The organism is Pseudomonas sp. TE6288, from assembly GCF_054062095.1.
In genome coordinates this window covers 171,983-228,839 of sequence record NZ_JBSSEW010000006.1, presented here as the reverse complement: position 1 = coordinate 228,839, position 56,857 = coordinate 171,983, and the positions used below count along the sequence as shown (strand labels likewise).

Annotated in this window: 52 protein-coding genes and 1 pseudogene (2 of these 53 cut by a window edge); 36 read left to right on the top strand and 17 right to left on the bottom strand. The window is 66.0% G+C overall.

Features of this window, described 5'->3' with window-relative positions:
* Positions 1-149, bottom strand: the 5' portion of a protein-coding gene (locus ACVWY1_RS08485) for an RHS repeat-associated core domain-containing protein (protein ID WP_277503850.1). The gene continues 514 nt to the left of window position 1, outside the view; the window shows 149 of its 663 coding nt (coding positions 1-149); its start codon is at positions 147-149; its stop codon lies off the left edge, out of view.
* A gap of 227 nt (positions 150-376) precedes the next feature.
* On the opposite strand from ACVWY1_RS08485, the gene ACVWY1_RS08480 reads away from it, so the two are divergent.
* The gene (locus ACVWY1_RS08480; RefSeq protein WP_457378118.1) at positions 377-2,611 is read left to right on the top strand and encodes a TonB-dependent receptor; all 2,235 of its coding nucleotides are present in this window, start codon (positions 377-379) and stop codon (positions 2,609-2,611) included.
* A 2-nt stretch (positions 2,612-2,613) separates the two neighbouring features.
* On the opposite strand, the gene ACVWY1_RS08475 is transcribed toward ACVWY1_RS08480, so the two are convergent.
* Positions 2,614-4,323 carry a sulfatase-like hydrolase/transferase gene (locus tag ACVWY1_RS08475; RefSeq protein ID WP_457378117.1) on the bottom strand — a complete coding sequence of 570 codons (1,710 nt, stop codon included), beginning with the start codon at positions 4,321-4,323 and terminating at the stop codon, positions 2,614-2,616.
* A gap of 384 nt (positions 4,324-4,707) precedes the next feature.
* Between ACVWY1_RS08475 and ACVWY1_RS08470 the strand changes: the two genes are divergently transcribed.
* From ACVWY1_RS08470 to ACVWY1_RS08395, 16 genes are read left to right on the top strand one after another with little or no spacing between them, the layout of a single operon-like run.
* Entirely contained in the window at positions 4,708-6,057 is a 1,350-nt protein-coding gene (locus ACVWY1_RS08470; protein ID WP_457378116.1) for a UDP-glucose dehydrogenase family protein, read from the top strand.
* Entirely contained in the window at positions 6,054-7,118 is a 1,065-nt protein-coding gene (locus tag ACVWY1_RS08465) for an NAD-dependent epimerase (RefSeq protein ID WP_110699324.1), read from the top strand. The genes ACVWY1_RS08470 and ACVWY1_RS08465 overlap by 4 nt, the downstream gene beginning before the upstream one ends.
* The gene (locus ACVWY1_RS08460; RefSeq protein WP_046855782.1) at positions 7,115-7,861 is read left to right on the top strand and encodes a sugar transferase; all 747 of its coding nucleotides are present in this window, start codon (positions 7,115-7,117) and stop codon (positions 7,859-7,861) included. The genes ACVWY1_RS08465 and ACVWY1_RS08460 overlap by 4 nt, the downstream gene beginning before the upstream one ends.
* Before the next feature lies 1 nt (position 7,862).
* Positions 7,863-8,510: a CpsD/CapB family tyrosine-protein kinase gene (locus ACVWY1_RS08455; RefSeq protein ID WP_102682284.1), complete on the top strand. Its 648-nt coding sequence runs from the start codon at positions 7,863-7,865 to the stop codon at positions 8,508-8,510.
* Between the two features lie 22 nt (positions 8,511-8,532).
* Positions 8,533-9,552 (top strand): polysaccharide biosynthesis/export family protein, encoded by a 1,020-nt coding sequence (locus ACVWY1_RS08450; protein WP_139670963.1) that lies wholly within the window; start codon positions 8,533-8,535, stop codon positions 9,550-9,552.
* Between the two features lie 14 nt (positions 9,553-9,566).
* Complete coding sequence (locus ACVWY1_RS08445; protein ID WP_457378115.1) at positions 9,567-11,141, top strand: GumC family protein; 1,575 nt, start codon at positions 9,567-9,569, stop codon at positions 11,139-11,141.
* A complete protein-coding gene (locus tag ACVWY1_RS08440; protein ID WP_457378114.1) occupies positions 11,138-12,244 on the top strand; it encodes a glycosyltransferase family 4 protein in 1,107 nt (368 codons plus the stop codon). Before ACVWY1_RS08445 ends, ACVWY1_RS08440 begins: the two co-directional genes overlap by 4 nt.
* Complete coding sequence (locus ACVWY1_RS08435; RefSeq protein WP_457378113.1) at positions 12,241-13,611, top strand: O-antigen ligase family protein; 1,371 nt, start codon at positions 12,241-12,243, stop codon at positions 13,609-13,611. The genes ACVWY1_RS08440 and ACVWY1_RS08435 overlap by 4 nt, the downstream gene beginning before the upstream one ends.
* Entirely contained in the window at positions 13,608-14,573 is a 966-nt protein-coding gene (locus ACVWY1_RS08430; RefSeq protein WP_457378112.1) for a glycosyltransferase, read from the top strand. Before ACVWY1_RS08435 ends, ACVWY1_RS08430 begins: the two co-directional genes overlap by 4 nt.
* Positions 14,566-15,702, top strand: a complete 1,137-nt coding sequence (locus tag ACVWY1_RS08425; RefSeq protein ID WP_457378111.1) for a glycosyltransferase — start codon at positions 14,566-14,568, stop codon at positions 15,700-15,702. The genes ACVWY1_RS08430 and ACVWY1_RS08425 overlap by 8 nt, the downstream gene beginning before the upstream one ends.
* A gap of 9 nt (positions 15,703-15,711) precedes the next feature.
* Positions 15,712-16,719, top strand: a complete 1,008-nt coding sequence (locus ACVWY1_RS08420; RefSeq protein WP_457378110.1) for a polysaccharide deacetylase family protein — start codon at positions 15,712-15,714, stop codon at positions 16,717-16,719.
* Positions 16,719-18,023: an oligosaccharide flippase family protein gene (locus ACVWY1_RS08415; protein WP_457378109.1), complete on the top strand. Its 1,305-nt coding sequence runs from the start codon at positions 16,719-16,721 to the stop codon at positions 18,021-18,023. Before ACVWY1_RS08420 ends, ACVWY1_RS08415 begins: the two co-directional genes overlap by 1 nt.
* Positions 18,020-19,930 carry a hypothetical protein gene (locus ACVWY1_RS08410; RefSeq protein WP_277503832.1) on the top strand — a complete coding sequence of 637 codons (1,911 nt, stop codon included), beginning with the start codon at positions 18,020-18,022 and terminating at the stop codon, positions 19,928-19,930. Before ACVWY1_RS08415 ends, ACVWY1_RS08410 begins: the two co-directional genes overlap by 4 nt.
* A 34-nt stretch (positions 19,931-19,964) precedes the next feature.
* Positions 19,965-20,654: a GNAT family N-acetyltransferase gene (locus ACVWY1_RS08405; protein WP_102682292.1), complete on the top strand. Its 690-nt coding sequence runs from the start codon at positions 19,965-19,967 to the stop codon at positions 20,652-20,654.
* A gap of 5 nt (positions 20,655-20,659) precedes the next feature.
* Entirely contained in the window at positions 20,660-21,832 is a 1,173-nt protein-coding gene (locus tag ACVWY1_RS08400) for a GNAT family N-acetyltransferase (RefSeq protein WP_457378108.1), read from the top strand.
* Positions 21,804-22,580: a ChbG/HpnK family deacetylase gene (locus ACVWY1_RS08395; RefSeq protein WP_277503828.1), complete on the top strand. Its 777-nt coding sequence runs from the start codon at positions 21,804-21,806 to the stop codon at positions 22,578-22,580. Before ACVWY1_RS08400 ends, ACVWY1_RS08395 begins: the two co-directional genes overlap by 29 nt.
* A gap of 11 nt (positions 22,581-22,591) precedes the next feature.
* Here ACVWY1_RS08395 and ACVWY1_RS08390 read toward each other — a convergent pair whose 3' ends face one another.
* Positions 22,592-24,835, bottom strand: coding sequence for a putative bifunctional diguanylate cyclase/phosphodiesterase (locus tag ACVWY1_RS08390; protein ID WP_277503826.1), 2,244 nt, complete (start codon positions 24,833-24,835; stop codon positions 22,592-22,594).
* Between the two features lie 559 nt (positions 24,836-25,394).
* Here ACVWY1_RS08390 and ACVWY1_RS08385 point away from each other — a divergent pair.
* The 3 genes from ACVWY1_RS08385 (at position 25,395) to ACVWY1_RS08375 (ending at position 29,005) form a co-directional block, all read left to right on the top strand.
* Positions 25,395-27,014 (top strand): NADP-dependent glyceraldehyde-3-phosphate dehydrogenase, encoded by a 1,620-nt coding sequence (locus ACVWY1_RS08385; RefSeq protein ID WP_277503824.1) that lies wholly within the window; start codon positions 25,395-25,397, stop codon positions 27,012-27,014.
* A gap of 242 nt (positions 27,015-27,256) precedes the next feature.
* Positions 27,257-27,724 carry a VOC family protein gene (locus ACVWY1_RS08380; RefSeq protein ID WP_102682297.1) on the top strand — a complete coding sequence of 156 codons (468 nt, stop codon included), beginning with the start codon at positions 27,257-27,259 and terminating at the stop codon, positions 27,722-27,724.
* 87 nt (positions 27,725-27,811) lie between these two features.
* Complete coding sequence (locus ACVWY1_RS08375; RefSeq protein WP_457378107.1) at positions 27,812-29,005, top strand: hypothetical protein; 1,194 nt, start codon at positions 27,812-27,814, stop codon at positions 29,003-29,005.
* A gap of 72 nt (positions 29,006-29,077) precedes the next feature.
* On the opposite strand, the gene yiaY is transcribed toward ACVWY1_RS08375, so the two are convergent.
* Positions 29,078-30,226: an L-threonine dehydrogenase gene (gene yiaY, locus ACVWY1_RS08370; RefSeq protein ID WP_457378106.1), complete on the bottom strand. Its 1,149-nt coding sequence runs from the start codon at positions 30,224-30,226 to the stop codon at positions 29,078-29,080.
* 82 nt (positions 30,227-30,308) lie between these two features.
* Positions 30,309-31,871, bottom strand: coding sequence for a threonine ammonia-lyase, biosynthetic (gene ilvA, locus ACVWY1_RS08365; protein ID WP_457378105.1), 1,563 nt, complete (start codon positions 31,869-31,871; stop codon positions 30,309-30,311).
* A 354-nt stretch (positions 31,872-32,225) separates the two neighbouring features.
* Here ilvA and ACVWY1_RS08360 point away from each other — a divergent pair, with 354 nt between their 5' ends.
* Entirely contained in the window at positions 32,226-33,227 is a 1,002-nt protein-coding gene (locus ACVWY1_RS08360; RefSeq protein WP_457378104.1) for a FecR family protein, read from the top strand.
* Between the two features lie 108 nt (positions 33,228-33,335).
* Here ACVWY1_RS08360 and ACVWY1_RS08355 read toward each other — a convergent pair whose 3' ends face one another.
* Positions 33,336-34,655, bottom strand: a complete 1,320-nt coding sequence (locus ACVWY1_RS08355; protein WP_102682302.1) for a Na+/H+ antiporter family protein — start codon at positions 34,653-34,655, stop codon at positions 33,336-33,338.
* A gap of 262 nt (positions 34,656-34,917) precedes the next feature.
* On the opposite strand from ACVWY1_RS08355, the pseudogene ACVWY1_RS08350 reads away from it, so the two are divergent.
* The 7 genes and pseudogenes from ACVWY1_RS08350 to ACVWY1_RS08320 form a co-directional block, all read left to right on the top strand.
* Positions 34,918-36,207 (top strand): annotated as a pseudogene (locus ACVWY1_RS08350) (HAMP domain-containing protein); the annotation flags it as partial.
* 102 nt (positions 36,208-36,309) lie between these two features.
* Positions 36,310-37,065 (top strand): methyl-accepting chemotaxis protein, encoded by a 756-nt coding sequence (locus tag ACVWY1_RS08345; RefSeq protein WP_371041468.1) that lies wholly within the window; start codon positions 36,310-36,312, stop codon positions 37,063-37,065.
* Positions 37,066-37,163: 98 nt separating this feature from the next.
* A complete protein-coding gene (locus ACVWY1_RS08340; protein WP_457378103.1) occupies positions 37,164-38,174 on the top strand; it encodes an ABC transporter substrate-binding protein in 1,011 nt (336 codons plus the stop codon).
* Positions 38,171-39,019, top strand: coding sequence for an ABC transporter permease (locus tag ACVWY1_RS08335; protein ID WP_102682305.1), 849 nt, complete (start codon positions 38,171-38,173; stop codon positions 39,017-39,019). The genes ACVWY1_RS08340 and ACVWY1_RS08335 overlap by 4 nt, the downstream gene beginning before the upstream one ends.
* A gap of 72 nt (positions 39,020-39,091) precedes the next feature.
* The gene (locus ACVWY1_RS08330) at positions 39,092-39,955 is read left to right on the top strand and encodes a LysR family transcriptional regulator (RefSeq protein ID WP_094011215.1); all 864 of its coding nucleotides are present in this window, start codon (positions 39,092-39,094) and stop codon (positions 39,953-39,955) included.
* 132 nt (positions 39,956-40,087) lie between these two features.
* Entirely contained in the window at positions 40,088-41,005 is a 918-nt protein-coding gene (locus ACVWY1_RS08325) for an AEC family transporter (RefSeq protein ID WP_457378102.1), read from the top strand.
* 46 nt (positions 41,006-41,051) lie between these two features.
* Entirely contained in the window at positions 41,052-41,663 is a 612-nt protein-coding gene (locus ACVWY1_RS08320) for a cell wall hydrolase (protein WP_198754561.1), read from the top strand.
* A 481-nt stretch (positions 41,664-42,144) separates the two neighbouring features.
* Here the strand turns inward: ACVWY1_RS08320 and ACVWY1_RS08315 are convergent, their stop codons facing one another.
* The 9 genes from ACVWY1_RS08315 to ACVWY1_RS08275 all read right to left on the bottom strand — a co-directional run bounded on the left by ACVWY1_RS08315 (position 42,145) and on the right by ACVWY1_RS08275 (position 48,163).
* The gene (locus ACVWY1_RS08315) at positions 42,145-42,381 is read right to left on the bottom strand and encodes a hypothetical protein (RefSeq protein ID WP_277503811.1); all 237 of its coding nucleotides are present in this window, start codon (positions 42,379-42,381) and stop codon (positions 42,145-42,147) included.
* A gap of 237 nt (positions 42,382-42,618) precedes the next feature.
* Positions 42,619-43,242: an urease accessory protein UreG gene (gene ureG / locus ACVWY1_RS08310; RefSeq protein ID WP_102682309.1), complete on the bottom strand. Its 624-nt coding sequence runs from the start codon at positions 43,240-43,242 to the stop codon at positions 42,619-42,621.
* Between the two features lie 11 nt (positions 43,243-43,253).
* Positions 43,254-43,928 carry an urease accessory protein UreF gene (locus tag ACVWY1_RS08305; protein WP_277503810.1) on the bottom strand — a complete coding sequence of 225 codons (675 nt, stop codon included), beginning with the start codon at positions 43,926-43,928 and terminating at the stop codon, positions 43,254-43,256.
* Positions 43,928-44,473, bottom strand: a complete 546-nt coding sequence (locus tag ACVWY1_RS08300; protein WP_110699368.1) for a HupE/UreJ family protein — start codon at positions 44,471-44,473, stop codon at positions 43,928-43,930. The genes ACVWY1_RS08305 and ACVWY1_RS08300 overlap by 1 nt, the downstream gene beginning before the upstream one ends.
* Before the next feature lie 19 nt (positions 44,474-44,492).
* Complete coding sequence (gene ureE / locus ACVWY1_RS08295; protein WP_457378101.1) at positions 44,493-44,978, bottom strand: urease accessory protein UreE; 486 nt, start codon at positions 44,976-44,978, stop codon at positions 44,493-44,495.
* 10 nt (positions 44,979-44,988) lie between these two features.
* Positions 44,989-46,692, bottom strand: a complete 1,704-nt coding sequence (ureC, locus tag ACVWY1_RS08290; protein ID WP_102682313.1) for an urease subunit alpha — start codon at positions 46,690-46,692, stop codon at positions 44,989-44,991.
* Positions 46,689-47,006 (bottom strand): urease subunit beta, encoded by a 318-nt coding sequence (locus ACVWY1_RS08285; RefSeq protein ID WP_110699374.1) that lies wholly within the window; start codon positions 47,004-47,006, stop codon positions 46,689-46,691. Before ACVWY1_RS08285 ends, ureC begins: the two co-directional genes overlap by 4 nt.
* 10 nt (positions 47,007-47,016) lie before the next feature.
* A complete protein-coding gene (locus ACVWY1_RS08280) occupies positions 47,017-47,319 on the bottom strand; it encodes an urease subunit gamma (protein ID WP_139670924.1) in 303 nt (100 codons plus the stop codon).
* A gap of 10 nt (positions 47,320-47,329) precedes the next feature.
* Positions 47,330-48,163, bottom strand: coding sequence for an urease accessory protein UreD (locus ACVWY1_RS08275; RefSeq protein ID WP_457378100.1), 834 nt, complete (start codon positions 48,161-48,163; stop codon positions 47,330-47,332).
* Positions 48,164-48,446: 283 nt separating this feature from the next.
* On the opposite strand from ACVWY1_RS08275, the gene ACVWY1_RS08270 reads away from it, so the two are divergent.
* From ACVWY1_RS08270 to ACVWY1_RS08240, 7 genes are all read left to right on the top strand, one after another.
* Positions 48,447-48,815, top strand: a complete 369-nt coding sequence (locus ACVWY1_RS08270) for a glyoxalase superfamily protein (RefSeq protein WP_277503805.1) — start codon at positions 48,447-48,449, stop codon at positions 48,813-48,815.
* On the top strand, positions 48,812-49,165 hold the full coding sequence (locus ACVWY1_RS08265; protein ID WP_110699731.1) for a hypothetical protein: 354 nt from the start codon (positions 48,812-48,814) through the stop codon (positions 49,163-49,165). The genes ACVWY1_RS08270 and ACVWY1_RS08265 overlap by 4 nt, the downstream gene beginning before the upstream one ends.
* 134 nt (positions 49,166-49,299) lie before the next feature.
* Positions 49,300-49,779 carry a hypothetical protein gene (locus ACVWY1_RS08260; RefSeq protein WP_277503804.1) on the top strand — a complete coding sequence of 160 codons (480 nt, stop codon included), beginning with the start codon at positions 49,300-49,302 and terminating at the stop codon, positions 49,777-49,779.
* A complete protein-coding gene (locus ACVWY1_RS08255; RefSeq protein ID WP_277503802.1) occupies positions 49,776-50,018 on the top strand; it encodes a hypothetical protein in 243 nt (80 codons plus the stop codon). The genes ACVWY1_RS08260 and ACVWY1_RS08255 overlap by 4 nt, the downstream gene beginning before the upstream one ends.
* Before the next feature lie 125 nt (positions 50,019-50,143).
* Complete coding sequence (locus ACVWY1_RS08250; RefSeq protein WP_038706002.1) at positions 50,144-51,163, top strand: branched-chain amino acid aminotransferase; 1,020 nt, start codon at positions 50,144-50,146, stop codon at positions 51,161-51,163.
* 172 nt (positions 51,164-51,335) lie between these two features.
* Positions 51,336-52,016 (top strand): response regulator transcription factor, encoded by a 681-nt coding sequence (locus ACVWY1_RS08245; protein ID WP_038706001.1) that lies wholly within the window; start codon positions 51,336-51,338, stop codon positions 52,014-52,016.
* Entirely contained in the window at positions 51,994-53,385 is a 1,392-nt protein-coding gene (locus ACVWY1_RS08240; protein ID WP_277503800.1) for a sensor histidine kinase, read from the top strand. The genes ACVWY1_RS08245 and ACVWY1_RS08240 overlap by 23 nt, the downstream gene beginning before the upstream one ends.
* Before the next feature lie 118 nt (positions 53,386-53,503).
* Here ACVWY1_RS08240 and cysS read toward each other — a convergent pair whose 3' ends face one another.
* Together cysS and ACVWY1_RS08230 are read right to left on the bottom strand one after the other, a co-directional pair.
* Entirely contained in the window at positions 53,504-54,886 is a 1,383-nt protein-coding gene (gene cysS / locus ACVWY1_RS08235) for a cysteine--tRNA ligase (RefSeq protein WP_038705999.1), read from the bottom strand.
* Between the two features lie 9 nt (positions 54,887-54,895).
* Positions 54,896-56,599, bottom strand: coding sequence for a glutamine--tRNA ligase/YqeY domain fusion protein (locus ACVWY1_RS08230; RefSeq protein WP_102682320.1), 1,704 nt, complete (start codon positions 56,597-56,599; stop codon positions 54,896-54,898).
* Positions 56,600-56,846: 247 nt separating this feature from the next.
* Here ACVWY1_RS08230 and ACVWY1_RS08225 point away from each other — a divergent pair, with 247 nt between their 5' ends.
* On the top strand, positions 56,847-56,857 hold the 5' portion of the coding sequence (locus ACVWY1_RS08225; RefSeq protein WP_110699387.1) for a peptidylprolyl isomerase. It continues 493 nt past the right edge of the window; the window shows 11 of its 504 coding nt (coding positions 1-11); its start codon is at positions 56,847-56,849; its stop codon lies off the right edge, out of view.

Genomic DNA, 56,857 nt, shown 5'->3' with positions numbered 1-56,857 from the left:
AAGTCTGTACTGCGGTCCCATAGTTGCCCGGTGAACGCCAACAACGGCCCATCGATCCACTGGCTGGCCCCAAACGGAGTAAACGCCCTGGTTTGCTCGACGCCAGACGTCGAGTTGTTCGAATCACACTTCACCAGTTCGTTGGTCATCTCTCGACTTCCCGGATAATCGTCGCAAGCGCCTTGGCCAAGTCGATAGCGGGCTCCTCGGAGGCGAGCCGAATTTTCTAGAGGCTAGCTACATCTCGATGCACATGCACCTAACAGTCTTAACAGTGACAAATTTTATTGAATATCATTTGCATTGAGGTTTTTCCCTTCTGATTCGGAATCCTAGTGAATGCCTTCACTCACTTGCGAATCGAAAGGACTCCAGCATGTCGCAACAACGTGTCAGCCCGGCGCAGCAGTCGGCTGTGCCTCACTTCGACTTCAATCGCACTTTCGTCGCTGTGCATATGACCTTGCTACTCGGCTTGGGCGGTACCGCCATGGGCGTAACTGCGGCGCAGACTGAGGAAGTGGAAAAGCCCCGCCACGGCCAGCCCACCGGCAGCCTGGAGCTGTCCGAAACCATGGTCGAAGGCAGCCGCGACGCCCCCAGTGCATCGCCGCCAGTCTACGCCGGTGGCCAGGTGGCCTCGGGTGGCCGGGTCGGGCTGCTGGGCAACAAGGACTTCATGGAGACGCCGTTCAGCACCATCAGCTACACCGAGAAATACATCGAGGACACCCAGGCCCAAACCATCACCGATGTGATCGCCGCCACCGACCCGTCGGTGTTCAGCAACGGGCTCAAGGGCACCTACAGCGAGAACTATTCCATCCGCGGCCTCAACTCCAACATCAGCGACGTGAGCATTGGCGGCCTGTATGGCATGGCGCCCTACTACCGGATCTCGCCGGAGATGTACGAGCGCGTCGAGGTGCTCAAGGGCCCGTCCGCCCTGCTCAACGGCATGCCGCCAGGCGGTTCGGTGGCCGGCAGCATCAACCTGGTGCCCAAACGCGCGGGCGCCGAACAGCTGACGCGGATCACCGGCACCTACATGTCGGACGCGCAGTTCGGCGGGCACCTCGACGTCGGCCGTCGCTTCGGCGAGGAACAACAGTTCGGCGTGCGCTTCAACAGCGTCTACCGCGACGGCGACACCGCCACCGACCACCAGCGCATGAAGGCCGAGCTCAATGCCCTGGGCCTGGACTGGCGTGGCGAGCGCGCGCGGCTGTCCGCAGACCTTTACGAGAGCGAAGACCGGGTCAGAGGCCAGAACCGCGGTATCGGCCTGGCCGAAGGCGTGCCGGTGCCCAGGCCGCCGAAGTCCGACACCCTGCTAAACCCGGACTGGGGCTTCGTCCAGACCCGCGACAAGGGCGTGATCGTGCGCGGCGAATATGACCTCAATGACAACCTCATGGCCTATGCTGCGGCCGGCACCAGCAAGACCGACTACAAGTACAGCGGCACCATGCTCGCGGAGGTGCTCAACACCGCCGGCGACTTCGAGACGCGCATGGGCCAGTTGAAGATCGACCTGGAGAAGACCTCGGGCGAAGCCGGCCTGCGCGGCCATTTCGACACTTTCGGCGTCGGCCACCAGTGGTCACTCAATGCCACGCACTACTCGGACAAGCAGCGCGACTATGGCCGACGCAACGTTCCGGGTGCCGAGTGGATCACCAATATCTACCACCCGGTCTGGGGCCCTGAGGCCGCCAGGAGCTACCCCGCCATCGCCCACACTGAATCACGCCTGAGCAGCTACGGCCTGGCCGACACCCTGTCGTTCCTCGACGAGCGCCTGCAACTCACCCTGGGCGTGCGCCGCCAGCAGGTGCTGACCGACACCTTCAGCGTCACCACCGGCGCACAAACCAACCGCTACAACGAAAGCGCCACCACCCCGGCGGCGGCGGTGCTGGTCAAGGTCACCGACGAGGTGTCGCTGTACGCCAACTACATCGAAGGCCTGAGCAAAGGCGCCGTCGCCCCGCTTACCGCGCCCAACGCCGGCCAGGTGTTCGCCCCGTACAAGTCCAAGCAGAAGGAGGTCGGTATCAAGCTCGACCTCGGCGACTTCGCCCACACCCTCAGCCTGTACCAGATAGAGCGCCCCAGCAGCTTCACCAACCCGGTAACCAAAGTGTTCTCCTTCGGTGGCGAGCAACGTAACCGCGGGCTCGAGTGGAGCTTCTTCGGCACACCGGTGGCCGATGTGCGACTGATGGGCGGCGTGGCCCGTCTCGATCCCAAGGTGACCAAGGCCGAGAACCCCGCCGAGCAAGGCAAGACCGCCACCGGTCAGCCAAAACTGCAGGGCAAGCTGGGCGTGGAATGGGATACCCCGGTGCTCGAAGGCCTGACCCTGACCGCCAACGCCACGGCCGTCTCGAAGCAGTACATCAGCGACGACAACAGCCAGTCGATTCCCGGCTACACCCTCTACGACGTCGGTGCCCGCTACCGGCTGCAGGTGGCCGACCACCCGGTGACCTTGCGCGGCACGGTGGAGAACGTGACCAACAAGGCCTACTGGGGCATGCCGCTGCTTACCAGCCTGGGGCTGGGCGCGCCGCGTACCGTGCAGCTTTCCGCCAGCATCGACTTCTGACGTCAGTCCGCCTTGCCTACCGGCATCGGTTGCCCCGCCAGGACACTGGCGGGGGTGACCACCTGGCCCAGGTCGATGTGACGGAAATCCGGCTTGGCCCCCAGCCGCGCATTGAAACGCACGTTGAAGGTGAACGGGTCGTCGGTCGGCATGTCCAGCGACTGCCCGTAGAGCGCGCTGACCGCCTTGTCGTCGTAGCCCATCAGCTTGAGCATTGTGGGGAACAGGTTGTAGTGGCTGGAGGCGTTACGGTTCACCGCCAGGTTGCCTTCCCAATCCAGTGTCCTGAGGCCCTGCCCCTGGATCACTACCAGCGGCACCAGGCCCTCCTCCGGCACCGGGTCGCTGTCGCAATGGGTGTTCAGCCCCGGGTTGCCACGCTCATGCAGGTCCTGGCCATGGTCGGAGGTGTACAACACCACGGCCTGGCTGAGGTCGGCCTCGACGAACAGGCGGCGGAAGAACTCGCCGACGCTCCACAGCACGGTGTTCTGGTAGGCATTGCGGTACAGCACCCAGTCCTGCGGGCGGCCATCGAAACCGTCGCGGGTGCCAGTGTCGGCAATATCGACGTAGTGGCCCCGGGGCAACGCGGGCTGGTATTTGAGGAAGTCGTCTGGGTATTTGTCGTGCACCGGGAAGTGGGCGCCGACCTTGTTCACCACGATCAGGTGCGGCTTGCCATCCTTGAGCAGCGCCACCAGCCGCTCCAGCGCCGCCATGTCGCGCTGCACCACGGGGGTGTCGTCGAACTGGATGAACTGGTCGATATCGCGCTTCTCGGTTTCGGTCATCAGGTTCTGCAAATTGCCGCCAGTGCGCTGCCCGTCGATGTAGACCGTCTCCAGGCCCGCGCGCTTGGCGTACTGCCAGATCGACGGCTGGGTCGAGTTGATGCGCAGGTAGTCGGCACGGGTGCCGCCATAGCGCAGGGTGACATTGGTGTCGGCGCTGCAGTTGGCAATCGACGCGGCGTAACCGAAATTGACGATCTGCACGCCGGGTTGGGCCTGGGCCAGATGGCTGGTGACCCCGGCCGGGGTGTTCAGGTCCAGGTAGTTGCCCGAGATGCTCTCGTCGATCAGCAGCACGATGTCCCGCACCATCGCCGGGCCTGATTGGGCAAGGGTTACGGGCTGACGTGGTCCGACATGGTCGTGCAGGGTCTCGTAGGTGAACAGGCTCAAGTAGGCCAGCGGCGTGTACATCACCGGCAGCCCGCGGGCGCCCTCGCCGGCCCGCACGAACAGGATGGCGACCAGCGCCAGCAACCCCAGCAGCGGTGCCAACGGTGGCAACAGGCGCGGCAACTTCGGCGTCGGCCCCGGACGCAGGCCAATGCCCAGCAGCAACAGCAGCGCCCGCGCCGCAGCGAGGGTTATGGCGTAATGATATTGCTGCAGCGCCTCCTGGACGAAACCGCCGGCGTAGACCATGGACACGAAGGCGCTATAGGTCAGGTACGAATCGGTGATGCGGTTATAAGCGTCGAGAAAGATCGCGCTGACCGTGAACATCAGGGCCAACGCCCAGCGCAGCCACCCCGCACGCGTGAACGCCGTCAGCACAAGCGCCACTGCCAATAGCGCAAACATACCCAGGTAAAGGACAAGCGGCACGCCAATACCCAAGGCTTCTATGCGCTCACGGTAATAGCCATGAAAACTGGCCAGGTAAACCAGCAGCAGCAAAAGCTTGACCCATCCGCGCATGTTTCGGCCACTCCGGTCATGGAATTCTTCTCAAACCGTAGCACCTGTGAAACAAACCACAACGCAAAAAAGTCAAATTTCCGACGACATACCGACACCGGAATCTGGCACAGGCCGCAAGCTGTTGTTGATTATCTCTATCGTCCGCAGCCCGCTTATTTCGCTGCATTGCACCGTTCATCGGCTCGCCGAACGGCCAATTGCCACTAGCTATGTTCGCTAACACACGGATTGGAAACGGGTTGGTGGCAGAAGGCCCGTTGCGTTGGACTCTGTAAATGCGACGAAACATGCCATTGCTTTGACGCAATTCCACCGGGCTGAGCTATACCCAATTCACATCACTGTTTCATCTCCCTTACTCATCCATTCGAGGCACCGCGCATGGACGTGAGCGTTTTTGGCACCGGTTATGTCGGACTGGTACAGGCAGCAGCACTGGCGGACGTAGGTCACCGGGTACTGTGCGTGGATGTCGATACCCACAAGATCAACCAGTTACGCCAGGGTGTGCCGCCGATCAGCGAGCCGGGCCTGTCGGACTTGCTCGAGGACAACATCAAGGAAGGTCGCCTGCTGTTCAGCACCCAGGCCAGCGACGCCGTCAGCCACGCCGAGCTGATCTTCATCGCCGTGGGCACCCCGCCCGACGAGGACGGTTCGGCCGACCTGACCCATGTGCTCAACGTCACCCGGCAGATCGCCGGGCTGATGGAGACCGACCATACCCTGATCATCAAGTCCACCGTGCCGGTGGGCACCGCCGACCAGGTCATGGCCCTGGCCCGCGACGAGTTGCAGCGCCTGGGCAAGGGTCAGTTGCAAGTACGCGTGGTGTCCAACCCCGAGTTTCTCAAGGAAGGCAGTGCCCTGGCGGACTGCATGCGCCCCGACCGCATCATCGTCGGCACCCTCGACGAGGTCGCCCATGACCAGCTGGCCGAACTGTACGCGCCGTTCTGCCGCAACCACGAAAAACTGATGTTCATGGACAACCGCAGCGCCGAACTGACCAAGTACGCCGCCAATGCCATGCTCGCCACCCGCATCAGCTTCATGAACGAGCTGGCCAACCTCAGCGAACACCTGGGCGCCGATATCGAGGCGGTACGCCGCGGCATCGGCTCCGACCCGCGCATCGGCTACCACTTCATCTACCCCGGTTGCGGCTTCGGCGGCTCATGCTTCCCCAAGGACATCAAGGCCCTGCTGCACACCGCCGCGCACAGTGGCATGCCGCTGCGCCTGCTGCAAAGTGTCAGCGAGGTCAACGACCAACAGCGGCGCATCCTCTTCGCCAAGCTCAAGCAACGCCTCGGCGGCCTGGCGGGCAAATCCATCGCCCTGTGGGGCCTGGCCTTCAAGCCCAACACCGACGACATGCGCGAGGCGCCCAGCCGCTACCTGATGGAAGCGCTGTGGGCCGAGGGCGCCACGGTGCGCGCCTATGACCCCGAAGCCATGGACGAATGCCGGCGCCTGTACGGTTACCGCGACGACCTGCAACTGTGCGCCACCCGCGACGACACCTTGCAGGACGCCGACGCCCTGGTGATCTGCACCGAGTGGAAAAACTTCCGAGTAGTGGACTTCTCGATGCTGGCCAGCAAGCTGCGCGCGCGGGTGATCGTCGATGGCCGCAACCTGTACAACCCTGAACAGGTGGCGGCCCACGGCCTGCACTACAGCGGCATCGGCCTGCGCCAGGTCAGCCCGCAGGCGGATGCGCCATGAAAGTGCTGGTCACCGGCGCGGCCGGTTTCATCGGCGCCCATACCTGCCGCCAGCTGTTGCTCGAGGGGCATCAGGTGGTGGGGCTGGACAACTTCAACGACTACTACGAGCCGTCGCTCAAGCATGCGCGCGTGCACTGGGTACGCCAGACAGCGGGGGATTTCCCGCTGCACTGCCTGGACCTGGGCGACCGCGACGGCATGGCCCGGCTGTTCGCCAGCGAACGCCCGGACGTGGTCGTGCACCTGGCCGCCCAGGCCGGTGTGCGCTACTCGCTGCAGAACCCGCAGGCTTACCTGGACAGCAACCTGGCCGGTTTCCTCAACGTGCTCGAAGGCTGCCGCCGGCACCCGGTCCAGCACCTGCTGTACGCCTCGTCCAGTTCGGTGTACGGCGCCAATCAGCAAACGCCGTATCGGGTCGAAGACGCCGTGGACCACCCGCTGTCGCTGTATGCCGCCACCAAGAAGGCCAACGAGGCCATGGCCCACAGCTACAGCCACTTGTACGGCATTCCCTGCAGCGGCCTGCGCTTCTTTACCGTGTACGGCCCCTGGGGCCGCCCGGACATGTCGCCGATGCAGTTCGCCCGGGCGATCAGCGAAGGCAGGCCGATCCAGCTGTTCAACCATGGCCGCCACCAGCGCGATTTCACCTATATCGACGACATCGTCGAGAGCCTGGTGCGGCTGATCCCCCTGCCCCCGGTCGCCGACCCGCAGTGGAATGCGCTAACCCCGGATCCGGCCAGCAGCCACGCGCCGTGGCGGCTGTACAACATCGGCGGGCAGCGTCCGGTGGAGCTGCTCGACTACCTGGCGCTCCTGGAGAAACACCTGCAGCGCAACGCGGTGATCGAACTGCTGCCGCTGCAACCAGGCGATGTCCTGGCCACCTGCGCCGATGCCAGCGCCCTGGCCAGGGTCACCGGATTCACCCCACAGATAGGCCTCGATGAGGGGCTCAGGCGCTTCGTCGCCTGGTTCAAGAGCTACTACTCGCCCGCCGCCAGCGAAGCGGCGCCCACGGGTGAGCAGCCAGATCAACGGAGGGCGGTATGACAGGACAACCCAAGAGCGCGCAACTGCAGGCGCTGTACCAGGACAAACGCATGGACCCGGCGCACCGACAGCGCATTGATGCCGCCATCCACATGCAGGGCCGCGGCTGGATCACCGGCCGCGTCGGTGGTCGCCCCTGGACCCTTTCGCGCACCAACCGCGTGCTGTCGTGCCTGGCCGCGCTGACCCTGCTGCTGCTGCTGTCGCCGCTGTTCCTGGTGCTGGCGCTGCTGATCAAGCAGTCCAGTCCAGGCCCGGTGTTCTTCGTGCAGAAGCGCACCGGCTACCGCGGCCGCGCCTTCGGCATGTTCAAGTTCCGCACGATGGTGGCGAACGCCGAGGCGTTGAAGGATTCGGTGCGCCACCTGAACAAGCATGGCGCCGATGCCATCGACTTCAAGATCGACAAGGATCCGCGCATCACCTCGGTCGGCGGCTGGTTGCGCAGAAGCAGCCTGGACGAGCTGCCCAACCTGATCAACGTGGTCACCGGCGATATGCGCCTGGTCGGCCCGCGCCCCACTTCATTCAACGCCTACCGCTACCACGACAACCACCTGGCGCGGCTGTCGATCTACCCGGGCATGACCGGCCTGTGGCAGATCTCCGGGCGCAGCAACATCGACTTCGACCAACGGGTGGAGCTGGACCTGAGTTACATCAACGAACAGAGCCTGATGCTGGACCTGAAGATCCTGCTCAAGACCCCGTTCAAAGTCTTCACTGGCCACGGAGCAAGCTGAGATGGACGGTTCATCCTCAAGAAGCCTGACGATCGCTACCCCAAGCGAGACCAACCTGACCGCCACCGTGCTCGACCTCGACCAGCGCACCCTGCTGCTGACCGCGGCCAACACCGGCAGCGGCACCAGCACCAGCGCCCTGGCCTTCGCCAGCCAGCTGGCCCTCATGAGTGCCGGCAACGTGCTGCTGATCGATGCCAGCCTCAGCCCCGGCGGCCTCAGCCAACAGCTCGGCCTGGCCAAGCTACGCGGCTACAGTGACCTGCTGTTCAACCAGGACACCCCGCCGCTGGCCCAGGACTGCATCGTGCGCCTGTCCGACCAGCCGTTCGACGTGCTCCCGGTGGGCACCTGGAAGCGCGGCCGCGACCGCCTCGACCACGAGCAATTGCGCGTACTGCTGAACCAGCTGAGCAACCAGTACCGCTTCGTGGTGATCGACGGCGAAGCCATCTACGCCAGCGCCGACAGCCTGGTGATCGGTACCTTGGTCGACGGCGTGATCCTGGTCGTGTGCGCCGAGGAAACCCGCTGGGAAGTCGCCCAGGCCGCCAGCCAGCGCCTGACCCAGGCCGGCGCGCGATTGATCGGCAGCGTGTTCAACAAGCGCAAGTACTACATGCCCAAGTGGTTGTACGAAAATCTCTGAGAGGCCGCACAGGATGAACGCCATGAGATATCCCTCGATTGCCCTGTGCGTACTGGCCCTGGCCGGCTGCGCCAGCCAGGAAAACCGCGAGATGCCGGTGCAGATCCTCACCGCGCCTCCCGCCGAAAGCCAGGCCACTGAAGTCGCCCGCCGCGAACAGGTACTACGCCCGCAGGACGTGCTGGAAGTGATTTTCCATGTCAGCAACCGCTCGGCCGGGGCCTACCGGATCCAGTCCGGCGACACCCTGGACCTGAACTTCATGGCCGCCAGCGGCCTGAACGGCAACCAGCTGGTGCAGCCCGACGGCACCATCACCCTGCCCAGCACCAACGCCGCGGTGCGCGTCGAGGGCATGACCCCCGGCGAAGCCGAGAGCGCCATCCGCCAGGCCTACCAGGACAAGCGGGTGTTCAAGCCCAACCGTGACCAGGTCACCGTGCGGGTGATGAGCCCGATGACCGACGAGGTCAACCTGAAGAACGCCCTCAGCCACCCCGGCACCGGCATGAGCCGCGACATCACCGTGGGCAACGACGGCCGCGCCACCTTCCCGGAAATCGGCTCGGTACCGCTGCAGGGCATGACCGTCAACCAGCTGCGCGACTACCTCAACGAGCGCTACGCCACGTTGCCAGGGCGCATGAGCGTGGATGTGCTGCTCAAGTCCACCGCCGCCAACGAGATCTACGTGCTCGGCGAAGTCGGCCAGCCCGGCGCCTTCCAGATCCGCCGCCCGATCTCCGTGCTCGAGGCGCTGACCCTGGCCCGCGGCCCGACCCTCAAGGCCAAGCTCGGTTCAGTGGTGATCATGCGTCGCGAGGGCAACACCGTGCATGCGGTCAACTACGACGTCGACCAGGCACTCTCCGGCGGCAGCCAGAAACTCGCCTACCTGCAGCCCGAAGACATGCTCTACGTGCCCAAGACCAAGCTGGCCAGCGCCGCCGAGCTGTCCCGGCAACTGGCCGACGTGGTGCTGTTCCAGGGCTTCGGCTTCAGCTTCAGCTACCGCGTCGACAATAAAGAAAGCGACGACTGACCGGGGGACGGACCATGACTACGCAACCGAAAGAAAACTATGTGCATGAGTTCTTCCGCATCTTCTTCGCCAACCGCCAGTTGGTGAAACGGGTGTTCCTGGTGTTCGCGGTGATCGCCGTGCTGTTGCCGCTGGTGCTCAAGCAGAGCTACGACATCACCGCCGAAGTCATCGTGCAGTCCAAGAAGCTCTCGCAGAGCGACACCACCTCGGCGCTCAGCCAGCAGGCCGATCAGTTCATCCCGCCGTCGCTGGCCGACATGGAGACCGAGAGCAACATCCTGCGCTCGCCAACCCTGATCCGCCAGACCATCGGCGAGCTGCGCAAGGAAGGCCACTATCCGGACGAGCCCGGCCTGCTGCGGCGCACCGTGCTCGACCCGCTGCGTCATGCAGTGATCGAGCCCCTGCACCGGCTGTTCGGCAATAGCGTGGCGGACGATCGCGACACCCAGCTCGACACCCTCACCGACCAGGCCGTCAAGGACCTCAAGGTCGAGACCCTGCCCGGCTCCAACGTGATTTCCATCACCTACAGCGCCAATGACGCGAAGCTGGGCACGCTGTTCGTCAGCCGCCTGCTGGAGAACTTCCTGGCCAACCGCCAGGACCTGCAGTCCAATGAACTGCCCGAAGCCTTCTACGAGCAGAAGAAGCTGCACTACCAGGCCCGCCTGGGCGACCTGGAAAGCCAGCGCCTGGGCCTGCTGACCGCCATCGGCTCGTCGGATCCGAAGGAGGAGATCACCTTCCGCCTCAACGCCATCAACACCGAAGAGCAGGCGCTCAACCTGCAACGTGACCGCCAGCTGCAGAACCAGAAGTGGCTGGACTACCTGCAAAGCAGCCTGGCCGCGGCCAACAAGGCGAAGATGGCCGACTACGCTTTCCCCTACACCTTCACCACCACGGTCGACAACGTCGCCTTCGAAGACCGCGAGATCAAGCAGCTCGGCGAGCAGCTGACCACCCAGCTGGCCCGCTACAACGGTGACGCCACGGTGTTCCAGCCAGGCTCCGACCAGATGGTCATGGCCCGCCAGCAGATTGCCCAGTTGCGCGCGCAGTTCCTCAAGATCGTCGAGAACCGCATCCGTGAACGCCAGCAGGACCTGGCCGTGACCCAGCAGGTGATCGAGCAGAAGACCCAGCGCATCGCCGACTACAGCAAGCGCATCCTCCAGTTGCGCGAGACCCAGAGCAAGACCCGGCAGCTGGACACCGAGATCGATGCCCTGCACAAGGCCTTTTCCACCTACGCCCAGCGCTACGAGGAAAGCCGTGGCCAGGGCCTGCTCGATGGTAGCCAGTCCAACGCGCGCATTCTCAGCGCCCCGTACGAACCCACTGCGGCGAGCTTCCCGAAACCTGGCCTGATCATTCCGTTCGGCCTGGTCACCGGCCTGCTGCTGGCAATTGCCGTGGTCTACGTCAGGGAGTTCTTCGACCACCGCTTCAAGCATCCGGCGCAGATCAGCCACGAGCTGGGCCTGCCGGTACTGCTGGTGATCAACGACCAGTCCCCGGCGCTGCCCAACCCGCACAAGAGTTGGTCGCTGCCACGCCTGTGGCACTGGGTGCGCAATTGAACGCCGCGCTGCACGCCGGCCGGCCGATCCTGCACCTGCTGAGCAGCGGCGGGTTCTACGGCGCCGAGCGCATGCTCCTGGACCACTGCCAGGCCACCCCCGGCCAGCATCGGGTGCTGTTCCTCGATGCCCCGGCGGACCTGGTGGCGCGCTTTCGCGAGGCGGGTGTCGAGTGCGACACCTGCCACGGCCTGGGAGCGGTGCTCAAGGTGCTCGGCGCGCAGCGCGGCGAACGTCCGCTGGTCAACAGTCATAACTTCAAGGGCCAGCTGTTCGGCTGGATCGGCGCCACGCTGTGGCGCCTGCCAATGGTCAGCACCCAGCATGGCTTTACCCCGCGCAGCCGCAAACAGCGTTTCTACACCTGGCTGAGCCTGCAGTTGTGCCGCACGCCGACGGTGGACACGGTGGTGTGCGTGGCCGAGAGCATTGCCCGTATCCATCGCGATGCCAGGGTGCCAGTGGCCAAGTTGCAGGTGATTCCAAATGGGCTGCCCGAGATTTGTGAAACGCAGGCAAAGGATGGCCCGGGGGCGGCACAGCCAGGCGGCGCCCCCTGGCTAGCCGCCTACGTTGGCCGGCTGTCCAGCGAAAAAGGCCCCGACCTGTTCCTCGACACGTTGATCCCGGTGTGTCAACGCCAACCGCGGGTCCACGCCGTGATGCTTGGCGAAGGCCCTGAACGCGATGCCTTGCAACAGCGCATCGACGCTGCCGGTCTGGGCGAGCGCATCACCCTGCCGGGCTTCCAGCGCGACATGCGCGGCTGGATGAAACGGCTGGATGCCCTGGTCATCAGCTCGCGCACCGAAGGCACGCCGATGATCCTGCTGGAAGCCATGCAGGATGGCGTGCCGGTGGTGGCCTTCGGTGTGGGCGGCATCCCCGACGTCATCGAGCACGGCCACAACGGCCTGCTCGCCCGTCCCTTGGCCACGACCGAACTGGGCGAGCATCTCGAAGCGCTGCTGCAAGACCCCGAGCAGGCCGACGAACTGGTTGCCCGGGCTCGCCAGACTCAACGTCAACGCTACCACCTGCCAACCCTGGCACAACGTTGGGCCCAGGTGTATCGAGGCACGACCGAGGAGGTTGTCGCATGATCATTCCCCTGTCGCTGGTGGCCCTGGTGGCCTTGCTGAGCCTGGGTCTCTTGGCCAGCCCCTACCCGTTCCTGGCGCCCGGCGGCGTGATCGGCCTGGCCGGCGTGCTGGTGCTGTACCGCAAACCGGCCTGGGGCCTGCTGGCGATCGCCACCCTGGTGCCGCTGGAGGGGCTGCTCAAGGACGGCCTGGTGTCCGGCGCCAAGCTGGTGGGCATCGGCCTGGTGCTGATCCTCAGCCTGCAACTGGCAGTGCGCCAACTTCCCGGCGAGCGCCTGCGCAGCAATCAATGGCGCCTGTTGCTGCCGTTCATGGCCCTGTACCTGCTGAGCCTGTGGGCCAGCGACGACGTGGCCCTGTCGGGCGGGCACCTGCGTGAACTGCTGGTGGGCCTGGTGGTGTTCGTCATTACCTTGCTGGTCGGTCGCGACCTCAACCTGCCGCTGCTGGCGCGGCTGATCACCGTCAGCGTGTGCGTAACCTGCCTGTTCGCGATCTTCTCCAGCAAATACCAGGAGCAGGGCCGCGCCTCGGCCATGCTCGACCCCAACGCCTTCGCCCTGCTGATCACCATCGCCATGCCCCTGGGGTTGTGGCTGGCGATCAAGGCGCGGCAGATCCCGGTCAAATTGTTCTGGGCCGGTTGCTGCGTGTTGCTGCTGGTGGGCATGACCAAGACCGAGTCGCGCTCGGGGCTGGTGGTATTGCTGATCAGCCTGGGCATCGTGCTGCACAACTATCGCGAACAGCTGACGCGCATCCGCCCGCGCCACCTGGGCTTCGCCATCCTTGGCCTGGCCATTGTCCTGCCCCTGGGCGTGGCCTTGATGCCCGCCGGCTACGCCGACCGCATCCAGTCGCTGATGCTGCTCAAGTCCGGGGTCAACGCCCACCAGGACGAATCGCTGGGCCGGCGCGCCTCCTACCTGGTGGTGGGCAAGGAAATGATCAGCCACAGCCCGCTGCTCGGTACCGGCCCCGGCACCTTCCCGCTGCACTATGCCGACACTGGTTTCTCCAAGGCCTTCGCCCCGGTCAACAGCAAGACCACCGACCTCTACCGCCGCGCTCACAATACCTACCTGGAGCTGTTCAGCGAGGTCGGCCTGCCGGCGGGCCTGCTGTTCGTCGGCATGATTGCCCTGGCCCTGCGCAACTTCTGGCAGGCCCGCGCCGCCTTCCGCGCGGCCGGCGACCCGGACCGCGCCGACCTGATGACCCACCTGACCATGAGCATGCTCGCCATCGGCCTGTTCCTGATGTTCCTCAGCGCCCCGAGCCACAAGTACCTGTGGCTGATGCTGGCGCTGTCCAGCGTGCTGCTTGGCCAGGCGCGTGAGCAGCAGCCCGTGGAGGTGGCCCGATGAGCCGGGTGAGTATCGTCATCCCGATGTTCAACGAAGCCCGCCATATCGGCCGCACCCTCGATGCCGCCCGGCGCTCGGCCAGCGCAGCCGGGCTGGCCTGCGAGCTGATCGTGGTGGACAACGGCTCCAGTGACGACGGCCCGGCGATCGCCCGCGCCCACGGTGCCCAGGTGCTGAGCCTGCCGGGCGTGGCCATCGGCGCCCTGCGCAATGCCGGCGTGAACGCCAGTCAAGGCGACTGGCTGGCCTTCCTCGATGCCGACATCGAGGTCCCGGAACACTGGCTGGACCTGCTGCTGGACCTGCAAAGCCGAGGCGAAGGCGATGTCTTCGCCCTGGACTGCGACACCCCGCGCCATGCGCCCTGGTTCGCCCAGGCCTGGCAACGGCGAACCCTGCGCACCGGGCAGACAGTGCAGGACTGCACCTGGCTGCCCACCCCCAACTTGTTGATGCGGCGCCACTGGTTCGAGCAGGTCGGCGGTTTCGATGAGCGCCTGCGCACCGGCGAGGACAAGGACTTCACCCTGCGCCTGCATGAAGCCGGCGCGCGCCTTCGCGTGCTGCGCGAACCTGCGGTGCTGCACTGGGGTTATGAAGCCAACTGGCGCGAGTGGCTGGGCAAGGAGATGTGGCGCCAGGGCAGCCACCTGCAATTGCTGCGCAGCCATGGCGTGAGCCTGCGCCTGCTGCGTTTTCCGATGCTCTCGGTGGGCGCCTGGGTGCTGGATGCCGTTGCCCTGTCGGCGCTGCTCGACGGCTTCCCTCATGTCGCGCTGTTCTTCCTGCTGGTCAGCGCCCTGCCCGCGCTGTTCCTCAGCCTGCGCCAGAGCCGCAGGCACCGCGACCCGCTGCTCACGCTGCAACTCTGGGGCCTGCACTGGCTGCGCCTGCACCTGGCCGGCGCCGCCTTCATCCTCAGCCTGTTCAACCGCACCGCAAGGAGGCCCGCCCGTGGCTGAGTTCATTTTCTGGCTATGCCTGCTGCTGCCGTTGTACGCCTGGGTCGGCTACCCGCTGCTGCTGACCCTGGCTGCGCCGTTCTTCGCCCGTCGCACCGCCATGCCGTTGCCCGCGCAACGGGTCAGTGTGGTGATCGCCGCGCACAACGAAGAGCGGCATATCGAAGCCAAGCTTGTCAGCGTGCTCGGCCAGGACTACGCAGCCGCGGAGCTGCAGGTGGTGGTGGCCAGCGACGGCTCCAGCGACCGCACCGTGGCCTTGGCCCGTGGCCTGGGCGACCTCCGGGTGCAGGTGCTGGACCTGCCACGCCTGGGCAAGGCCGGTGCGTTGAACAGTGCCGTGCAGGTGTGCACGGGCGACCTGCTGGTGTTCACCGACGCCGATAACCAGTGGTCGACCGACACCCTCGGCCTGCTGCTCGCACCCTTCGCCGACGCGCAGGTCGGCGGCACTGCAGGGCATATGATCATTCCCGACCCGGGCAAGGGCCTGAGCATCGGCGACAGCCTGTACCGCCACTACGAAGCCTGGGTGCGCAAGGTGGAGAACCGCACCGGCTGCATGGTCTCGGCCGACGGCGCCCTGCTGGCCCTGCGCCGGGGGCTGTACCAGCCAATCCCGAAACAGGTCAACGACGACTTCTTCATCAGCACCTGCGCACCGGCCGCAGGCCTGCGCATCGTCTATGTGCCCGAGGCGGTGGTGCTCGATCAGGGCGTCGACGAGGCCGACAAGCAGTTCCGCCGCCGCCAGCGCGTCACCGTCGGTGGCCTGCTGAGCCTGGCCGCCCGCCGCGAGCTGCTCAATCCGGCGCGCCACGGCCTGTACGCCATCGCCCTGATCAGCCACAAGCTGATCCGCCGCCTGGCCCCGGTACTGCTGCTGCCGCTGTTGCTGGCCAACCTGTGGCTGGCCGCCGAGCCCGGTTTCTACCGCCTGACCCTGGCCCTGCAACTGCTCGGCTACGCCGCCGCCATCGCCGGCCTGCTCGACGCCCGCCGGCGCTTGCCCCGCCCGTTCCGCCTGGCCGCCTTCGTGCTGGTCACCCTCGCCGGCATGAGCGTGGGCCTGTGGCAGTTCCTGCGCGGGCACAGCTACAGCCAATGGAACCCCGACCAGAATCGATGAGCGACGGACATGCCGATCAAGACCCACATCAAGCAGGCCAGCGGCTGGTTCTATTTCAACTCGCCACGCGGACGCGCCGAGCTGCGTGGCGCCGGGGTGATCCTCATGCTGCACCGGGTGCTGGCCGATGACGCCAGCGCCGCGCTGCCCCACCGCAACGAGCTGTGCGTCGGCCCGCGGGCCTTCGAGGGCTTGCTGCGCTGGCTGCCCCGGCATTTCGACTGCGTCAGCCTCATGGACCTGCTGCACAGCCACGAGGAACCCCGCGCCGACTGCCGCCCCAAGGTAGCCCTGACCTTCGACGACGGCTGGCGCGACAACGCCGTCAACGCCTTCCCGCTGCTACAGCGTCACCAGGTGCCGGCAAGCATCTTCCTGTCCACCGACTACATCGGCAGCCGCCAGCGCTTCTGGTGGGAAAGCGTCGGCGAGACCCTCTGGGGCAGCCATGGCGAGGAGGCAAGGCGCCAACTGATCGAACGCCTGCGCAAACTCGGCCGGCCGTTGCCGGCGGCCTACTTCATGCACGACCACAGCAAGGCCCGCAGCCTGGTGCTGGCGCGCTACCTGCAGACCCTCAAGAGCCTCAGCCCCCAGGCCCTGCACGTGCTGACCGATGCCTGCCCGACGGAGTCGCTGCCCCAGGCCATGGACTGGCAGCAGGTGCGCGCCCTGGAGGACTCCGGCCTGGTGCGCTTCGGCCCGCATGGCGCCAGCCATGCCCTGCTGCCCTACCTGGACGACCATCGCCTCAAGGAAGAACTGACCCGCAGCCATGCGGCACTCAACGAAGGCTGCCGCGCACCGCTGCCGGTGTACTGCTACCCCAACGGCGACCACGACGAACGCGTGCGCGCCCAGGTCGCCGCGCATCGCTACCCCTACGCCCTGAGCACCCGCCCGGGCATCTGCCAGGGTCATGACGATCCGCTGGCCCTGCCGCGCATCGGCGTCAGCCAGCGCAATGCCAGCCGGCCCTCGCTGCTGGCCTGGCGCATCAGTCGTGGAGAACGCTGATGAATCGCAACAGCTATATGCGCCACCTGGCGCTGAGCATGGGCACCAAGCTTGCGATGATCGCCCTGCGCCTGCTGCGCAACGTGCTGCTGGCGCGCATCCTCGGGCCCAGCGAGCGCGGCCTGTTCGCCCTGCTCAGCACCCTGCCCGACCTGATCAGCGCCGCCACCAGCGGCGGCCTGAACAGCGCGGTCGGCTACCAGGCGGCCAAGCAGCGCGACATGGGCCTGCTGCTGACCCAGGTGCTGGTCTACGGTTGCCTGCTGGCCGGCGTGCTGACCCTGGCCTGCGTGTTCCTGGTGCGCGAGTTCGGCGCCAACCTGGAAGTCACCATGCAACTGGGCCTGCTGGCTTGGCTATTGCTGCTGGCGGTGCCGATGACCGTGCTCAAGAGCGGCCTGCTGACCCTGCACAACGCCAGCGGCGGCGTCGGCGCCTTCAACGCCCTGCGCCTGACCGAGTCGCTGGCGCCGCTGCTGCTGTTCCTCGGGCTGTTCTGGATGTGGCGAGACGAGGCGCTGGAAGCGGCGCTGATCAGCTGGCTGTGCGGCATCGCCCTGGTCCTGGCGCTGGGCCTGTGGTGGCTGCGCCGCCAGTACCCGCTGGCGCTGCGCTGGGACCGCAGTGGCCAGCGTGAGTTGCTCAGCTACAGCGCCAAGAGCCACCCCGACCTGTTGTTCCAGCAGTTGATCCTGCGCTCGGACTACCTGTTCATCGGCGCGCTGCTCGGCAGCACCGCCCTGGGCCACTACGCCATGGCCAGCGCCGCCGCCGAACTGCTGCTGATCGTCCCCGAGGCGGTGACCACACCGCTGATGAAGCGCCTGCTGCAGCAGGATGCCGGCATGGAGCGCATCACTCCCCTGGCCCTGCGCCTGACCGCCACGGTGATGCTCGGCGCCTGCCTGGGCATGGCGCTGATCGGCCACTGGCTGATCGTCACCTTGTTCGGCGCCGACTACGCCCCGGCCTACCCGGCCCTGCTGGCGTTGCTGCCAGGCCTGCTGGGACTGTGCTATGCCAGCATCTTGCGCCTGGACCTGCTAGGCAAGAACCGTCCCGGCACGGTGTCGTTGATGATGGGCGCTGGTGCCGCGCTGAACCTGGTGCTCAACATCGTCCTCATTCCGGCCTGGGGTATCGTCGGCGCGGCCGCGGCTTCGTCCATCGCCTACCTGGCGGTCACCGTGACGATGCTGGTGCTGTACTGCCGCCTCAGCGGCGTGCCGCTGGGCCAGACCCTGATCATCCTGCCCGCCGACCTGACGCCGCTGCGCCAGATACTGCAACGGAGGGCGGCATGAAGGCCGCCTTGCTGTGCGGCGCGCTCTTGGCGCAGGGCGTGTTCGCCGCGCCGGTGCAGTGGGCGGACATCCGCGACGGCAGCCTGTACCTGCTCCCCGACCGCGCCGACGAACTGCGTATCCAGTGGCAGCCCGCCTGGCAGGCCGATGCCAACGCCGAGCGTCTGTACCTGCTGGACGGCCAGGGCCGCCTGGCCGGCAACCGGCGGATCGAAGCCGCGCAGGTGCGCGGCGAGCAACGCTGGCCGTTGGCGGCGGGCGGCGGCGCTTATCGCCTGGAGGTGCCCGGCTACAGCTTCCGTGACTATCGCATCCAGCATGACAACAGCACCCGCGCGCTGTTCGCCCCGGCAAAGGTGCACTTCAGCGCTGAAGTCGGACCAGGCGTTACCCTGTATTTCCGGGTCAAGGCCGGCGAGCAGGCGGTATTGGCCGGCAAGCACCACGGCGGCGTGCATGGCCTGTTCGCCGAACGCCTGAGCGATGGCCGGCGCATCCAGCTACCACTCAAGCCCTACCGTGCCTACTGGCGCTTCGATCAACAGGCGCTGCCCGCCAGCGGCCGTGACGAGATCTGGCGACTGGGCCTGCAGGGCAGCGGCAAGGCGGCGTTCTGGCTCGACGGCAGCGCCAACCTGTTCGCCCAGCGCGCCGCCGACCTGGGCGAGCTGCCACAACTGCCGGGCCAGGTAACCCTTGCCTTGGGTGACAAGGTCCTCGGCCCCACCCCACGGCTGGGCGTCGCCCTGCCCTACGTGCTGCCACCAGCCTCGAGCTTCGCCGCGCTGGATGCCCTGCGCCCCCAGGCCGCCGGCTTCTACAGTTTCGTCGACGTACTGCAACGCCAGCCGGACTTCGAAAACGCCTGGCGCAAGCTCTATCAGCAGCGCTTCGGCATTCTCCAGGACATCACCCTGCTGGCCGGCAGCGCCCGGGTCGCCGACCTGCGCAGCGACCGTACCAGCACGGACGGGCTGGACGCATGGCTCGAGGCGACCAAAGCCCTGGGCGGCAAGGGCATTCACTACCTGGCCTTCGCCGACGAGCCGAATCTCAACTACCGCGACTACGCCAGCTACCGCGATTTCTTCCAGGCCCTGGCCAAACGCGTGCGCGAGTATCCCGGTGCCCACGAGGCCGGCGTGCGCATCGCCATGCCGGCCTCCTCGCGCCTGCTCGGCGGGCCTTTCACCGACGACGGCAAGCAGCGCCGCGGCATCGACTGGGCGCGGCGCCTGCTGGCCGAGCAAGGCGCGCAGATCGACGCCCTGGCCTGGCACGAATGGATGGTCCGCGACCTGCTCGCCACCCGCAGCTACCGCGACAGCGTGCGCCAGGCTGCCGCGCTGGTGGGCCTGGATGGCCAAGGGCGGCCGCGCAAGGCGCTGCTGCTGGACCAGACCAACCTGTCCAGCGGCTCGAGCCTGAGCCCCTACGAGCAGAACACCCACTACGCCGGCTTGTGGTGGGCCTCGGTGGTGATCAACGCCGCCAGTGACGGCCTGCTCGACATGCTCAACTGGTTCCATGTCGCCGACGAGCCCGAATGGCCCAAGGGCATGCTGCGCGATGCCGGCGGCCAGCGCTACGAACTCAAGCCGGTAGGCCTGGCCCAGCATTTCATCCAGCGCCACTGGCTGGACCAGGTGCTGGCCCTGGACAACGACGCCTTCGAGGTCGATGCCCTGGCCATGGCCCGCCAGCACCAGCGCAGCCTGCTGGGGGTGAACAAGGCCGAGCGCCTGCAGCAGGTGACGCTGACCCTCGGCGGCTGCCCCAGCGGCCAGCTCGAACTGTTCGGCCCCGACAACCAGAGCCGCCGCGCCAGCTTCAGCTGCACCGATGGCCAGATCCATTTTCAACTGCCAGGGCAGACCGTATTCGCCCTGACCTGGAGCGCGTCATGAGACGCACCTCGATCAGCCATGCCCAGGAGGCACGATGACCGCATTCACCAAGATCCAGGACCGCATCAAGCGCAAGGGACTGCGAGCCACCTGCCGTAGCGCCTTCCGGCATTACGTCTTCTATCATTGGGAACTGTTGTGGATGGAGCGCGACCTGGTCAGCCCGGTGCCGCCGCACCGGCTCAAGCCCTACGGCACCTTGCGGGTCGAGCACATCACCGTGCATAACGTGCGCGCCTTCGCCCGCCACTTCGGCGACCGCGTCGAGACCATGCGCGAGCTGGCCGCCGAAGGCCATACCGGGTTGATGTTCCTCGACGACGACAACGACGCCGTGGCATTCATCTGGGGCAGCAGCCGCCATTACCACGACCGTCACTACTACGGTTGCTGGTTCCCGGTCGGGCCGGGGGAGTTCTTCGAGTTCGGCGGCGAGCTGATCCGCAAATACTGGGGTACCGAGCTGTCGGTGGACCTGCAGCTGGAACTGTGGAAGGCCATGGCCGCCCAGGGCTGCACCAAGGTGGTGGACGTGTGCGAGCAGCACAATATTCCGGCGCTCAAGCTGCACCTGCGCATGGGTTATCAGGAACAAGGACGGATCATGAACGTGTACTGCCTGTTTGGCCGCTGGAAGTTCTTCCGCGAAAGCCGCTACACCGCCTCGCGACTCGAGCCGTTGCGCAAGCCGGAGGCTCCGGCCTCCTCGGCCACGGCGGGCTGACCCCCATGGGCCTGCAACTGAAATGGTGCGCCTCGCTGCGCGCCGGCGACTTTCCCGCCGCCGACTACGAGGTGCTGCGCAGGCGCCTGCCCGACAGCACGCCGTTCAACCACCTCGGCTGGCTGCGCGCCGCCGAGTCAGCCCTGCTGCCGGGCCAGCGGCTGCAGGTCCTGCTCGGCTACCAGGACGAACGCCTGTGCCTGTGCCTGCCGCTGATCCGTGCCCGCGAACCGTTCGGCCCGCTGTTCGCCCCGGTGGTGCGCCACCTGGGATACCCGCTGAGCGACCGCATCGCCCTGCTCATCGACCTGCCGGCGCTGTATGCCGACCAGGTCCTGCAGGCCATACGCAAGCGGCTACCGCATGCCTTGCTGCAGTTGAGTGAAGTACCGGACAGCGCCGAGCACGATGGCTGGCTGCGCCAGTGGGCCGGCGCCAGCTCCACCTGGCAGCAGCGCCTGACCTGCCGGGTGCCGGTGCACCGCATCAACGAACAGGACCGCCAGGAAGTCAGCGGCGACCCACGCTACAAGCTGCGCCGCGCGCGCAAACGCATCAAGGCCTGCGGTGCCAGCGTGCGCCGGGTCGTGGCCACTCCCGAGAACATGGGTGAACTGCTCGACGCCATCAGCGCCGTCGAAGCGACCAGCTGGAAAGGCGACGACGAGGTCGGCATCTTCTCCGGCCCCCAGCGTCGCCCATGGATGTACCAGGCCTTCACCGCCCTGGCCGGCGAAGGCCTGGTGTGCCTGGTGCTGCTGGAACTGGACGGGCGCTGCATCAGTTACCGCCTGGGCCTGCTGGAGCGCGGCCGGGTGTACGACTACAACCTGGCCTTCGTTCCTGAGTACCGCGACCTGGGCAGTGGCCGCGTGCTGCTGGAGGAATGGATTCACTGGGGCGTGGACGAAGACTGGAAGTGGGTCGACGCTTCGCGGGTCAGCCTGGACAACTCCAGCCACCAGTTGCACGAGCGCATGACCGGCCAGGTCGAACAGTGGCGCCTGAGCAGCTACAGCTGGCGCCCCGACGGCGTGCTGCTGGGTCTGGCGCTACGCTGCTGGCACTGGTTCAAGCCACGCCTGCGCAGACGCTCGCCGCGCCAGGAAGCCGATGTTGTCGCCCCCACCCCGCCACAGGAGCGCCCGGATGCCATCCCAGGTCATAGTCAACGCTGACGATTTCGGCCTCAGCGCCCACACCAACGCAGTCATCCTGCATGCCTTCCAGGCCGGGCTGATCAGCTCGGCCACGGCCATGGCCAACATGCCGGCCTTCGCCACCGCCTGCATGCTGGCCCAGCAGCCGGCGCTCAAGGGACGGGTGGGGTTGCACTTCAACCTCACCTACGGCCGCCCGCTGAGCCAGGCGATCCTCGCCGAGCCGCGCTTCTGCACGCCCCATGGCGAGTTCGACCTGCGCCTGAAGCAACGCACCCTGCACCTGTCGCGCCGCGAGCGGGCCGCCGTGGAAGCGGAACTGGAGGCCCAGTGGAAACACTGCCTGGATCATGGCCTGATGCCAAGCCACCTGGACTCGCACCAGCACGTGCACAACATCTGGCCAGTGGGCGTCATCGTCGCCCGCTTCGCCCGCGTCCAAGGGGTGCCGATCCGCCTGGCACGCAATGTGGGGCACAATATCGGGCCGGCCAAGCGCATGTTCAAGAGCCTGCTCAACCGGCGCCTGCGCCAGCTCGCCGGAAGCACCGCCGACTTCGTCTGCACCCCGGCCGACCTCAAGGCCGGGTTGGCCCCCGCACACGGCGTGCTGGAGGTAGTCGCCCATCCCAGCGCGCTGGGCGGGCACGATTTCGGCGATGCCTACCTGGCCAGCGGCGAATCGCTGCTGGCGTTGGTCGAGCAGCGCCTGGGGCAGGTGCCACGGGTGGGGTATGCGAGCCTGGGCATCCAGGAGATGGGTTGAAAGCCCACCCGCTAGCGCCCCGGCGGCCGATGCCGGCGCTCGTGGTTGTCGGCCAGCCAGCCGCGCAGTGCCTCGGCCGGCATCGGCCGCCCGAGCAAAAAGCCCTGCCCCTGGTCGCAACCGGCGTGGCGCAGGAAATCGTACTGCTCCTGAGTCTCGATGCCTTCGGCGGTGATGCGAAACCCCAGGGCATGCCCGAGATCGATGATCGCCCTGGCGATGGCCACCGCGTCGTCGTCTGCGGGCAGGTCCTTGATGAAGGCCCGGTCAATCTTCAGGTGGTCGATCGGCAGCGCGCGCAGATAGGCCAGTGACGAATAACCGGTACCGAAGTCGTCCACCGCCGTGGCCACGCCCATGGCCTGCAATTGCGCCAGCACCGCGCAGGCTTGCTGCTGGCTTTCCATCAGCAGGCTCTCGGTGATCTCCACCTCCAGCAGGTTGGCCGGCAGGCCGTGGCGCTCCAGCGCCGAGGCGAGGCTGGTCACATAGTCGCTGCGCTCAATCTGCAGGGCCGCTACGTTGATCGCCAGCGGCCCGGGCAGGCCATCACTGGCGCGCCATTCGGCCAACTGGGCGCAGGCAAGTTCCAGCACCCGCTCGCCGAGCGGGATGATCAACCCGGTGCGCTCGGCCAGGGGGATGAACTCACCGGGCGAGATCAGGCCATGCTCCGGGTCGCGCCAGCGCAACAGCGCCTCGACGCCCTCCAGCTGCCCGCTGAACAGGTCAACCTTGGGCTGGTACCACAGCTCGAACTCGTTGTGCTCCAGCGCCCGGCGCAGATTGCGCTCCAGCTCCAGGCGCTGCTGCAGGCGCTCGGTCATGTCCGGGTGATAAGGCCGCCAGGCATCGCGGCCGGCCTCCTTGGCGGCGTACATGGCGGTGTCGGCATGGCGCAACAGGCTGTCGGCGTCCTCGCCATGCTGCGGGCACCAGGCCAGGCCAATGCTGCCAGTAACCAGGGCGGCGTTGCCATTAAGGTCGAATGGCCGCTGCAGGCAACGCAGCAAGGCGCGGACCTGCTGGCTCACCTGCCCCTGGGCGCCTTGCAGCATGAACACGAACTCGTCGCCGCCCAGGCGGCAGAGCCGGTCCTGACTGTCGAGCTCCTGCAGGAAGCGTGCGGTCGCCTGCTGCAGCAGCAGATCGCCCATCGGGTGCCCCAGGCTGTCATTGACCTGCTTGAAACCGTCGATGTCGAGCATCAGCACCGCCAGGCCATGGCCCTGTAAAATGGCAGTGCTCAGTTGCTGCTGGAACAGGATGCGGTTGGGCAACCCGGTGATGGTGTCGTAGTGGGCCAGGCGTTCGAGCTGGGCCTGGTAGCGCTGCAGCTCGCGATTGCGTTGCTCGAGCAGACGCTGCTTGCGATTGAGCTGCGCGACAAACAGGCTGAACACACCCGTGCAGCTCAAGGCGAACAGGAACAGCGGCGAGCCGAACAAGTCCAGCCCCGACCAGCCACCCCGTGGCGCGGCGACCAATTGCCAGAGGCCGCCCGGCACCTCCACGGTCATCTTCACCTGCGGCTCGTCGAACAGCCGTGGGTCGCCCCAGATCAGCGCGCCTTCGGCGCCCTTGCCATCGCCCCCGCGCACGGCCAGCTCGAACTCGGTGTCCGGGCGCAGCCCCGCCGTGTGCAGCAATCGGTCGATATCGGCAACGATCGACACATTACCCCAGTAAAAACGCACGCCGCGGTTGCCAGTGACGAACACCGGCCGCCGGTAGATCAACGCCCGCCCGCCCTGATACAGCTGCAGCGGGCCGGCCAGCACCGGCTGGGCATGCTCGCGGGCCGAGCGCAGCAGGGGAAACTGCTCCGGCAACTGGCGGTAATCCAGCCCGATCAGCCGCTCGTTGCCGGACAACGGGTAGACATCGCTGATCACATCATCCGGCGCCAGCGCGATATGGCGCATGTACGGCACCGACTGCAAGGCATCGCGGGCCATGCCATGGAAATGCGCGGGGCTGATGCCGCCGTCGGCACTGATCAGCTGGGCGATGCCTTCGGCCTCGCCGAACGCCGCGCCCAGCTGCGCCTCCAGCGCACCCCGCATCCCCGCCAGGTGGGCTGCCAGGTTGCCCAGTTGCTCACTGCGCTCGCGCTGCGCGTCGAGGTGACCCAGGGCGACCGAAAGGCCGATGCCCACCAGGGCAAGACCGACCGGCAACAGGCGGTTGAGCGTGTGCCGCACGGTGCCGGATGGCAGATGCGTAGGTTCAGGAGAATGCTGGGGAATGGTCATAGGCAGGCGATGGCAGTCGATTTAGCAGTTATCGGCGTTGCGCGGCCAATATTGAGGCCTGTTTTCCCAACCCGCGGGCCGGGATGCATATGCACCACCGTCGGTGCCATCACGACTGCTCTGATGCGAGCTTTGCGAGGAACCAAACAGGACATCGGATACCTCCAACCCGCACCAATCTATTCTTGAGCGATGCCTGCCGGCCTGGGCGCGGGAAGCCACGCCCGAACACTGGCAGCGGCTGCCCAACCCCGCGCCGGGTCGCTGGCGACCTTGGCCCGGCGCCAGAGGTGTCGATGTACTGCGCCAACGAATGCAGCGGATCTGCCAGACTACGATCAAACCCGGCTGTGGCAATGGCGGCGCACCTGTGCAGATCCGCGAGCCATGGATTATGGCCTGGCGATCGGCGCAATGAGGCTGCTGGAGGCCAAGGCGCTCCCGCCGCCATTCGAGGAGTGATCGGCAACGACGGCGCCGGACTGGTAATTTTCCGGAGGTCGGCGCATGCTCGCAAGCTGAAGCGTTTCATCATCCGGATTTGAGAGGTGCAGTACCCATGGACCGTCTGCTCGACTCGCTGTTTCCCGCCCTCGAGGACATCCCCGAAGCCTGGCGCCTCGCCGCCCCCCTGGAGCAACGCGACTATCTGGTCAACGGTGAACTGCGGCACTGGGCCGGCCCCCTGGCTACCGTGCGCAGCCCGGTCTGGCTCAAGGAAGGCGACAGTGAGCGCCAGGTCATCCTCGGCAGTGCCCCCCTGCTCGACGCCGACACGGCGCTCACCGCGCTCGACGCGGCCGTGGCCGCCTACGACAAGGGCCGCGGCGCCTGGCCGAACATGCGCGTGGCCGAGCGTATCGGGCATGTCGAAACTTTCCTGGCGCGCATGCGCGAGCAGCGCACGGCGGTGGTCAAGCTGCTGATGTGGGAGATCGGCAAGAACCTCAAGGATTCGGAGAAGGAGTTCGACCGCACCTGCGACTACATCGTCGACACCATCGAGGCGCTCAAGGACCTCGACCGTCGCTCCAGCCGCTTCGAGCTCGAGCAGGGCACCCTTGGCCAGATCCGCCGCGCACCGCTGGGCGTTGCGCTGTGCATGGGCCCGTACAACTACCCGCTCAACGAAACCTTCACCACGCTGATCCCGGCGCTGATCATGGGCAACACCGTGGTGTTCAAGCCCGCCAAATTCGGCGTGCTGCTGATCCGCCCATTGCTCGAAGCCTTCCGCGACAGCTTCCCGCCTGGGGTGATCAACGTCATCTACGGGCGCGGCCGCGAGACCGTCAGCGCACTGATGGCCAGCGGCAAGGTCGACGTGTTCGCCTTCATCGGCACCCACAAGGCCGCCAGCGACCTGAAGAAGCTCCACCCACGCCCGCACCGCCTGCGCGCGGCGCTGGGCCTGGACGCCAAGAACCCCGGCATCGTCCTGCCCCAGGTCGACCTCGACAACGCCGTCGAAGAGGCCGTCACCGGCGCCCTGTCGTTCAACGGCCAGCGTTGCACCGCGTTGAAGATCCTGTTCGTGCACGAGGACGTGGTCGAGGCATTCCTCGACAAATTCCAGCGCAAGCTCGCCGCGCTCAAGCCCGGGATGCCCTGGGAGCCCGGCGTGGCGCTGACGCCGCTGCCGGAACCCGGCAAGCTCGACTACCTCGACGCACTGGTGGCCGACGCCACCGCCAAGGGCGCCCGGGTGCTCAACGAAGGTGGTGGGCAAAGCCGCGGCTCGTTCTTCTACCCTGCGCTGCTCTACCCGGTCAGCCAGGACATGCGCGTCTATCACGAGGAACAGTTCGGCCCGCTGGTGCCCGTGGTGCCCTACCGCGACCTGCAGAGCGTGATCGACTACGTGCTCGATTCCGACTACGGCCAGCAGCTGAGCCTGTTCGGCAACGACCCGCAGACCATTGGCGCGCTGGTCGATACCTTCGCCAACCAGGTCGGCCGGATCAACCTCAACGCCCAATGCCAGCGCGGCCCGGATACCTATCCGTTCAACGGCCGCAAGAACAGTGCCGAAGGGACCTTGTCGGTGCATGACGCATTGCGCGTGTTCTCCATCCGCACCTTGGTGGCGACCAAGTTCCAGGAAGCCAACAAAGAACTGATCAGCGAGATCATCCGCAACCGGCAGTCGAGCTTCCTTACGACCGACTACATCTTCTGAACAATTCGCCTGATCGGGGCTGCTGCGCAGCCCATCGCCGGCAAGCCGGCTCCCACGCCGACCGCGCTGCCCTCAAGCCAAGCACCATCCCTGTGGGAGCCGGCTTGCCGGCGATGGGGCGCAACGCGGCCCGTTGTTTTTATAGAGAATCGATATAAAGCAAGTGTCGATTTTCCAGGCTCATGAGCGACTCTAATCACCAAGGCGTTGCAACCCACCCCACGTGAAAGGAGATTACGCAAATGGCAGCCAAGCCCATCCCCGAAGGCCAGCACAGCCTGACACCATACCTCGGCATCAAGGACGCCGCCAAGGCCATCGAATTCTACAAGAGCGCCTTCGGCGCCATGGAAATGTTCCGCCTCGAAGGCCCTGACGGCAGCATCGGCCATGCCGAACTGAAAATCGGCGACTCCTCGCTGATGCTCGGCTCGCCCTGCGACATGGAGGGCGGCCTCAAGCCCAGCGAGACCATCGAGACGCCGGCGGTCGGCCTGCACCTGTATGTCGAGGACTGCGACAAAGTCTATGCCCAGGCCCTGCGCGCTGGCGCGACAGCAGTACGCGAGGTGCAGGACCAGTTCTACGGCGACCGCAGCGGCACCCTGAAGGATCCGTTCAACAACCTGTGGTTCGTCTCCACCCACAAGGAAGACCTCAGCCCCGAGGAAATCCGCGCCCGCGCCGCCAAAATGTTCGGCGGCCAGTGAGCGGCGGGCCCCAGGCTGCAAGCTTCGAGTTGAAAGCCGCCGCGCTTTGCCTGAAGCTTGGGGCTTGTAGCTTGGAGCTGCCCCTCAATGCGAATCATCGAAAAATCCGGCGCCCTGGTGCGCAGCCTGACCCCGGCAGAGGACGAATTGCTGGTGGGCTTCGCCTACGGCACCCTCACCGGCCCCCGCCTGCTGCAGGCCAACCAATGGCTGATGAAAATACGCAGCGCCAACCAATGGCTGGCCTGCGACTGCCGCAAGGATGCCCTGCCGGTGCTCAACGTCTCGTTGAACGGCAGCACCGGCACCCTGTTCCTGCGCAACAACCCCGAAACTCCCGAGCACACCCCAGGCTGCCCGTTCAGCAAGGATGAGCGTGAGGCCGGCGAACGTGCCGAGGAAAGCGCCGCGCCAGCGGCCTGGCTGGCGCCGGATGCGCCACTGCGCCTGCTCGGCGACTATCGCCGCGCCAGTGACGGCGAAACACCCGCAACGTCACGCGAGCCCGGCGAGCGCCGCGAGCAGCAGCGCCTGCTGTCGCTGCTGCTGACCTGGATCGAGGCCAGTGGCCTGAACGTCTACGCCAGCCACCTGAAAAAGGACCTCACCGCGCAGTTTGCCGACCTGCGCACTGTCGCCAGCCGCTACCCGCTGCTGGAGCGGGTACCTGCCAGCAACTACCTGGAAACCCGCCTGGACATGAAGCACATGATGATGCTCAAGGCACGCCTGCGCGAGGCCACGGTGTTCGGCAACCACCGCCGGCATGGCCTGCTGCTCGACTGCGTGGACCAGGTCAAGGGGCGCAAGCTGTTCAACAACCGCAGCGAGGACGGATTCGACTTCCAGGGCCACCACCAGTACTGGGGCGGCAACCGCGCCAGCGGCCCACTGCTAGCCCTGGCGCTGTACTCGCCGGCCACCGCCGGCAGCCATTTCTACGAACTGATCCACGTCGCCAGCGTGCCGGTGCTGTCGCGCGGGCACCTGTTCCCGGTGTACCGCGACGAAGAACGCGAACCGCTCAAGGCGCTGGTGTCGCTGATCGACTGGATGGCCGGCAAGGGCGTCAAGGTGCTGATGCGCCGTCCGGTGATTGGCGGCCAAGTGATGGATGAACTGGTGCTGACCTCGGACCAGGACCGGGTGCTGTCGGTATCGCTGCTGGAGCAACCGATCGGGCCGGAGCCGGATACCGAGAACTTCAAGCGCTACGCCGACTTCAAGAGCCTGGACACCTTCCGCAAGTATGTGGCCGGGTTCTTCATGCGCGAACGCTGAGGGGAAGTCCCACAAGAGCCGGGTCTCGCGGCTCTTGTGGGAGCGGGCTTGCCCCGCGATGACTCGACCAGTCTAAAACGCCGCCTTGAAGATCGCCTCGATCTCCACCTGGCTGGCCACCCGTGGATTGGTCAGCCCGCAGGCATCCTTCAACGCATTGACCGCCAGCACCGGCACATCCTCGACCTTGGCCCCCAGTTCCGCCAGCCCGGCCGGGATGCCGATGGCCGCCGCCAGGTGCTCGATGGCCGAAATCGCAGCGCCGGCCCCCTGCTCGGCGTCCAGCGCGCAGACCTTCACCCCCATGGCCTTGGCCACATCACGCAGGCGCGCGGCGCTGACCTTGGCATTGAAGCGCTGCACATGGGGCAGCAGCACCGCGTTGCACACACCATGGGGCAAGTCGTAGAAGCCACCCAACTGGTGAGCCATGGCATGCACATAGCCCAGCGAGGCATTGTTGAACGCCATGCCCGCGAGGAATTGGGCGTAGGCCATGTTCTCCCGCGCTACCAGGTCACCGCCGTCGGCGACCGCCTGGCGCAGGTTGGCACTGACCAGACTGATGGCCTTGAGCGCGCAGGCATCGGTGATCGGTGTGGCCGCGGTGGACACATAGGCCTCGATGGCATGAGTCAACGCATCCATGCCCGTGGCCGCGGTGAGCCCCTTGGGCATGCCGACCATCAGCGCCGGATCGTTGACCGACAGGATCGGCGTGACGTTGCGGTCGACGATGGCCATTTTCACGTGGCGCGCCTCGTCGGTGATGATGCAGAAGCGGGTCATTTCGCTGGCGGTGCCCGCCGTGGTGTTGATCGCGATCAGCGGCAGCTGCGGCTTGCTCGAGCGGTCGACGCCCTCGTAGTCGCTGATATGCCCGCCGTTGGTGGCGCACAGCGCGATGCCCTTGGCGCAGTCGTGGGGCGAGCCACCGCCCAGGGAGATCACGCAGTCACAGCCCTCGCGGCGCAGCATCGCCAGGCCCGCTTCGACGTTGGCGATGCTCGGGTTGGGCTTGGCGCCGTCGAACACCCGCGAATCGATGTCGCGCATGGCCAGCATGCCGGCGATGCGCTCGGCCACACCGGCCTTGGCCAGTCCGACGTCGGTGACGATCAGCGCCTTGCGCAGGCCATAGCCGGCAATCGCCGCCATCGCCTCTTCAAGGCAGTCGATGCCCATGATGTTTACGGCGGGGATGAAGAACGTGCTGCTCATGGCCGGGGTCCTCTCAAGCTGACGGTAGGTTTTCAGCATCCGCCGGAATGGGCAGGTGGGCATTGATCCAGCGCAACCCGGCCTACCCCATGAACAACCGATAGGCCGGATTCTCCGTCTCGTCCCAGTACTGGTAGCCCATCTCGTCCAGTGCCCGTGGCAACCCGGCCAACTCGTCCTCGGGCACCTCCAGCCCGGCGAACACCCGTGCCTGTGCCGCGCCATGGTTGCGGTAGTGGAACAGGCTGATGTTCCAGCGCTTGCCCAGGCGCTCGAGGAAGCCCAGCAATGCCCCCGGGCGCTCGGGGAATTCGAAGCGCAGCACGCGCTCACCGGCGCCGGGTGCCGCGTGACCGCCGACGGTATGGCGCACGTGCAGCTTGGCCAGTTCGTTGTCGGTCAGGTCGAGCACCTGGTAGCCCTGTTCGCCCAGGCTGGCCAGCAACTGTTGCCGCGGGTCCTGCTGCGGGTGAGTCTGCACGCCAACGAACAGGCGTGCCTCCTTGCCTGGGTAGTAGCGGTAGTTGAACTCGGTGATCTGGCGCTTGCCCAGGGCCAGGCAGAACGCGCGGAAACTGCCGGGGCGCTCGGGGATGGTCACGGCGATGATCGCCTCGCGCTGCTCGCCCAACTCGGCGCGCTCGGCCACGTGGCGCAGGCGGTCGAAGTTGACGTTGGCGCCGGAGTCGATGGCGACCATGGTCTGCCCTTGCAGCCCTTCACGGGCCACGTAGCGCTTGATGCCGGCCACCGCCAGGGCCCCGGAAGGCTCGGTGATCGAGCGGGTGTCATCGTAGATGTCCTTGATCGCGGCGCACAGTTCGTCGCTGCCGACCGTCACCACCTCGTCGACGAAGTGGCGGCACAGCTCGAAGCAGTGCGCCCCCACCTGCGCCACCGCCACACCGTCGGCGAAGGTACCGACCTGCGGCAGGATCACCCGCTCACCTGCGGCCAGGGCGGCCTGCAGGCAGTTGGAGTCCTGCGGTTCGACGCCGATCACCTTGACCTCCGGGCGCAGGTACTTGACATAGGCGGCGATCCCGGCGACCAGGCCACCGCCGCCGACGGGGACGAAGATCGCATGCAACGGGCCTGGGTGCTGGCGCAGGATCTCCATGGCCACGGTCCCCTGCCCGGCGATGACATCGGGGTCGTCGAACGGCGGTACGAAGGTGGCGCCGTCGCGATCGGCCAGTTGCAGGGCGTGGGCCAATGCGTGCGGAAAGCTCTCGCCGTGCAGCACCACATGGCCGCCCCGTGAGCGCACGCCTTCGACCTTGAGCGAGGGTGTGGTGGTCGGCATGACGATGGTGGCCTTGATGCCCAGGTGCGACGCGGCCAGGGCCACACCCTGGGCATGGTTGCCGGCCGAAGCGGTGATCACGCCGCGGGCGCGCTGTGCGGGTGTCAGGCGTGACAGACGGGTGTAGGCGCCGCGGATCTTGAAGGAGAACGTCGGTTGCAGGTCTTCGCGCTTGAGCAGGACCTGGTTGCCCAGGCTGGCCGACAGGGCCGGCGCCGCTTGCAAGGGGGTTTCGATGGCCAGGTCGTACACCGGCGCCGAGAGAATCCGACGCACTTGCTCGGACAGCAGTTGTTGGGGGGTTGCCGGGGTACGAGGGGTGGCGCTGAGGCTGGTCATCGATGACTCCTGGTTTTTTTGTCGTGCCCAGGAGTCAGAGAGAAGAAACCCGCCTCCAGGGCGGGTTCAGTGCATGTGTGCGCTAGCCCGCCAATCTGATAATGGCGGTAATAATGCTGAGGGCGCTGTACTGCGGGAATAGGTTCATGGGCTGGGAAACTAGCGTGTGGCGCAAGAAAAAGTCAAGGCTTGGCGCTACCGCCCTGGTCGACGCCCACGAAGTCCCCTGCCCTGTCGCAGATGAAACCCAACCGCAGATACGACGAAAAACTGCACAATTGATAGTCATTCGCCATTAACTCGTTCTCGGAACCCCCCGCCCGGGGGTAGAATGCCGCAAAACCGGGAGCCGCGATGAATCAGGACCGCCACATTCCAAGCGAAGACGATGCAATCACCGATGCCGCCGCGCATTGGTGCATGCGCCTGCACGCCGACGATTGCACGGCGGCCGAGCGTGAGGCGTTCGGCCAATGGTTGGCTGCCGACCCGCGGCATGCCGAGGAATACCAGGCGATGCTGGAAATCTGGGACACCGCCGATCTGCTGCCGCGCACCGCCCAGGTGATCCCGCTGCCCGTGCCGCGCCCGGCGGCGACGCGCCACTGGCGCCCGTTCGCCTCCGCCGCGGCCATCGCCCTGCTCGCCCTGCCGCTGGCAGGCTGGCTCGGCTGGGAACAGGGCTGGCTGCCCAACGGCTACCAGCATTTCGAAGCCAGCGACCACCTGCGGCAGGTACGCCTGGGCGACGGCAGCAGCGTCGAGCTGAACCTCAACAGCGAGCTGCGCTTCCTGAACTTCAAGGATGAGCGCCGGGTCACCCTGATCAAGGGCGAGGCATTCTTCAAGGTCACCCACGACAGCAGCCACCCGTTCATCGTCCACGCCGCCGACGGCCAGACCCGGGTCACCGGCACCCAGTTCAACGTGTGGAAGTACCAGGACCAGGTCAAGGTGACGCTGGTGGAAGGTTCGGTGCTGGTCAGCAGCGGCGGCGGCTCCGGCGGCTATCGCCTTGGCCCGGGCATGCAGGCCAGCTACCACAAGGGCGATTTCGAACCCGAACTGAACCAGAGCGACGACTACGCCAACAGTCTGGCCTGGCGCAGCGGCAGGCTGGTGCTGGACAACCTCAGCCTCGGCCAGGCGCTGCCGGTGATCAACCGTTACCTGGACAAACCGCTCATCCTGGCCGACGACAGCACCGCCAACATTCGCATCAGTGGCATCTACAGCACCCGCGAGGTGGAACGCCTGGTCGACACGCTGCCCAAGGTGCTGCCGGTATACCTGACCCGCAGCAAGGACGGCAGCACCGTCCTCAACCGTATCGTGCCGGCGCCGACCCGCGGCTGATCAGAGGCGGCCTGTGCTCTCCTGGGGCGCGCGGGAGCGATGCGTCATATGGCACCGGCTGCGCCGGTGATCGCGGGGCTCGCCCGCTCCCACGCTGGCCCCTCGGAATCAGAGCGTCATCGCCGCCAACCAGCCAAACGCCAGCAGCGGCAGGTTGTAGTGGAGGAACGTCGGCACCACGGTGTCCCAGATATGGTGGTGCTGGCCATCCACGTTCAGCCCGGAGGTCGGCCCCAGGGTCGAGTCCGAAGCCGGCGAACCGGCATCGCCTAGTGCACCGGCAGTACCGACGATGCACACGGTGGCCAGCGGATCGAAGCCCAACTGCACGCATAGCGGCACGAAGATCGCCGCCAGGATCGGCACGGTGGAAAACGACGAGCCGATGCCCATGGTCACCAGCAGCCCCACCAGCAGCATCAGCAACGCACCAATGCCCTTGCTGTGGTCGATCCATTGCGCCGATGTCTCCACCAGGCTCTTCACCTCGCCGGTGGCCTTCATCACTTCGGCGAAGCCGGAGGCAGCGATCATTATGAAGCCGATCATCGCCATCATCTTCATGCCTTCGGTGAACAGGTCGTCGGTGTCCTTCCAGCGCACGATCCCCGACAGCGAGAAGATCAGGAATCCGACCATCGCGCCGATGATCATCGAGTCCAGCCACAGCTGGATGATGAACGCCGCGGCGATCGCCACCCCGGCCACCAGCAGGGTCACCGGGTTGTACTGCACGCTGACCTGCTCGACCTGCTCGATCCGCGCCAGGTCGTAATCACGTTTCTTGCGGTAGCTGAAGCACACCGCCAGCAACAGGCCGGCGAGCATGCCCGCGGCGGGAATGGCCATGGCGTGGGTGACATTGACCCCGCTCACGTCGACGCCGGCGCGGGCGACGTTGGCCAGCAGGATCTCGTTGAGAAAGATGTTGCCGAAACCGACCGGCAGGAACATGTACGGGGTGATCAGGCCGAAGGTGATCACGCAGGCAATCAGCCGGCGGTCGATGCGCAGGCGGGTCAGCACGTACAGCAGCGGCGGCACCAGCAACGGGATGAAGGCGATGTGGATCGGCAGGATGTTCTGCGACGACACCGCCACCACCAGCATCAGGCCGATCAGCAGCCACTTGATCTTGCCACCGTCGGCATGGCCCTGGCGATCGATCATCGCCAGCGCCCGATCGGCCAGGGCATGGGCCAGGCCGGACTTGGCAATGGCCACCGCGAAGGCGCCGAGCAGCGCGTACGACAACGCCACCGTGGCACCGCCACCCAGGCCACCATTGAAGGCCTTGAGGGTGCCCTCGATACCCAGCCCACCGACCAGGCCTCCGGCCAGGGCGCCGATGATCAGGGCGATGACCACATGCACACGGGACAGGCTCAGGATCAGCATGAGCCCGACCGCGGCAATCACTGCATTCATGGTGTGCAAACCTCGTTACGACAGACAAAAAGCGGGCATTCCGGCGACAGACTGCGCGCAGGCAGTGGCCGGACCAGGGGATGTTGTTATGAAGGGCGCACACTCTGAAGCACAGACCGGCAGAAGTCAAAAGCGTCTGCGCCGCGGCCCTTTGTAGGGAATAGACGAAAGTCGCAGGGTTTAATTGAACGTTTGAATAAAGAAAAATCCGAGCAGGCCGACACAGTCGGCAGCATCAAACCTATTACAAGGGATTTTCCCCATGCCTTTGCTGCGACAACTCTCCATCCAATGGAAGATCACCCTGCTGGCGGGCCTGTGCCTGGCGGCAATCGTCACCCTGCTCGTCGGCCTTTCGCTGTACCGCATGGACCACAGTTCGGACCTGGTGAAAGCCAGCAGCATGCGCATGCTCTCCGACTCGGCCCAGTCGCGCATCGAGTCCCAGGGCGAGGTCCAGGCCCTGAACATCCGTCGTCAGTTCATGGACGCCTACCAGTACGGCGCCGGTTTCGCCCGCCAGGTGCTGTTCCTGCGTGAGCAGGCGGAAAAGCGCTTCCTCGACGCCTACGATCTGCGCCAGGACATGACTGCCCAGGTGCGTGCCGCGCTGCAGGCCAACCCCGACCTGCTCGGCCTGTCGCTGGTGTTCGAACCGGGCGCGCTGGATGGCAAGGACAAGCTGTTCGCCGGCCAGGGCGAGTTGGGCAGCAACGAGACCGGGCGCTTCGCCCTGTACTGGTCGCAGCCGCGGGTCGGCCAGCTGACCTCGATGGCGCTGCCCGAGCACGACATGGCCAACACCGAGATCGGCCCCAGCGGCCAGCCGGCCAACACCTGGTGGGTGTGCCCGCGCAGCACCGGCACAGTGTGCGTGGTCGAGCCGTACTTCTATGACATCGACGGCCAGCGGGTGCTGATGACCAGCATCGTCTTCCCGCTCAAGGCTGGCGACAAGGTCATCGCCACCCTGTCCATCGACATCAACCTCAACAGTTTGCAGGCTTTGAGCCAGACCGCCAGCCGCAGCCTTTACGAGGGCCAGACCACCGTCGGCATCCTCAGCCCCGTGGGCCTGCTGGCCGGTTACAGCGCCGATGCCGGCAAGCTGGCCCAGCGCTTCGACCAGGTCGACCGGACCCAGGGCGCGGAACTGGTGCGCAAGCTTGCCGAAGGCAAATTGCAGATCCTCCACGACCAGCAGCGCCTGAAAGTACTGGCCGCCTTCGAGCCGATCCCCGGCGGCAAGCCCTGGGGCGTGCTGCTGGATGTGCCGGAAAGTGCCCTGACCGGGCCGGCCGAGGCGCTCAAGGTAGAACTCGACGCCCTCAACAACAGCGGCACCCTGCTCGAACTGGGCCTGGGCCTGGCCGCCGCCATCGCCGGCCTGCTGCTGGTGTGGCTGATGGCCCGCGGCGTGACCCGGCCGATCCTTGGCGTGGCCGCCATGCTCAAGGACATCGCCAGCGGCGAAGGCGACCTGACCCGCCGCCTGCAATACGACAAGCAGGATGAACTGGGCGAGCTGGCCGGCTGGTTCAACCGCTTCCTCGACAAGTTGCAGCCGACCATCGCCGAGGTCAAGCGCTCGGTCCAGGCCGCCCGCGGCACCGCCGACCAGTCCGCGGCCATCGCCGCCGAGACCAGCGCCGGCATGGAGCAGCAGTACCGCCAGGTCGACCAGGTGGCCACCGCCTCCCACGAAATGAGCGCCACTGCCCAGGATGTCGCCCGCAGCGCGGCCCAGGCCGCCCAGGCCGCGCGTGAAGCCGACCAGGCCACCCGCGAAGGCCTGGCGGTGATCGACCGCACCACCACCAGCATCGACACCCTGGCCGCCGACATGAGCGGCGCCATGGCCCAGGTCGAGGGCCTGGCGCGCAACAGCGAGAAGATCGGTTCGGTGCTCGAGGTCATCCGCTCGATCGCCGAGCAGACCAACCTGCTGGCGCTCAACGCCGCGATCGAGGCGGCCCGTGCCGGCGAGGCTGGCCGCGGCTTCGCCGTGGTCGCCGACGAAGTGCGCAACCTGGCGCGCCGCACCCAGGAGTCGGTGGAGGAAACACGCCAGGTGATCGAGGCCCTGCAGGCCGGCACTCAGGAAGTGGTCGGCGCCATGGACAGCAGCCATCGCCAGGCCCAGGGTGGCGTGGAACAGGTCGGCCAGGCCGTTACCGCGCTGCAGCGCATCGGCCAGGCGGTGACCGTGATCACCGACATGAACCTGCAGATCGCCAGCGCCGCCGAGGAACAGAGCGCGGTGGCCGAGGAGATCAACAGCAACGTCGCCACCATCCGTGACGTGACCGAGTCGCTGAGCGGCCAGGCCAACGAATCGGCACGGGTCAGCCAGTCGCTCAACAGCCTGGCCAACCAGCAGCAGGGGTTGATGGATCAGTTCCGCGTTTAACTGCCAAACGCCAGGGCCGCTCGCAGGTGGTCTCGGCTGCAAAGCCTCGTCGTCTACACTTTTGCCGGAACCCACGGACCGGCACCGACGAGGCCCCGATGAAGAAAGTTCCTACCCTGCTGGCCAGCCTGCTCCTTGCCTTCGGCCTGGCCAGCACCGACTCCGCCGCTGCGGCAGAGCAACCCATCCACTTCGGCGCTATCGGCTGGGAAAGCGGCGCACTGACCACCGAGATCCTGCGCCTGATCGTCGAACGTGGCTACGACTACCCCACCGACACCCTGCCCGGCAGCACCGTGAGCATGGAAGTGGCCCTGGCGCGCAACGACCTGCAAGTGATCGCCGAGGAATGGGCCGGGCGCAGCCCAGCCTGGGTCAAGGCCGAGCAGGCCGGCCAGGTGTTCGCCCTGGGCGACACGGTGAAGAACGCGGAGGAAGGCTGGTGGGTACCGGCCTACATCATAAAGGGCGACCCGGCACGCAACCTCGAACCCCTTGCGCCGGACTTGCGCAGCGTCGACGACCTCAAACGCTACCCCCAGGTATTCGACGACCCCGAGGCGCCCGGCAAGGGCCGCTTCCTCAACAGCCCCAGCGGCTGGACTTCCGAGACCGTCAACAGCCAGAAGCTCAAGGCCTATGGCCTGGACGGGCTGTACAACAACTTCCGCAGCGGCACCGGCGCGGCCCTCGACGCCGAGATCACCGCCAAGATCAAGCTCGGCAAGCCCGTGCTGTTCTACTACTGGAGCCCTACTCCGCTGATGGGCCGCTACGACCTGGTACGCCTCGAAGAGCCCCCGTTCGATGCAGCCGCCTGGGCCACCCTCACAGATCCCGCCAATCCCGCTCCCAAAGGCAGCCGTTCGTTGCCGGCCAAGCTCTCGATCGGGGTGTCGAAGGCGTTTCGTGACGCCCACCCGGACCTGGTCGCCGTATTCGAGAAAGTCGACCTGCCCATCGACACCCTGAACAAGGCACTCGCCGACATGAGCGAAACCCGGCAGAAACCTCGCGACGCGGCGATCGCCTTCCTGCGTGACAACCCCGCGGTGTGGAAGGCCTGGCTGCCCGCCGAAAACGCCGCCAAGGTCGAGGCCGGCCTGTGAGCGGTGGTTTTCCCGAAGCCCTGCAATTTTCTTTCGCCGCTTGGGTCAACCGCCTGGTCGACTGGCTGGTCCTGCACTATGGCGACCATCTGCGCACCGTCTCCGACCAGTTGCTGCAACTGCTGCTAGGCCTGGAAAACCTGCTCCGCCTGCTGCCCTGGTGGCTGCTGCTGGTGCTGGTCGGCCTGCTGGCCTGGCATGCCAGCCGCAGCCTGGTCCGGGCGTTGATGCTGCCACTACTGCTGGCACTGATTGGCATGCTCGGGCTGTGGGACAAGCTGCTGCAGACCCTCGCCCTGGTGCTGGTCAGCACCGGCCTGTGCGTGCTGATCGGGGTGCCGCTGGGCATCCTGCTGGCCACCCGGCCCCTGGCCCGGCGCCTGATCCTGCCGGTGCTCGACGTGATGCAGACCCTGCCGGCCTTCGTCTACCTGATCCCGGTACTGATGCTGTTCGGCCTGGGCAAGGTGCCGGCAGTGTTCGCCACCCTGATCTACGCCCTGCCGCCGCTGGTGCGCCTGACCGAGCTGGGCCTTTCGCAGATTGACCCGTCGCTGCTGCAGGCCGCCCACGGCCTGGGTGCCAGCCGCTGGCAACGGCTGCGACGCATCGCCTTGCCGCTGGCCCTGCCAAGCATCATGGCCGGGCTCAACCAGTCGGTGATGATGGCCCTGTCGATGGTGGTGGTCGCCTCGATGATCGGCGCCCGCGGGCTGGGCGAGGACGTGCTGGCCGGTATCCAGACCCTCAACGTTGGCCAAGGCGTCGAGGCGGGCCTGGCGATCGTCGCGCTGGCGATGGTGATCGACCGCATCAGCCAGGCATACGGACGCCCCGGGCGTTGAGGCTCGCATTCGCGTATCGTACCTATTGCCCTCGACAGGGTGAGCCCGCCACGTCACGAACCGGAGCCCCGCGTGTCCCTCAAAGCCCTGCGCACCCTGGTCACCATCGCCCGCCATGGCACCTTCGCCCGCGCCGCCGACCTGCTGAGCTTGACGCCCTCGGCGGTGAGCCTGCACATCAAGACCCTGGAAGACGAGCTGCAGGTCGCCCTGTTCGACCGCAGCCGCCGCCAGGTAATGCTGACCGAGGCCGGGCAGCTGGCGGTGGCCCGCGCCGAAGGCATCCTGGCTGCCTACGACGAACTGGCCGACACCCTGGCCAGCGGCCCGAGCCTGCGCGGTCGCCTGCGTATCGGGGCGATCCACACCGTACTCGCCCGGCGCCTGCCCAGGGCACTGGTGTGGATCAAGGCGCACCACCCCGAGCTGCATGTCAGCGTGGTGTCGGGCATGTCTGCGGAACTCGCCCGGCGGGTCGAAGATGGCGAGCTGGACGCGGCGATCACTACCGAACCGGTCAGCCCCTACCCGCAAAGCCTGCAGTACACGCCGCTGTTCGAGGACCGATTCTGGGCCATCGCCAGCCCGGATCTGGCAGGCCAGAGCTTGTCTGCGCTGCTCGCCAGCCAGCCGTTCCTGCGCTTCGACAAACGCGCCTGGGCCGGCCGCCAGATCGAACAGGAACTGCGCCGTCAGCGCCTGCAGGTCAACGAGCAGATGGAGCTGGACAGCCAGGAGGCCCTGGCGCGCATGGCGGCCATGGGGCTCGGGGTGGCGGTCATCCCCATGAGCGATGACGACCTGGAACGGCTGCCCGCTGCCACCGTGCTGCCCTTCGGTGAACCGCAGCTGACCCGGCGCATGGTGCTGCTGGAACATGAAAAGAGCCAGCGGCGGCACCTGAGCGCGGTGTTGAAGACCGCGCTCGAGGCTTGAACGCCGACGAAAGCGCTGCGCAGCCGCCCTGGACAATGCATTTTTTCTCAACGGTCACTCAAGAAAACACCGTTTTTTCTGCTCACTCAACTCCGCTAGTCTGTGCCCGTACCCGGCCACGGACCACCCGCCATGCTCCACCTGCTGCTCACTACTCTCGTCCCGATCATCCTGCTCATCGCCCTGGGCACCTGGCTGCGGGTCCGTGGCTTTCTCGCCGAAACCTTCTGGCCCGGCGCCGAACGCCTGAGCTATTACGTGCTGCTGCCGTCGTTGTTCCTGCACGGCCTGGCCACCGCCAACCTTGAAGGCGTGCCGGTACTGGGCATGGTCGGCGTGCTGATGCTCTCGACCCTGCTCGGCGCCCTGCTGCTGGTGCTCTACCAGGGCGTCGCCAGCCATGACGGCGGCGACTTCACCTCGGTGTTCCAGGGTGGCGTGCGCTTCAACAACTACATTGGCGCCACCCTGGCCGCCGGCCTCTACGGCACTGCCGGCATCGCCCTGGCGGCGGTGGCCAACGCCGCCATCGTGCCGCTGGTCAACCTGCTCTGTGTGCTGGTATTCGCCCGCTTCAGCGCACGCCACAGCTCACCGACCACAGTGCTCAAGGCGATCTTCGCCAACCCGTTGATCATCGGCTGCGCGGCTGGCCTGTTGCTACGGGTAACCGGCCTCGGCCTGCCGGTCGGCCTGGAGCCCACGGTCAAGGCCCTGGGCCAGGCGGCGCTGCCGCTTGGCTTGCTGTGCGTCGGCGCGGCGCTCGGCGGGGCGCGACTGGGCCAGCAGGTCAGGCCGGTGCTGGCGGCGTCGCTATTCAAGTTCCTGGTCATGCCGGTGACTACCTGGGGCCTGTGCCGGTTGCTCGGGCTGGGTGGCCAGGCAGCGGTGGTGGCGGTGCTGTTCCAGGCACTGCCCACCGCTTCCTCGTCCTATGTGATGGCCCGGCAGATGGGCGGCAATGCACCGTTGATGGCCACCATCATCGCCCTGCAGACCATCACCGCCGCCGCGACCCTGCCCCTGGTGCTGAGCCTGACACTGAATTGAAGCCGAACGGCTAGACTGTGAGCAGCCCTCTCGCGGAGTCTCGATCATGCGCCTTGCGTGGATGCTGTTCGGTGTGTCCCTGACCCTGCTCGCAGGCCCCCTCCCCGCCGCTGACAGCCAGCAGGCCGCCGTTGCCGAAGACAAGGCGCAGGTGCTCGAGGAGAAGGTGGTCGAGGACGCCCCGCCGCCGAAAAAACAGGAAACCCTGACTCCCGGCGAAGTCCAGGCCGTCGACCCGGCGGGCCAGGCGCCGATGGACGACAGCATCACCTGCCTGGCCCGCACCATCTACTGGGAAGCCAAGGGCGCCGACGCCGAGGACATGAGCGCGGTGGCCAGCGTGGTGCTCAATCGCCTCGGCCACGAAGGCTTCCCCGACAGTATCTGCGCGGTGGTCAAGCAGGGAGTTGAGAGCAAGAGCTGCCAGTTCTCCTGGTGGTGCGACGGGCGCCCCGATCAGGTGGAAGAAGCGCAGCGCTACGCCGTGGCCAAGGAAATCGCCCGCAAGGCACTCAACCAGCAGCTCAAGGACCCCACCGGCGGCGCCCTGTATTTCCATGACCGTAGCGTCCGCCCCGACTGGGCCAAGGCCTATCGCAAGACGGCCCAGACGACGCACTTCCTGTTCTACAAGCCGAACCAGGCCTTGGCCCGCTAGGCATCAGAAACCGACCGTTGCCGATACCCGCCAGGTCAGGCCAGTAGGCGATGTCGAGCACATTTTGCACGCTGGCGCACAGGCGTGGGCAAGGGGCGAATCAGAGAGTTCAGGGACATCCGCAATGCACCTGTTGGAGGGTGATGCGCTGAGTGCGCGCGTTCACAGCGCCACCAACAGGCAATGCTCGCAGGCCCTGACCATGTAGCGCTTGACCGTGCGCTCACTGACGCTCACTGACCCGCAGGCGGGCGGTGATATTGGCGTAGTCCAGGCGTCGCTGGAGCCAGTCGCGATGTGCTTGATAGAGAGCGCTTAGCGGAGGGACGGTTGCCGCGGTGGACTCGGTCATCAAGAGCACGCTGATGCGGGTGTAGATGAGACGGTTCTTTTTGACTTCAATGCATTGGCCAATCGCTGCGGCCCTGAGGGGAATGCAGTTATGTTCGCCATTTCACTGAGCTGCCCACCCCGAGTTATATCAGTCGAACTCAATAGGAGGCTGACAGTCGCCGGCTGAACTTCGAGCCGTCCCGGCCGGGCATACGCTTGATCCAACGTCACCGATGAACGTGGCGGCAACCTGCAGCGTCTTCTGCGCAATGCTGCTTTGGAAAAACGGTGAAGCGCCCTTGGGAGAGCTCGCCGGCTCATTGCCATAGGCTATCTGGGTCAAGCTTGCAGATACCAGCAACGCGGCCGATACAACCTTTTTCATACAGTGTCCTTTCAGTAATTTCTGGTTTCATTAGCGCAGACGAAGCATTTTCTCCTGCAGCCCGACAGACTCTATCTGTCATTCATCCCAGGCAGCGTTAGGAAAAGACCACTTCGCCGCTTTAAAGCACTCCGCTAGCTTGTGGGAAATAGTACTGGAGGACATGTCGGCGCCAAGGTACCGGGCCAGCCGCCGTGAGGCCGCGCGGGCTGCGCTCGGCCTCACGGCTGCTGCCCTCTACCGCCCAACCCCCAGCATCCCGCGCTCGACGATGAAATCGATCACTGCCTGCAGCCCCTCGCCCTTCTTCAGGTTGCTGAACGTCCACGGCCGCTCCGGGCGCATGCGTCGGGTGTCGCGCTCCATCACCTCCAGCGACGCCCCCACATAGGGCGCCAGGTCGGTCTTGTTGATCACCAGGAAGTCCGACTTGGTGATGCCCGGCCCGCCCTTGCGCGGGATCTTCTCGCCCTCGGCGACATCGATCACATAGATGGTCAGGTCGGCCAGTTCCGGGCTGAAGGTGGCGCTGAGGTTGTCCCCGCCACTCTCGACGAAGATCACCTCGAGGTTGCCGAACTGGCGCGCCAGCGCCTCGACGGCGGCCAGGTTCATCGAGGCGTCCTCGCGGATCGCCGTGTGCGGGCAGCCGCCGGTCTCGACGCCAACGATACGCTCAGGCTCCAAGGCCCCGGCTTCGGTGAGGATGCGCTGGTCTTCCTTGGTGTAGATGTCATTGGTCACCACGGCGATCTGGTAGTGATCACGCATGGCCTTGCACAGGGCTTCGAGCAGCGCGGTCTTGCCGGAGCCGACCGGGCCGCCGACGCCGACACGCAGGGGTTGCTGGTAGTTTTGCATCGTGGCAGTCCTCAGGAACGGAACAAACGGGTGTATTGGGTTTCATGGCGCGACGAAGCGATGGCCAGCAGTGGCAGGCCACCGCCTAGTTGTTCGTCGTCCAGGGTCAGGGCATGATCGAGCACGGCAGGCAGTTCCTCGCCCAAGTCGCGCAGCAGGGTCTGGGCGGCCTGCTGGCCGAACGGCACCAGCTTCACCCCCGCCATCACCGCGCCTTCGAGCCAGGCAAAGCCATGGCCCAGGGCGAGCTGGCGCAGCGGGATCGACCAGTACGCCCCGAGCCAGGCCATGCCGCCCAGCTGGCTGAGCTCAAGGCTGGCGCGCCAGGCAGGCTCCTGCCCCAGTTGCCAGCCATCGAGCAGACGCGCCAGGGCGCTGCCACGCTGCCGTTCCTCAAGGCGCAGTTCGGCGGTCTCGCGGTTGGCCAAAAGAAACTGGCTCCAATGCGCGAAGGCGTCGGCATCGTCCGCCTGGCAGGCCTTGTACAGGCGCGCCAGCAACGGCCAGTCCAGGTAGCCGAGGGTGTCGTGCAACTGCTCGCGCTGCCAGGCGGCGAAGCCTTTGGCGTCCTTCACCCAACCGGCTTCCACGGCCCATTCCAGGCCTTGCGAGTAGGTGAAGCCGCCCACCGGCAAGCCGGGGCTGGCCAACTGCAGCAAGCGCAGCAGCGCCAGGTCGCTGTGCATCAGCCGGCCAGCACCAGAGCGGCGCCCGCCAGCAAGCCGCCGCCGAAGGCCTTCTGCAGGCCGGCATGGCGCCGCAGCAGGCAACCGACGCCAAAGCCCGCCGCCAGCAGCAGGCCGCTGACCGTGACGAAACCGGCACTGAACTGCCAGAACGCGCTGGGGGTGGCTTCCACGCCATGGGCCCAACCGTGGAACAGGGCGAATACCGGCATGATCAGCGACAGCAGCAGCTGACGGCTCGGCAACAGCATGGCGGCGGCGGCCACCAGCAGCGAGCCGAGGATCATCTGCTCCATGCCGACCACATCGCCGAACAGATGGCCACACACCGCGCCGCCGAACATCGCGGCCAGGGTCGCCAATGGCAAGGTCAGGTTGCGTCGAGTGAGGGCGGCGAGTACGCCGGTGCCAAGCAGCATCAGCAAGTGATCGAGGCCGGTCAGCGGGTGCAGCAGGCCATCCTGCAACGGGTTGCTGTCGTGGCCAGGATGGGCGAAGGCCGGCAAGGCCACCATCAGCAGTACCAGGGCGAACGTCTTTTTCATTGTGGGCTCCAGGGTGAGGTCAGAAATGGGCTGGCAGGCGCACGAACGGGTGGTCATGGCCGTGGGAATGGCTGTGAGGTGCGCTCTGGTAGGCGCCGGCCTCGGGCTCGAACGGTGCCTGTTCGGCCAACACCTCCAGCCCCAGGCCACGCAGCATGTCGTCGAGCACATGGTCGTGCTGGAAGCGCAACAGGCCCGGCTCGATCTGCAGCGGTACGTGGCGGTTGCCCAGGTGGTAGGCGGCGCGGGCCAGCAGGAGCGGATCGGCGCAGCGCACAGTCGAGACCGTCTCGGGAGCAGCGAGCACGCGGATGACCTGCTGGCCTTCAGCATCGGCCACCAGTTCACCGCCTCGCAGCAGATGGCCGCGCTCGAGCATCAGCCCAGCCTCGCGACCATCGTCCAGGGTGACGCGCAGGCGGCTCTTGATGCGGCTGTCGACATCCAGGGTGACGGTGCCGGTGATGGCTTCGGACTCAGTGATCCGACGGGTGAGGACAATCATGTTCGCTCCTTCAGAACAGGAAATAACGCTGCGCCAGCGGCAACTCGTGCGCCGGCTCGCACACCAGCAGCTCGCCATCGGCGCGAACCTGGTAGGTCTGCGCGTCGACTTCGATCAGCGGTTGCAGGGTGTTGTGGACCATGTCGGCCTTGCGGACCCGCCGGCAACCGTGGGCCACACCGATCAGGCTCTGCAGCTTCAGTTGCTCGGGCAGGCCACGATCCAGTGCGGCCTGGGGCAGGAAGGTCATGCGCGTGGCATGCCGGGCCGCGCCCAGGGCGCCGAACATCGGCCGGTAGTGCACCGGTTGCGGGGTCGGGATCGAGCCGTTGATATCGCCCATCGGCGCCGTGGCAATCATCCCGCCCTTGAGCACCAGCGCTGGCTTGACCGCGAAGAACGCCGGCGCCCACAGCACCAGGTCGGCCAGCTTGCCCACCTCCACCGAGCCGACCTCGTGGGCGATGCCGTGGGTCAGCGCCGGGTTGAGGGTGTACTTGGCGATGTAGCGCTTGACCCGGAAGTTGTCGCTGTAGCTGCTGTCCGGGGCCAACGGGCCGCGGCGCAGCTTCATCTGGTGCGCCACCTGCCAGGTGCGCAGCACCACCTCACCGACCCGACCCATGGCCTGGGAGTCGGACGAGGTCATGGCGAAGGCGCCCAAGTCGTGGAGGATGTCCTCGGCGGCAATGGTCTCGCGGCGGATGCGCGATTCGGCGAAGGCGACGTCCTCGGCGATGCTCGGGTCCAGGTGGTGGCAGACCATGAGCATGTCCAGGTGCTCGTCCACCGTGTTCACGGTGTAGGGCAGTGTCGGGTTGGTCGAGGACGGCAGCACGTTGGCCTGGCCCGCCGCGCGGATGATGTCCGGCGCGTGGCCGCCGCCCGCCCCTTCGGTGTGGAAGGTATGGATGGTGCGATCGCCGATGGCGGCCAGGGTGTCCTCGATGCAGCCCGACTCGTTGAGGGTGTCGGTATGGATCGCCACCTGGATGTCCATTTCCTCGGCCACGCCCAGGCAACAGTCGATGGCAGCAGGCGTCGAGCCCCAATCCTCGTGCAGCTTGAGGCCCACGGCGCCAGCGGCGATCTGCTCGCGCAGGGCTTCGGGCCGCGAGGCATTACCCTTGCCCAGCAGGCCGATGTTGATCGGCAGGCAGTCGGCGGCCTGGAGCATGCGCGCCAGGTACCAGGGCCCCGGGGTGCAGGTGGTGGCGTTGGTGCCGGTGGCCGGCCCGGTGCCGCCGCCGATGAAAGTGGTCACGCCGCTGGTCAGCGCCTCCTCCACCTGCTGCGGGCAGATGAAGTGGATATGCGAGTCGATGCCGCCGGCGGTGACGATCTTGCCTTCGGCGGCGATCACCTCGGTGCCCGGCCCTACCGGTACCGTGACGCCGGGCTGAACATCAGGATTGCCGGCCTTGCCGATGGCGGCGATACGGCCATGCTTGACGCCGATATCAGCCTTGACGATGCCCCAGTGGTCGATGATCAGCGCATTGGTCAGCACCAGGTCCATGGCCTCGGCCGCGAGCATCTGGCCCTGGCCCATGCCGTCGCGGATCACCTTGCCGCCGCCGAACTTGACCTCCTCGCCGTAGATCGTGAAGTCCTTCTCCACCTCCACCCACAACGCGGTGTCGGCCAGGCGCACGCGGTCACCGACGGTAGGCCCGAACATGTCGGCGTAGGCCTGGCGGGAAATGCGGCTCATGCCCTGCCCTCCAACACGCCCATCACCTTGCCCTGAAAGCCATACACCTCGCGCTTGCCGGCGTAGGCCACCAGTTGCACGGTGCGCGCCTGCCCCGGTTCGAAGCGCACCGCGGTGCCGGCCGGGATGTCCAGGCGAAAGCCCCGGGTCGGCTCGCGCTCGAACACCAGGGCGTCGTTGACTTCGTAGAAGTGGTAGTGCGAGCCCACCTGCACCGGGCGGTCGCCATGGTTGGCCACGCTGACGCTGACGCTCTGGCGGCCGACATTGAGCTCGATGTCGCCTGCGGCGACCTGGACTTCTCCGGGAATCATGCCGGCCTCCTCAAACGATGGGTTCATGCACGGTCACCAGCTTGGTGCCGTCGGGGAAGGTCGCTTCGACCTGGACGTCGTGCAGCATTTCCGGCACGCCGGCCATCACCTGCTCGCGCACCAGCACCTCGCGGCCCAGGCTCATCAGATCGGCGACCGTGCGGCCATCGCGGGCGCCTTCGAGCACCGCGGCGCTGATCAACGCCACCGCCTCCGGGTAGTTCAGTTTCAGGCCACGGGCCAAGCGCCGCTCGGCCAGCAAGGCGGCGGTGAACAGCAGCAGTTTGTCTTTCTCTCGCGGGGTCAGCTCCATGGCGGCTCTCTCAGGTGGCCCAGATGCGCGGCGGGCACGGCGCCAGGCCAAGCACGGCCGGGCGCAGCAGGTGCCAGAGGCGCTGCAGGTTGCGTTGCAGGTGTTGGTTGTCGTGGTCGAGCAGGCGGATCACCAGCAGTGAGCCGAGCAGCGTCGCGCCAGCTGGGGTGTCGAGTTCGTCGAGAACCTGACGCACCCGCTCCAGCATCGCTGAGTCGGCGGGCGCTGCGCAGAAGGTGGCGAGCAACGGGTGCCCGGCCACCTTGCCCAGCTGCCCGCCCTCGATGCGCAGGCGCTCGTGCAGGCCGGGGTCGCCGGGCAGTTCGATGCGCAGGCGGCTGTCCAGCGCGCCCTCTTCGAAGCGCTCGTTCATCACCGGGCGACCCAGGCACAGCGTCTCCCAGGCCAGCAGGCGCGCACCGGGCTCTAGGCTGAAACAGTTGTCGAGGCAGGCGCGGGCGCCATTGAAAAAGATACTGTCCTGCGGCAGCCATTCCAGAGTGCTGCCGGCGGCGAGGTGAAAGCGCTGGGCGAGCCGTGCGGTGGGGCCGATGCTGCGGTAGAACTTGCTCGCGCCGGGCATCGTCAGCAAGGCATGGCTGCCGGGCTCGAGGTGGACATCAAGTTCGAGGCGGTCGCCGGCGACGATGCCCCCTGGCGGGTGCAGCACATAGACATGGCATGGCGCACCCTCCGGATAGAACGGCCGCTGCACCAAAAGAGGTCCGACATGACGCCGCGCACCAAGGCGGGTCACGTCATCGCGCTGGATGAAGCGCAACTGCAGGTGGGCGCTCCAGCCCGGGTCTGCCTGCGGTGGATCGATCTGCTGCGCCAACGACATCCTCAAACCCCTGAAATCCATGGCCTGACGGCCGGATGAGGGCCCTGCTCGGGGCGCTTGCGGGCGCGCCGGGCTGACCACTCGATCAATATTCGCTGGAGGGATATAGCAGGGAGCGGGCCAACTGCGCAGATGAACGATGATGAAACTTTCGAACCGTCAGTCATGCCGCAAGGCTGCGGGCCAGAGCGGCTGCGCCCGGACGCGCAATTCAAGTGCCTGCCGGCGTGGCGAAGTAGGCTAAAGTGACCACCCTGCCCTTTTTCGAGCCAAGGATGCCCCCATGCAATTCGCCCCCGCCATTCCGATTCTGCGGATCTTCTCGGTCGACAAGGCCCGGGAGTTCTACCTTGATTTCCTGGGTTTCCAGCTCGATTGGGAACACCGCTTCGCCCCGGACCTGCCGCTGTACATGCAGATCCACCGCGACGGGTTGATCCTGCACCTGTCCGAGCACCACGGCGACGCCACGCCCGGCTCGGCGGTGTTTGCCCGGGTCGAGGACCTCAAGGCGCTGGAGCGCGAACTGCTGGCCAAGTGCTACGGCTACGCCCGCCCGCAGGCCGAGGCGGTCGACTGGGGCCTGGAAATGCAGGTTGCCGACCCGTTCGGCAACCGCCTGCGCTTCTGCCAGCAGATCGACAACGTCTGATGGCCAGCGGCAAGCGTGCCCTGGCGCGCCTGGAGCGGGAGATGGTCGCCTGCCTGACCGAAGCCTGCGCCACTGCTCAGGGCGAGATCGTCGGTTTCGCCTGGCTCACCCACCAGGTGGACCTCAACGACTTCCCCGCCAGCCTGCGCATCACCTGGGTATTCACCGACGACACCGACAAGGCTCGCGCGCTGGCCGGCACGGACAAGGCACGGATGATCGCGCTGACTGGCCAGGCGCTGAGCGACGCGGGGATCGCGCTGGACCATGTGGCCTGGCATGTGCGTTTCGACAGCGAAGAAGCCTGCTGGCGCGATCATGGCGGGGACTGGAACCGGCGCTTGCGCTGAGGCCAGCCCTCGCACGGGTAAAATTACAGAAGAATCCCACAACCAATTCGGAAGCACGGAGCTTCGTTCAACTGCAAAAACCTTTCACTGTCAGGCCCTGGGAAACACGCCCCAGCAACGAAAGGGAAGTCACAGTGCAATTCGAGAAAACCTATGAAGTCATCGCCAACCGCGGCATCGTGCTTGATGTTCATGAACTGACTATTCATCCAGCAGACCGCGCAAAGCTTGCAATGCTTGATTTCACGAGCGCTCGGCAGGCCAGCTATCGAGTGACAGAAACCTTGATACAGGTCTACGACCGTATGCAGACGAAGGGTCCATGCCAAGTTCGGGTATCGATCTCTATGGCGCTCACCAGAGAACAAGCCGATGCACTGAATGACCAACGCGGGCACGTCAGTGCGCTAATCAGCACAGCTATTGGCGTACCTGTCGGCCTGGTCGCGCCAATAACCGGTGCCGCGCTGGGGGTGGCCATCGGCCCACTGGCAAGCAGCAGGTTACCGACTTACCACATGGGCGACAGGATGGTACACGTAGAGGCGAGTGTCAGCGGAGGAATCGGACCGCAACGGTCAAGCCAATCGCTTATTATCCAGGCGCACCCATGAATGCCTTCATCGCCGCGGCGCTGCTCATACTTGCAGCAGCCGTGCTCTACCACAACCTTCGCGCTGCAAAGGTACGCAAATGGGCTGGGCTGTCTCTGCTTGGCGCAGGTGTGCTGATTTGGCGGTTCCTTCCTCATGGCCTGTACCTGGGCGTGGAATTGTCCATGTGGGTAACATTTCTGCTCTGCACAGGCTCAGGCCTGTTCGTTCATCGTAATCGTCATCACGACAGCGACTGACCCGAACGTACACGCCCGGCGGATTGTGTGACTGGCCGTTCCCGATCCGCGCCGGATGTATTAAGGTGGCGGGGTGCGCATATAAAAGCAGCCCGCCGTGTTCGGGCAAGAGCAATGAGGGTGTCATGAGTAACGAAAGCATTAACTGGGACAAGCTGGGTTTCGACTACATCAAGACTGACAAACGTTACCTGTCCGTATGGCGTAACGGCGAGTGGGACAAGGGCACCCTGACCGAAGACAATGTGCTGCACATCAGTGAAGGCTCCACCGCCCTGCACTATGGCCAGCAGTGTTTCGAAGGCCTGAAGGCCTACCGTTGCAAGGACGGCTCGATCAACCTGTTCCGCCCCGACCAGAACGCCGCGCGCATGCAGCGCAGCTGCGACCGCCTGCTGATGCCACGCGTCTCGACCGAACAGTTCATCGAAGCCTGCAAGCAGGTGGTCAAGGCCAACGAAAAATTCGTTCCACCGCACGGCAAAGGCGCCCTGTACCTGCGTCCGTTCGTGATCGGCACCGGTGACAACATCGGCGTGCGCACCGCCCCCGAGTTCATCTTCTCGGTCTTCGCCATCCCGGTCGGTTCGTACTTCAAAGGCGGCATGACCCCGCACAAATTCCTCATCTCCGACTTCGACCGTGCCGCCCCGCAAGGCACCGGCGCGGCCAAGGTCGGCGGCAACTACGCGGCCAGCCTGCAGCCAGGCTATGAAGCCAAGAAAGCCGGCTTCGCTGACTGCATCTACCTCGACCCGCTGACCCACAAGAAAATCGAGGAAGTCGGTTCGGCCAACTTCTTCGGCATCACCGCCAACAACGAATTCGTCACGCCGAAGTCGGTCTCGGTGCTGCCGGGCATCACCCGCCTGTCGCTGATGGAACTGGCCGAATCGCGCCTGGGCCTGAAGGTCATCGAGGGCGACGTGGAAATCGACAAGCTCGACCGTTTCGTCGAAGCCGGTGCCTGCGGTACCGCCGCGGTGATCACGCCGATTGGTGGCATCCAGTACAACGGCAAGCTGCACGTATTCCACAGCGAAACCGAAGTCGGCCCTGTGACGCAGAAGCTGTACGCCGAGCTGACCGGTATCCAGAGCGGTGACGTCGAGGCGCCAGCGGGCTGGATCGTCAAGGTCGTTTAAGCCTGTGCCGTCATGAGAAAGGGGCGTGCCAGCAATGGCACGCCCCTTTTCCTTTACTGCTGAGCCATCGCCCGGTCAGCCACGGCAGTATTGCGTAGATGAATTTTTCTTAAATCGCCGGTTGTCTATTCTTTGGCACAATCAGGTCTCCACTCGCCGCCCAGGAACCAGCATGCCACGCGTACTGACCATCGAAGACGACGCTGTCACCGCCCAGGAAATCGTCGCCGAACTGTCCAGCCACGGTCTGGAAGTCGACTGGGCCGACAATGGCCGTGAAGGCCTGGCCAAGGCCATCGCCGGCGGCTACGACCTGATCACCCTGGACCGCATGCTGCCCGAGGTCGACGGCCTGACCATCGTCACCACCCTGCGCAACCTGAAGATCGCCACGCCGATCCTGATGATCAGTGCGCTGTCGGACGTCGACGAGCGTGTGCGCGGCCTGCGCGCCGGCGGTGACGACTACCTGACCAAGCCGTTCGCCTCCGACGAGATGGCCGCCCGGGTCGAGGTGCTGCTGCGCCGCAACAGCGTGCCGATGACCCAGACCCGCCTGCAGGTCGCCGACCTCGAGCTGGACCTGATCAGCCACGAAGCCCGCCGCGGCGAACAGGCGCTGAACCTGCTGCCCACCGAGTACAAGCTGCTCGAGTACCTGATGCGCCACTCCGGCCAGGTGATCACCCGGATGATGATCTTCGAGGAGGTCTGGGGCTACCACTTCGACCCTGGCACCAACCTGATCGACGTGCACATCGGCCGCCTGCGCAAAAAAATCGACTCGCCCGGCCAGAACCCGCTGATTCGCACCGTGCGGGGCTCCGGCTATGCCATTGCCGAACCCGTCTAAGGGCTGGAGCTCCTCCACCAGCCGTCTGCTGGCGCTGTACAGTTTCCTGTTCGTGGCCTGGAGCAGCATCCTCATGGGGGTGCTGTACTTCGAGGTCACCAGCTACCTGAACAAGCTCACCCGCCACTCGATGCTGCAACGCCAGCACCTGTTCGCCCACATGAGCGGCAAGCAGCTGGACGACGCGCTGGTGGCAAGCCAGGCCTTCGAGGAACGCAGCTTCGACGCCTACGGCCTGTTCGACGCCCAGCTCAACCCGATCGGCGGGCGCATCCGTGCAATACCCTCGGAGCTGGGTCTTGACGGCAAGGTCCATGAGCTCAAGCGATGCCTGGACGCCGACGACCCCCACCTGCCCCGCGACAGCTGCGATGCCGTGGCGATCAAGGTGCAGGACGGTCGCTGGCTGGTGCTGGTGCGCGACAACGGCTCGCTGTTCGTGGTGACAAGAATCATCCTCGATGCCCTGCTCTGGGGTATCTCGCTGACCTTGATCCCTGGCTTTGCCGGCTGGTACCTGCTGCGGCGCCGGCCGCTCAAGCGCATCCGCGCAATCCAGGCCCAGGCCGAGCTGATCGTCGCCGGCGACCTCACCCACCGCCTGCCCCTGTCGGCCCGGCGCGACGAATTGGACATGCTTGCCGCCATCGTCAACGCCATGCTCGACCGCATCGAGCGGCTGATGCACGAGGTCAAGGGCGTCTGTGACAACATCGCCCACGACCTGCGCACGCCACTGACACGCCTGCGCGCCCAGCTCTACCGCATCCGCCAGCAAAGCAGCAGCGACTCCGCGGAAGGCGCGGCGCTGGACCAGGCGATTGGCGAGACCGACACGCTGATGGCACGCTTTCGCGGCCTGCTGCGCATCAGCGAACTGGAAGACCGCCAGCGCCGCGCCGGCTTCGTCCGGCTCGACCCGCAGGGGCTGCTGGTGGAGCTTCATGACTTCTACCTGCCGCTGGCCGAGGATGGCGGTATTCGCCTGCACCTGGAGCAGCCTGCGCAGTTGGCGGCGCTGCATGGCGACCGGGAGTTGCTGTTCGAAGCCCTGGCCAACCTGGTGGGCAATGCCATCAAGTTCACCCCCGAAGGCGGACAGGTGCGTATCGTCGCCAGCGAGGACGAGGCCGGCGTGCATATTGCTGTCGAGGACAGTGGGCCGGGGATTCCGGCGGATGAGCGCGAGGCGGTGTTGAAGCGCTTCTACCGCAGCGAGGAAGGCCATCGCCACGCGGGGTTCGGGCTGGGGCTGTCGATCGTCGCGGCGATTGTCGACCTGCATGGGTTCGGGCTGGAGGTGGCCAGCAGTGCACTGGGTGGGGCAAAACTGGTGCTGCATTGCCCGTTGGCGGGGCCGGCAAAGTAGCAGCCTGAAAAGCATCGCGGGGCAAGCCCGCTCCCACGTTGACACCCAATTGCAGGTGCGTCGACGTGGGAGCGGGTTTGCCCCGCGATTGGGCCGCACAGCGGCCCCGGTTGCAGTATCAGTCCGCCAGGCGCCAGGTGGTGGTGCCCTTGCTGTCTTCCAGCACCACGCCCATGGCGGCCAGTTGGTCGCGGATGCGGTCGGATTCGGCCCAGTTCTTGTCACTACGCGCCTGCAGACGCGCCTGGATCAGCGCCTCCACTTCGGCGGCATCGACCTTGCCCTCTGCACCGGCGCGCAGGAAGTCATCGGCTTCCAGTTGCAATACACCCAGCACATCCCCCAGCTCGCGCAGACGACCGGCCAGGCCGGCGGCGGCCTCGGGGTCGCTGTCACGCAGGCGGTTGATCTCGCGCACCAGGTCGAACAGCACCGCGCAGGCCTCAGGCGTGCCGAAGTCGTCGTTCATCGCCACGGTGAAACGCTCGACGAACGCCTCGCCACCCTGGGCAGCCACGCGCGGCAGGCCACGCAGCGCATGGTAGAAGCGCTCGAGCGCGCCCTTGGCGTCGCGCAGGCTGTCCTCGGAGTAGTTGATCGCGCTGCGATAGTGGCTGGCCACCAGCAGGTAACGCACCACTTCCGGGTGGTACTTGTCGAGCACGTCGCGGATGGTGAAGAAGTTGTTCAAGGACTTGGACATCTTCTCGCCATTGATGCGGATCATGCCGCAGTGCATCCAGGCGTTGGCGTATTGCTTGCCGGTGGCCGCCTCGCTCTGGGCGATCTCGTTCTCGTGGTGCGGGAACTCCAGGTCGCTGCCGCCACCGTGGATGTCGAAGCTCTCGCCCAGGCAGCAGGTGGACATCACCGAGCACTCGATGTGCCAGCCCGGACGGCCCGGGCCCCACGGTGAATCCCAGTACGGTTCGCCGGGCTTGACGCCCTTCCACAGCACGAAGTCCAGCGGGTCCTGCTTGGCCTCGTCGACTTCGATGCGCGCGCCGATGCGCAGGTCTTCGATCTTCTTGCGTGACAGCTTGCCGTAGCCGACGAACTTGCCGACCCGGTAGTACACGTCGCCATTGCCCGGCGCGTAGGCGTAACCCTTGTCGATCAGGGTCTGGATCATCGCGTGCATGCCGGGGATATGGTCGGTGGCACGCGGCTCCAGGTCCGGCTTGAGGATGCTCAGGCGGCGCTCGTCCTCGTGCATCGCGTCGATCATTCGGGCGGTCAGCGCGTCGAACGACTCACCGTTCTCGTTGGCCCGGTTGATGATCTTGTCGTCGATGTCGGTGATGTTGCGCACATAGGTCAGTTCATAGCCGCTCTTGCGCAGCCAGCGGGTGACCAGGTCGAAGGCCACCATGCTGCGGCCGTGGCCCAGGTGGCAATAGTCGTACACGGTCATGCCGCACACGTACATGCGCACCTTGTTGCCGTCCAGCGGCTTGAAAACTTCCTTGGTCTTGCTCAGCGTGTTGTAGATGGTAAGCACGAAGGTTCCTCAGCTGCCCCACGAGTCGCGCAGGGTCACGGTGCGGTTGAACACCGGGCGACCCGGCTGGGAGTCTTTCAGATCGGCGCAGAAGTAGCCTTCGCGCTCGAACTGGAAGCGGTCTTCTGGCTGGGCCTGGCCCAGGGAAGGTTCCGCGCGACAACCGCTGAGCACCTGCAGCGAATCGGGATTGATGTTGTCGAGGAACGTGCCGCCGTCTTCGGTCTTCTCTGGGTTGGCCGAGCGGAACAGACGGTCGTACAGACGCACTTCGCACTCGATGCTGCCTTCAGCCGGCACCCAGTGGATCACGCCCTTGACCTTGCGGCCTTCGGGGTTCTTGCCCAGGGTGTCCGGGTCGTACGAGCAGCGCAGCTCGACGATGTTGCCTTCGGCGTCCTTGATCGCCTCGTCGGCGCGGATCACGTAGCTGCCGCGCAGGCGCACTTCACCGGCCGGCTCCAGGCGCTTGTAGCCCTTGGGCGGCTCTTCCATGAAGTCGTCGCGGTCGATGTACAGCTCGCGGGCGAACGGCAGCACGCGCACGCCCATGTCTTCCTTCGGATGGCGCGGCAGTTCGAGCTGCTCGACCTGGCCCTCGGGGTAGTTGGTGATGACCACCTTCAGCGGGCGCAGCACGCACATGGCGCGCGGCGCGGTGCGGTCGAGGTCGTCACGGATGCTGAACTCGAGCATCGCCATGTCGACCACGCCGTCGGAACGGTTGGTGCCGATCATCTCGCAGAAGTTGCGGATCGAGGCCGGGGTGTAGCCACGGCGGCGGTAGCCCGACAGGGTCGACATGCGCGGATCGTCCCAGGCCTCGACGTGGCCTTCGTCCACCAGTTGCTTGAGCTTGCGCTTGGAAGTGATGGTGTAGTTCAGGTTCAGGCGGCTGAACTCGTACTGACGCGGGTGCGCCGGCACCGGCAGCTTGTCGAGGAACCAGTCGTACAGCGGACGGTGGCTTTCAAACTCCAGGGTGCAGATCGAGTGGGTGATGCCTTCGATGGCGTCCGACTGACCATGGGTGAAGTCGTAGTTGGGGTAGATGCACCACTTGTCACCGGTCTGGTGGTGGTGGGCATGGCGAATGCGGTACAGGATCGGGTCGCGCAGGTTCATGTTCGGCGAGGCCATGTCGATCTTGGCGCGCAGCACGCGCTCGCCGTCCTTGAACTCGCCGGCCTTCATGCGGGCGAACAGGTCCAGGTTGTCCTCGACGCTGCGCTCGCGGAACGGGCTGTTCTTGCCTGGCTCGGTCAGGCTGCCGCGGTATTCCTTGGCCTGCTCGGGGGTCAGGTCGCAGACGTAGGCGTTGCCCGACTTGATCAGCTCCACGGCCCAGGCGTGCAACTGGTCGAAGTAGTCGGATGCATAGCGCACCGGGCCTGCCCACTCGAAGCCCAGCCACTTGACGTCACGCTGGATGGAGTCGATGTACTCCTGGTCTTCCTTGGCCGGGTTGGTGTCGTCGAAACGCAGGTGGCAGGCGCCGCCGAATTCCTTGGCCAGGCCGAAGTTGACGCAGATCGACTTGGCGTGGCCGATGTGCAGGTAGCCGTTGGGCTCCGGCGGGAAACGGGTGACGATGCTCTGGTGCTTGCCCGCGTCCAGGTCGGCCTGGACGATCGGCCGCAGGAAGTTCACAGGGACGGCGGGGGCGCCTTTGGCAGCGGCGTTTGGCGCGTTGTCGGCAGTGGGCTTGCTCATAGTGTCCTTGAATGCAGGTAGCCGGCCGGGTAGGCCGATTGAATCAAAGGGCCTATCATAGCCGAAGCAGTCAAGCTGCTGACAGCCGGAGCACCGACAAAGTGGCGCGTTTTGTCGCCGCAGCGGTCTACAATCCGGCACAATGGCGCCCCAGTGGCGTGTGCCGCGGCTGACCGATCCTGCGTCAGGTTGTCCGAGCGCAGCGCGCACCCTATTTCCCGAATGCCTTGAAAGAGCGAATTTCAGCATGTCCAAAGT

Coding starts and splice junctions, on each gene's coding strand:
- ACVWY1_RS08480 (WP_457378118.1), top strand. CDS start 377: ATGTCGCAACAACGTGTCAGCCCGGCGCAGCAGTCGGCTGTGCCTCAC.
- ACVWY1_RS08475 (WP_457378117.1), bottom strand. CDS start 4,323: ATGCGCGGATGGGTCAAGCTTTTGCTGCTGCTGGTTTACCTGGCCAGT.
- ACVWY1_RS08470 (WP_457378116.1), top strand. CDS start 4,708: ATGGACGTGAGCGTTTTTGGCACCGGTTATGTCGGACTGGTACAGGCA.
- ACVWY1_RS08465 (WP_110699324.1), top strand. CDS start 6,054: ATGAAAGTGCTGGTCACCGGCGCGGCCGGTTTCATCGGCGCCCATACC.
- ACVWY1_RS08460 (WP_046855782.1), top strand. CDS start 7,115: ATGACAGGACAACCCAAGAGCGCGCAACTGCAGGCGCTGTACCAGGAC.
- ACVWY1_RS08455 (WP_102682284.1), top strand. CDS start 7,863: ATGGACGGTTCATCCTCAAGAAGCCTGACGATCGCTACCCCAAGCGAG.
- ACVWY1_RS08450 (WP_139670963.1), top strand. CDS start 8,533: ATGAGATATCCCTCGATTGCCCTGTGCGTACTGGCCCTGGCCGGCTGC.
- ACVWY1_RS08445 (WP_457378115.1), top strand. CDS start 9,567: ATGACTACGCAACCGAAAGAAAACTATGTGCATGAGTTCTTCCGCATC.
- ACVWY1_RS08435 (WP_457378113.1), top strand. CDS start 12,241: ATGATCATTCCCCTGTCGCTGGTGGCCCTGGTGGCCTTGCTGAGCCTG.
- ACVWY1_RS08430 (WP_457378112.1), top strand. CDS start 13,608: ATGAGCCGGGTGAGTATCGTCATCCCGATGTTCAACGAAGCCCGCCAT.
- ACVWY1_RS08420 (WP_457378110.1), top strand. CDS start 15,712: ATGCCGATCAAGACCCACATCAAGCAGGCCAGCGGCTGGTTCTATTTC.
- ACVWY1_RS08415 (WP_457378109.1), top strand. CDS start 16,719: ATGAATCGCAACAGCTATATGCGCCACCTGGCGCTGAGCATGGGCACC.
- ACVWY1_RS08410 (WP_277503832.1), top strand. CDS start 18,020: ATGAAGGCCGCCTTGCTGTGCGGCGCGCTCTTGGCGCAGGGCGTGTTC.
- ACVWY1_RS08405 (WP_102682292.1), top strand. CDS start 19,965: ATGACCGCATTCACCAAGATCCAGGACCGCATCAAGCGCAAGGGACTG.
- ACVWY1_RS08400 (WP_457378108.1), top strand. CDS start 20,660: ATGGGCCTGCAACTGAAATGGTGCGCCTCGCTGCGCGCCGGCGACTTT.
- ACVWY1_RS08395 (WP_277503828.1), top strand. CDS start 21,804: ATGCCATCCCAGGTCATAGTCAACGCTGACGATTTCGGCCTCAGCGCC.
- ACVWY1_RS08390 (WP_277503826.1), bottom strand. CDS start 24,835: ATGACCATTCCCCAGCATTCTCCTGAACCTACGCATCTGCCATCCGGC.
- ACVWY1_RS08385 (WP_277503824.1), top strand. CDS start 25,395: ATGGACCGTCTGCTCGACTCGCTGTTTCCCGCCCTCGAGGACATCCCC.
- ACVWY1_RS08380 (WP_102682297.1), top strand. CDS start 27,257: ATGGCAGCCAAGCCCATCCCCGAAGGCCAGCACAGCCTGACACCATAC.
- ACVWY1_RS08375 (WP_457378107.1), top strand. CDS start 27,812: ATGCGAATCATCGAAAAATCCGGCGCCCTGGTGCGCAGCCTGACCCCG.
- yiaY (WP_457378106.1), bottom strand. CDS start 30,226: ATGAGCAGCACGTTCTTCATCCCCGCCGTAAACATCATGGGCATCGAC.
- ilvA (WP_457378105.1), bottom strand. CDS start 31,871: ATGACCAGCCTCAGCGCCACCCCTCGTACCCCGGCAACCCCCCAACAA.
- ACVWY1_RS08360 (WP_457378104.1), top strand. CDS start 32,226: ATGAATCAGGACCGCCACATTCCAAGCGAAGACGATGCAATCACCGAT.
- ACVWY1_RS08355 (WP_102682302.1), bottom strand. CDS start 34,655: ATGAATGCAGTGATTGCCGCGGTCGGGCTCATGCTGATCCTGAGCCTG.
- ACVWY1_RS08345 (WP_371041468.1), top strand. CDS start 36,310: ATGGAGCAGCAGTACCGCCAGGTCGACCAGGTGGCCACCGCCTCCCAC.
- ACVWY1_RS08340 (WP_457378103.1), top strand. CDS start 37,164: ATGAAGAAAGTTCCTACCCTGCTGGCCAGCCTGCTCCTTGCCTTCGGC.
- ACVWY1_RS08325 (WP_457378102.1), top strand. CDS start 40,088: ATGCTCCACCTGCTGCTCACTACTCTCGTCCCGATCATCCTGCTCATC.
- ACVWY1_RS08320 (WP_198754561.1), top strand. CDS start 41,052: ATGCGCCTTGCGTGGATGCTGTTCGGTGTGTCCCTGACCCTGCTCGCA.
- ACVWY1_RS08315 (WP_277503811.1), bottom strand. CDS start 42,381: ATGAAAAAGGTTGTATCGGCCGCGTTGCTGGTATCTGCAAGCTTGACC.
- ureG (WP_102682309.1), bottom strand. CDS start 43,242: ATGCAAAACTACCAGCAACCCCTGCGTGTCGGCGTCGGCGGCCCGGTC.
- ACVWY1_RS08305 (WP_277503810.1), bottom strand. CDS start 43,928: ATGCACAGCGACCTGGCGCTGCTGCGCTTGCTGCAGTTGGCCAGCCCC.
- ACVWY1_RS08300 (WP_110699368.1), bottom strand. CDS start 44,473: ATGAAAAAGACGTTCGCCCTGGTACTGCTGATGGTGGCCTTGCCGGCC.
- ureE (WP_457378101.1), bottom strand. CDS start 44,978: ATGATTGTCCTCACCCGTCGGATCACTGAGTCCGAAGCCATCACCGGC.
- ureC (WP_102682313.1), bottom strand. CDS start 46,692: ATGAGCCGCATTTCCCGCCAGGCCTACGCCGACATGTTCGGGCCTACC.
- ACVWY1_RS08285 (WP_110699374.1), bottom strand. CDS start 47,006: ATGATTCCCGGAGAAGTCCAGGTCGCCGCAGGCGACATCGAGCTCAAT.
- ACVWY1_RS08280 (WP_139670924.1), bottom strand. CDS start 47,319: ATGGAGCTGACCCCGCGAGAGAAAGACAAACTGCTGCTGTTCACCGCC.
- ACVWY1_RS08275 (WP_457378100.1), bottom strand. CDS start 48,163: ATGTCGTTGGCGCAGCAGATCGATCCACCGCAGGCAGACCCGGGCTGG.
- ACVWY1_RS08270 (WP_277503805.1), top strand. CDS start 48,447: ATGCAATTCGCCCCCGCCATTCCGATTCTGCGGATCTTCTCGGTCGAC.
- ACVWY1_RS08255 (WP_277503802.1), top strand. CDS start 49,776: ATGAATGCCTTCATCGCCGCGGCGCTGCTCATACTTGCAGCAGCCGTG.
- ACVWY1_RS08250 (WP_038706002.1), top strand. CDS start 50,144: ATGAGTAACGAAAGCATTAACTGGGACAAGCTGGGTTTCGACTACATC.
- ACVWY1_RS08245 (WP_038706001.1), top strand. CDS start 51,336: ATGCCACGCGTACTGACCATCGAAGACGACGCTGTCACCGCCCAGGAA.
- ACVWY1_RS08240 (WP_277503800.1), top strand. CDS start 51,994: ATGCCATTGCCGAACCCGTCTAAGGGCTGGAGCTCCTCCACCAGCCGT.
- ACVWY1_RS08230 (WP_102682320.1), bottom strand. CDS start 56,599: ATGAGCAAGCCCACTGCCGACAACGCGCCAAACGCCGCTGCCAAAGGC.